This is a genomic window from Sporosarcina thermotolerans (assembly GCF_030067815.1).
Classification (GTDB): domain Bacteria; phylum Bacillota; class Bacilli; order Bacillales_A; family Planococcaceae; genus Sporosarcina; species Sporosarcina thermotolerans.
In genome coordinates this window covers 3360833-3418503 of sequence record NZ_CP125968.1, presented here as the reverse complement: position 1 = coordinate 3418503, position 57671 = coordinate 3360833, and the positions used below count along the sequence as shown (strand labels likewise).

At 42.9% G+C, this 57671-nt stretch carries 49 protein-coding genes and 8 pseudogenes (1 of these 57 cut by a window edge); 52 read left to right on the top strand and 5 right to left on the bottom strand.

Going from position 1 to position 57671, the window contains the following annotated elements; genetic code table 11:
• The 7 genes and pseudogenes from QNH10_RS19095 to QNH10_RS19060 all read left to right on the top strand — a co-directional run.
• Positions 1–552: the 3' portion of a 2-hydroxyacid dehydrogenase gene (locus QNH10_RS19095; protein WP_283732827.1), read on the top strand. Its footprint begins 501 nt before the window's first position; the window shows 552 of its 1053 coding nt (coding positions 502–1053); the start codon falls outside the window, past its left edge; it ends in the stop codon at positions 550–552.
• A pseudogene (locus QNH10_RS19090) lies at positions 494–1725 on the top strand (trans-sulfuration enzyme family protein). The gene QNH10_RS19095 and the pseudogene QNH10_RS19090 overlap by 59 nt, the downstream one beginning before the upstream one ends.
• A gap of 14 nt (positions 1726–1739) precedes the next feature.
• Positions 1740–2732, top strand: a complete 993-nt coding sequence (locus tag QNH10_RS19080) for a sugar phosphate isomerase/epimerase family protein (RefSeq protein WP_283732824.1) — start codon at positions 1740–1742, stop codon at positions 2730–2732.
• A gap of 4 nt (positions 2733–2736) precedes the next feature.
• A complete protein-coding gene (locus QNH10_RS19075) occupies positions 2737–3519 on the top strand; it encodes an SDR family NAD(P)-dependent oxidoreductase (RefSeq protein ID WP_283732823.1) in 783 nt (260 codons plus the stop codon).
• A 12-nt stretch (positions 3520–3531) separates the two neighbouring features.
• Positions 3532–4844: pseudogene (locus QNH10_RS19070) on the top strand (Na+/H+ antiporter NhaC family protein).
• A 32-nt stretch (positions 4845–4876) separates the two neighbouring features.
• Positions 4877–5524 (top strand): L-fuculose-phosphate aldolase, encoded by a 648-nt coding sequence (locus tag QNH10_RS19065; RefSeq protein ID WP_283732822.1) that lies wholly within the window; start codon positions 4877–4879, stop codon positions 5522–5524.
• A gap of 309 nt (positions 5525–5833) precedes the next feature.
• The gene (locus QNH10_RS19060) at positions 5834–6517 is read left to right on the top strand and encodes a hypothetical protein (RefSeq protein ID WP_283732821.1); all 684 of its coding nucleotides are present in this window, start codon (positions 5834–5836) and stop codon (positions 6515–6517) included.
• Between the two features lie 108 nt (positions 6518–6625).
• Here QNH10_RS19060 and QNH10_RS19055 read toward each other — a convergent pair whose 3' ends face one another.
• Both QNH10_RS19055 and QNH10_RS19050 read right to left on the bottom strand, forming a co-directional pair.
• Entirely contained in the window at positions 6626–7381 is a 756-nt protein-coding gene (locus QNH10_RS19055; protein WP_283732820.1) for a creatininase family protein, read from the bottom strand.
• A 19-nt stretch (positions 7382–7400) separates the two neighbouring features.
• Positions 7401–8807 (bottom strand): purine-cytosine permease family protein, encoded by a 1407-nt coding sequence (locus QNH10_RS19050; protein WP_283732819.1) that lies wholly within the window; start codon positions 8805–8807, stop codon positions 7401–7403.
• A 1149-nt stretch (positions 8808–9956) separates the two neighbouring features.
• On the opposite strand from QNH10_RS19050, the pseudogene uppS reads away from it, so the two are divergent.
• The 34 genes and pseudogenes from uppS to QNH10_RS20895 all read left to right on the top strand — a co-directional run bounded on the left by uppS (position 9957) and on the right by QNH10_RS20895 (position 43540).
• Positions 9957–10762: pseudogene (uppS, locus tag QNH10_RS19045) on the top strand (undecaprenyl pyrophosphate synthase).
• Between the two features lie 242 nt (positions 10763–11004).
• Entirely contained in the window at positions 11005–11745 is a 741-nt protein-coding gene (locus tag QNH10_RS19040; RefSeq protein WP_283732818.1) for an S-layer homology domain-containing protein, read from the top strand.
• Positions 11712–12491, top strand: a complete 780-nt coding sequence (locus QNH10_RS19035) for an NHL repeat-containing protein (RefSeq protein ID WP_430541132.1) — start codon at positions 11712–11714, stop codon at positions 12489–12491. The genes QNH10_RS19040 and QNH10_RS19035 overlap by 34 nt, the downstream gene beginning before the upstream one ends.
• The gene (locus tag QNH10_RS19030; RefSeq protein ID WP_283732816.1) at positions 12475–12654 is read left to right on the top strand and encodes a hypothetical protein; all 180 of its coding nucleotides are present in this window, start codon (positions 12475–12477) and stop codon (positions 12652–12654) included. Before QNH10_RS19035 ends, QNH10_RS19030 begins: the two co-directional genes overlap by 17 nt.
• Positions 12655–12841: 187 nt before the next feature.
• Positions 12842–13885, top strand: a complete 1044-nt coding sequence (locus tag QNH10_RS19025) for a FecR domain-containing protein (RefSeq protein WP_283732815.1) — start codon at positions 12842–12844, stop codon at positions 13883–13885.
• The gene (locus QNH10_RS19020) at positions 13842–16364 is read left to right on the top strand and encodes a hypothetical protein (RefSeq protein WP_283732814.1); all 2523 of its coding nucleotides are present in this window, start codon (positions 13842–13844) and stop codon (positions 16362–16364) included. Before QNH10_RS19025 ends, QNH10_RS19020 begins: the two co-directional genes overlap by 44 nt.
• A gap of 17 nt (positions 16365–16381) precedes the next feature.
• Positions 16382–17377 carry a hypothetical protein gene (locus tag QNH10_RS19015; RefSeq protein WP_283732813.1) on the top strand — a complete coding sequence of 332 codons (996 nt, stop codon included), beginning with the start codon at positions 16382–16384 and terminating at the stop codon, positions 17375–17377.
• Positions 17350–18477, top strand: a complete 1128-nt coding sequence (locus QNH10_RS19010) for a hypothetical protein (RefSeq protein ID WP_283732812.1) — start codon at positions 17350–17352, stop codon at positions 18475–18477. Before QNH10_RS19015 ends, QNH10_RS19010 begins: the two co-directional genes overlap by 28 nt.
• Before the next feature lie 544 nt (positions 18478–19021).
• Positions 19022–19516, top strand: a complete 495-nt coding sequence (locus QNH10_RS19005; protein ID WP_283732811.1) for a tripartite tricarboxylate transporter TctB family protein — start codon at positions 19022–19024, stop codon at positions 19514–19516.
• 12 nt (positions 19517–19528) lie between these two features.
• Positions 19529–21048 (top strand): annotated as a pseudogene (locus tag QNH10_RS19000) (tripartite tricarboxylate transporter permease).
• 40 nt (positions 21049–21088) lie between these two features.
• Positions 21089–22077, top strand: a pseudogene (locus QNH10_RS21310) (tripartite tricarboxylate transporter substrate binding protein).
• Between the two features lie 105 nt (positions 22078–22182).
• The gene (locus QNH10_RS18985; RefSeq protein WP_283732810.1) at positions 22183–23202 is read left to right on the top strand and encodes a mannonate dehydratase; all 1020 of its coding nucleotides are present in this window, start codon (positions 22183–22185) and stop codon (positions 23200–23202) included.
• 255 nt (positions 23203–23457) lie between these two features.
• Positions 23458–24992, top strand: a pseudogene (gene garD, locus QNH10_RS18980) (galactarate dehydratase).
• Positions 24993–25061: 69 nt separating this feature from the next.
• Entirely contained in the window at positions 25062–26000 is a 939-nt protein-coding gene (gene kdgD / locus QNH10_RS18975; protein ID WP_283732809.1) for a 5-dehydro-4-deoxyglucarate dehydratase, read from the top strand.
• On the top strand, positions 26001–27470 hold the full coding sequence (gene gucD, locus QNH10_RS18970; RefSeq protein ID WP_283732808.1) for an alpha-ketoglutaric semialdehyde dehydrogenase GucD: 1470 nt from the start codon (positions 26001–26003) through the stop codon (positions 27468–27470).
• Positions 27471–27550: 80 nt separating this feature from the next.
• Positions 27551–28645, top strand: coding sequence for an MFS transporter (locus QNH10_RS18965; RefSeq protein WP_283732807.1), 1095 nt, complete (start codon positions 27551–27553; stop codon positions 28643–28645).
• Positions 28611–28847: a hypothetical protein gene (locus tag QNH10_RS18960; protein WP_283732806.1), complete on the top strand. Its 237-nt coding sequence runs from the start codon at positions 28611–28613 to the stop codon at positions 28845–28847. Before QNH10_RS18965 ends, QNH10_RS18960 begins: the two co-directional genes overlap by 35 nt.
• Positions 28848–28858: 11 nt before the next feature.
• Complete coding sequence (gene gudD / locus QNH10_RS18955; protein WP_283732805.1) at positions 28859–30214, top strand: glucarate dehydratase; 1356 nt, start codon at positions 28859–28861, stop codon at positions 30212–30214.
• Between the two features lie 169 nt (positions 30215–30383).
• Entirely contained in the window at positions 30384–31016 is a 633-nt protein-coding gene (locus tag QNH10_RS18950; RefSeq protein ID WP_430541131.1) for a FadR/GntR family transcriptional regulator, read from the top strand.
• A gap of 62 nt (positions 31017–31078) precedes the next feature.
• The gene (locus tag QNH10_RS21305; protein ID WP_430541073.1) at positions 31079–31465 is read left to right on the top strand and encodes a Rossmann-fold NAD(P)-binding domain-containing protein; all 387 of its coding nucleotides are present in this window, start codon (positions 31079–31081) and stop codon (positions 31463–31465) included.
• On the top strand, positions 31393–32049 hold the full coding sequence (locus QNH10_RS18945) for an NAD(P)-dependent oxidoreductase (RefSeq protein ID WP_430541130.1): 657 nt from the start codon (positions 31393–31395) through the stop codon (positions 32047–32049). Before QNH10_RS21305 ends, QNH10_RS18945 begins: the two co-directional genes overlap by 73 nt.
• A 479-nt stretch (positions 32050–32528) precedes the next feature.
• Entirely contained in the window at positions 32529–32651 is a 123-nt protein-coding gene (locus QNH10_RS18940) for a hypothetical protein (RefSeq protein WP_283732803.1), read from the top strand.
• Positions 32648–34096: an ABC transporter substrate-binding protein gene (locus QNH10_RS18935; RefSeq protein WP_283732802.1), complete on the top strand. Its 1449-nt coding sequence runs from the start codon at positions 32648–32650 to the stop codon at positions 34094–34096. The genes QNH10_RS18940 and QNH10_RS18935 overlap by 4 nt, the downstream gene beginning before the upstream one ends.
• Positions 34097–34184: 88 nt before the next feature.
• Positions 34185–35134 (top strand): annotated as a pseudogene (locus QNH10_RS18930) (ABC transporter permease).
• 33 nt (positions 35135–35167) lie between these two features.
• A complete protein-coding gene (locus QNH10_RS18925) occupies positions 35168–36109 on the top strand; it encodes an ABC transporter permease (RefSeq protein WP_283732801.1) in 942 nt (313 codons plus the stop codon).
• Entirely contained in the window at positions 36106–37122 is a 1017-nt protein-coding gene (locus QNH10_RS18920; protein ID WP_283732800.1) for an ABC transporter ATP-binding protein, read from the top strand. Before QNH10_RS18925 ends, QNH10_RS18920 begins: the two co-directional genes overlap by 4 nt.
• A complete protein-coding gene (locus QNH10_RS18915) occupies positions 37103–38125 on the top strand; it encodes an ABC transporter ATP-binding protein (protein WP_283732799.1) in 1023 nt (340 codons plus the stop codon). Before QNH10_RS18920 ends, QNH10_RS18915 begins: the two co-directional genes overlap by 20 nt.
• 118 nt (positions 38126–38243) lie before the next feature.
• Entirely contained in the window at positions 38244–38465 is a 222-nt protein-coding gene (locus QNH10_RS18910; RefSeq protein WP_283732798.1) for a hypothetical protein, read from the top strand.
• A 2-nt stretch (positions 38466–38467) separates the two neighbouring features.
• Entirely contained in the window at positions 38468–39391 is a 924-nt protein-coding gene (locus QNH10_RS18905) for an MFS transporter (protein WP_283732797.1), read from the top strand.
• 24 nt (positions 39392–39415) lie between these two features.
• On the top strand, positions 39416–40150 hold the full coding sequence (locus tag QNH10_RS18900) for a sulfite exporter TauE/SafE family protein (protein ID WP_283732796.1): 735 nt from the start codon (positions 39416–39418) through the stop codon (positions 40148–40150).
• A gap of 91 nt (positions 40151–40241) precedes the next feature.
• On the top strand, positions 40242–41816 hold the full coding sequence (locus QNH10_RS18895; protein ID WP_283732795.1) for a sensor histidine kinase: 1575 nt from the start codon (positions 40242–40244) through the stop codon (positions 41814–41816).
• Positions 41817–41828: 12 nt separating this feature from the next.
• Positions 41829–42503, top strand: coding sequence for a response regulator (locus tag QNH10_RS18890; protein WP_283732794.1), 675 nt, complete (start codon positions 41829–41831; stop codon positions 42501–42503).
• Between the two features lie 51 nt (positions 42504–42554).
• Positions 42555–43106 (top strand): type 2 periplasmic-binding domain-containing protein, encoded by a 552-nt coding sequence (locus QNH10_RS20900; RefSeq protein ID WP_347177933.1) that lies wholly within the window; start codon positions 42555–42557, stop codon positions 43104–43106.
• On the top strand, positions 43100–43540 hold the full coding sequence (locus tag QNH10_RS20895; protein WP_347177932.1) for a tripartite tricarboxylate transporter substrate-binding protein: 441 nt from the start codon (positions 43100–43102) through the stop codon (positions 43538–43540). Before QNH10_RS20900 ends, QNH10_RS20895 begins: the two co-directional genes overlap by 7 nt.
• A gap of 719 nt (positions 43541–44259) precedes the next feature.
• On the opposite strand, the gene QNH10_RS18880 is transcribed toward QNH10_RS20895, so the two are convergent.
• On the bottom strand, positions 44260–44976 hold the full coding sequence (locus QNH10_RS18880) for a nuclease-related domain-containing protein (RefSeq protein WP_283732793.1): 717 nt from the start codon (positions 44974–44976) through the stop codon (positions 44260–44262).
• 477 nt (positions 44977–45453) lie between these two features.
• Between QNH10_RS18880 and QNH10_RS18875 the strand changes: the two genes are divergently transcribed.
• The 11 genes and pseudogenes from QNH10_RS18875 (at position 45454) to QNH10_RS18825 (ending at position 55801) form a co-directional block, all read left to right on the top strand.
• Positions 45454–46200 (top strand): hypothetical protein, encoded by a 747-nt coding sequence (locus QNH10_RS18875; RefSeq protein ID WP_283732792.1) that lies wholly within the window; start codon positions 45454–45456, stop codon positions 46198–46200.
• Positions 46201–46315: 115 nt separating this feature from the next.
• Positions 46316–47617 carry a serine hydrolase domain-containing protein gene (locus QNH10_RS18870; RefSeq protein WP_283732791.1) on the top strand — a complete coding sequence of 434 codons (1302 nt, stop codon included), beginning with the start codon at positions 46316–46318 and terminating at the stop codon, positions 47615–47617.
• Positions 47618–47643: 26 nt separating this feature from the next.
• Positions 47644–48699 (top strand): hypothetical protein, encoded by a 1056-nt coding sequence (locus QNH10_RS18865; RefSeq protein WP_283732790.1) that lies wholly within the window; start codon positions 47644–47646, stop codon positions 48697–48699.
• Entirely contained in the window at positions 48690–48869 is a 180-nt protein-coding gene (locus QNH10_RS18860; protein WP_283732789.1) for a hypothetical protein, read from the top strand. The genes QNH10_RS18865 and QNH10_RS18860 overlap by 10 nt, the downstream gene beginning before the upstream one ends.
• A gap of 163 nt (positions 48870–49032) precedes the next feature.
• The gene (locus QNH10_RS18855; protein ID WP_283732788.1) at positions 49033–50181 is read left to right on the top strand and encodes a plasmid pRiA4b ORF-3 family protein; all 1149 of its coding nucleotides are present in this window, start codon (positions 49033–49035) and stop codon (positions 50179–50181) included.
• 163 nt (positions 50182–50344) lie between these two features.
• Positions 50345–50392, top strand: a complete 48-nt coding sequence (locus tag QNH10_RS21300; protein WP_430541129.1) for an SEC-C metal-binding domain-containing protein — start codon at positions 50345–50347, stop codon at positions 50390–50392.
• A 964-nt stretch (positions 50393–51356) separates the two neighbouring features.
• Positions 51357–52298, top strand: coding sequence for a sigma-54 interaction domain-containing protein (locus QNH10_RS18845; RefSeq protein ID WP_283732787.1), 942 nt, complete (start codon positions 51357–51359; stop codon positions 52296–52298).
• 198 nt (positions 52299–52496) lie between these two features.
• Positions 52497–52652, top strand: coding sequence for a helix-turn-helix domain-containing protein (locus tag QNH10_RS18840; RefSeq protein ID WP_283732786.1), 156 nt, complete (start codon positions 52497–52499; stop codon positions 52650–52652).
• Positions 52653–52859: 207 nt separating this feature from the next.
• Positions 52860–54197, top strand: coding sequence for an acyclic terpene utilization AtuA family protein (locus tag QNH10_RS18835; protein WP_283732785.1), 1338 nt, complete (start codon positions 52860–52862; stop codon positions 54195–54197).
• Positions 54178–54489 carry an AtuA-related protein gene (locus QNH10_RS18830; RefSeq protein ID WP_283732784.1) on the top strand — a complete coding sequence of 104 codons (312 nt, stop codon included), beginning with the start codon at positions 54178–54180 and terminating at the stop codon, positions 54487–54489. The genes QNH10_RS18835 and QNH10_RS18830 overlap by 20 nt, the downstream gene beginning before the upstream one ends.
• Before the next feature lie 23 nt (positions 54490–54512).
• Positions 54513–55801 (top strand): annotated as a pseudogene (locus tag QNH10_RS18825) (CitMHS family transporter).
• Positions 55802–55955: 154 nt separating this feature from the next.
• Here the strand turns inward: QNH10_RS18825 and QNH10_RS20890 are convergent.
• A complete protein-coding gene (locus QNH10_RS20890; RefSeq protein ID WP_347177931.1) occupies positions 55956–56831 on the bottom strand; it encodes a class I adenylate-forming enzyme family protein in 876 nt (291 codons plus the stop codon).
• A gap of 86 nt (positions 56832–56917) precedes the next feature.
• Positions 56918–57457 (bottom strand): AMP-binding protein, encoded by a 540-nt coding sequence (locus QNH10_RS20885; protein WP_347177930.1) that lies wholly within the window; start codon positions 57455–57457, stop codon positions 56918–56920.
• Positions 57458–57671 lie beyond the last annotated feature (214 nt).

Genomic DNA, 57671 nt, shown 5'->3' with positions numbered 1-57671 from the left:
AAAGGGAAAACATTGGGCATAGTCGGTTTCGGACAAATCGGTAAAAAGGTTGCGGAGCTTGCGAAAGCATTCGGTATGGACATTCTTGTTTATGATCCGAATTTCAAAATAGTAGATGGATCTAATAGGCAAGTAGACTTGAATGAATTGCTGCTGCAAAGCGATTTCATCACATTGCATGCGGCAGTCGTACCTGAAACGATCGGTCTTATGAATAAAAGGACATTTCAGCTGATGAAAAGATCTGCGTATTTAATCAACACGAGCCGCGGTGCCATTATAAATGAAGAAGATTTAATCGAGGCATTAAGGAATAAAGAAATTGCTGGGGCGGCGCTTGATGTATTTGCGAGTGAGCCATTGCAAGCCGATCATCCATTTTTAAATGAACTTGAAAACGTCATCATTACCCCTCATATAGCCGGGGCAACGTACGACGCCATAACTAATCATACTAAAATGATAATCTCTGATTTAAAGAAGTTCATGAACGGTGAATTACTTGAGTTTCAATATAAAGAAGAAAAAGGGGGAGTTCCTGTTGTTGAATGAAAAATGGGATTTTGAAACGAAAGCAGTCCATGTTGGTTCAGATCCTTGCCCGCATACCGGAGCCATTGTGTCGCCAATCTACCAAACTTCCACGTATACGTATAAAAGTACAGAGGAAGCAGGGAAAATCTTCTCCGGGGAACAATTTGGATACTTGTACGGCCGTGATCATAGTCCAACAGAGCTTGAGCTTGAAGCTAAAATTGCTGCTTTAGAGGGAGGGGAAGCGTGTAAGGCATTCGCGTCAGGGATGGCGGCAATTGCAGCGACTTGCACAGCATTGCTTGAAGCAGGTGATCATGTCGTATGTGATACCGTCGTTTACGGTGGCACGTATGGGCTGTTCGCAAAGATTTTTTCGAAATTTAATGTAAGCGCTTCATTTATTGATACATCAGATATTGAACTGTTGAAAAGTTCGATACGCCCCAATACGAAATTTGTCTATATCGAGACTCCCGCAAATCCTACCTTGAAAATTGTTGACATCAAAGAAACTGCTGAGTTGTGTAAGGAACATGGCATTAAATTAGTTGTTGACAACACATTTATGACTCCATATTTTCAAAGACCACTGAAATTAGGCGCGGATATTGTCGTCCATAGCGCAACTAAATATATGGGCGGGCACGGTGACCTCATTGCAGGCGCGGTTGTCGGTTCTGAGGAATTCATTAAAAAAGGATTACATGATCCGGTCACAAAGTTAGGTGGATTAATCTCCCCTTTCACTTGTTTTTTAGTGAAGCGCGGCTTGCAAACATTGGCATTAAGAATGGAAAAGCATAATTCCAATGCAATGGAAGTGGCAAGGTTTTTGGAAAATCATGAAAAGATCGAGTTGCTCGTCTACCCTGGTTTGGAATCATTTCCGCAGTATGAGCTAGTGAAAAAGCAAATGGGCGGTTATGGAGGTCTTATTTCATTCGAATTGAAAGGAGGGCTCGAGAAGGGCAGGCATTTTGCGATAATCTCAAAATGATTCAGTTGGCTGTAAGTTTAGGGGATGTTGGTTCCCTCGTGCAACACCCTGCCTCAATGACCCATAAGTCACTGCCGCTTGAAGAAAGGCGGAAGCACGGGATAACAGATAGTTTGATTAGGCTTTCTGTCGGAATAGAAAATGCGAAAGACATTATTGAGGACATCGCGCAGTCTTTGGAAAAAATTTAAAGGGGGGTATTTGATTGGCGAAATACAAGTATGCAGTCGGTGTTTGGGCTTACGGTTCCGTTTCGGACCGCTTTTGTGAGCAGGGTTATCAACAATCAAGAACCTTCAGGGAGAAATTGAAGGCCGCTTCCGAATCAAAAGGTATAAAAGGTGTTGAAATCCATTTCAATGGCGATTTTGACGAGTCGTCAGTTGATGAGACGAAGCAGATGATTGACGAGTTCGGCTTGGAGATTGCAGCCATTAACTGTGAAATATTCGGAAATAGGAAATTCCGTAAAGGCGCTCTTTCTGCAAACGATTTAGTTATCCGGGAAGACGCAATGGAAATCATTAGGGGAGCAGCGAGGGCTGCACGGCAACTTGGTGTTGAAGTCGTCAATATTTGGCCAGGTGCTGACGGTCATGATTATCCATTCCAAGTGAATTTCATCGACTTATGGAATCACTTAATCAGTTCCGTAAAAAGTGTTGTAGAGGAATTCCCGAATCAGAAGTTCGCCATTGAGTATAAAGGGAGAGAGCCGCGGGGAAGATCGGCGATTAGTACTGTTGGAACTTCATTGATGATGTTGCAAGAAATCGGTGCGGATAATTTTGGGGTAACGATCGATTTTGGCCATGCCTTACAAGTTAAGGAAAATCCAGCGGAATCTGCGGTGTTGCTGAACCGATACGGGAAGCTATTCCATGTGCATATGAATGACAATACGAGGGATTGGGACGATGATTTCATGGTCGGCTCCTATCATGTCTGGGAAACACTTGAATTCTTTTATTACTTGAAGAAAATCGGATATCAAGGATGGATCAGCCTTGATATAACGCCTGCAAGGGAAGATCAGATTGGCGTTGTTGAGCATTCGATTGAAGTGATGGAGCAAATGGGCCGATTTGTAGATGAGATGGATGATGCATTTATGGAGAAGTTATTAGCCGAACAGGATGCTTTGGCAGTACAAAAGCATCTATTCCAAGGAATATTCGCGGCGACAGTCAGGGGGTAGGAGAATGTATTGTATTGACTTAACAGGAAAAGTTGCAATTGTCACTGGGGGAACAAAAGGGATTGGTAAGGCGATAGTAGAGCTATTTGTTGAGAGTGGGGCGAAAGTGGCCATTGTCGGAAGGCGTCAAGAACTTTGTGATGAGGTCGCCGCGGAGTTTGGGGTGGATCATGTCTTTCCATTTGCTGCGGATGTTTCGAAAAAGCAGGACATCGAAAGAATGGTCAGCGCGACAAAGGAACATTTCGGCAGAATAGATATTTTGGTCAATAATGCTGGCTCCTCCACGATGGATTATGTGGAAGATATAAAGGAAGAAGATTGGGATAGCATTATGGATTTGAACGCAAAAGGGGTTTTTCTTGCAAGCCAAAATGTGATAAAGATGTTCAAGGAACAAGGGGAAGGGGGTAGAATCATAACGATTGCTTCGCAAGCGGGAAAGAATGGTTATCGATGCATGGGTAACTATGTCGCTTCGAAGCATGCTGTCCTTGGACTGACAAAGGTAATGGCATTGGAGCTTGCAAAGGAAAAGATTTTAGTGAACGCAGTTTGTCCTGGCATTATCGAAACGGATATGAAGAGGATTGAACGTGTATGGGGTGGAAATTTAAGGGGAATGAAGGCGGAGGAAGTCGAGCAGGAGGACAATTCCCAAGTGCCTTTAGGAAGGACCGGGCAACCTAGAGACGTCGCAAATGTTGTATTGTTTTTAGCTTCTGAACTTGCAAGCTATATGACGGGACAAAGTATTAATGTCACGGGCGGAATGACTATGAACTAGGGAGTGGGAGAAATGAAAACGAAGTTGAGTAAGGGGAACCCATGGGCTTTGCTGCCACTATTTGTATTTTTATTGCTATTCATCGGCACGGCCTTGATTACAAATGACTTTGGAAAGATGCCGGTAATCGTTGCATTTGTCATTGCTGGGGTAGTGGCATTGGCGATGAATCGGAAAGAAAAACTATCTACAAAGGTTGATATTTTCACAAAAGGCGGCGGTCATCCTAATATTATTTTAATGGCGATCATCTTTATCCTTGCCGGCGCATTTGCTTCTGTTGCTTGAGGGATGGGGGCAGTCGATTCCACGGTGAATCTCGGGTTATCTGTGATTCCCGCGAACCTATTGATTGTCGGGATTTTCGTCATTGGGTGTTTTATTTCATTATCAATGGGGACTTCAATGGGTACTGTTGTCGCATTGGCTCCAATTGCTTTCGGAGTTGCACAACAGGCTGGAATTTCTCCTGCGCTTGCAATGGGTGCTGTTATCGGTGGAGCGATGTTTGGGGACAATCTTTCCATGATATCAGATACGACGATTGCGGCTGTACGAACACAAGGTACCCAGATGAGTGATAAATTCAAGGTGAACTTCATCATCGTTTTACCTGCGGCTATTGTGACTGCCATCCTCCTTGGCATTGCAACTGCAGGAAGTTCTGCAAATATTGGAGGGGACCTTTCTTATAATTTAGTTAAGGTTCTTCCGTACTTGGCCGTACTTGTTGTCGCCTTGATGGGCGTGAATGTGATGTTAGTCTTGATTGGCGGGACAGTATTTGCAGGGATTATCGGGATAATTGACGGCTCATTTGGGGTTTATGGCTTTTTCGGGCTAATGGGCGAAGGGATTATGGGAATGGAAGACTTGGCAATGATTGCGATTTTGATAGGCGGTATCGTTGAAATCATAAAACATAACGGCGGAATCGACTATATGCTTTATACGATCACCAGCAAAATCAAATCCAAAAAGGGTGCCGAGTTTGGAATAGCTGGGTTAGTAAGTGTTGCGGATATTGCAACAGCAAATAATACAATTTCCATTGTTATGACGGGGCCGTTGGCGAAGGATATCGCGGATGAATATGATATCGACCCAGAAGGTCTGCGAGTATACTGGATATTTTCTCATGTGCATGGCAAGGCATGGTACCGTATGGCGGTCAGATGTTAGTTGCTGCGGGAATCGCTTCTATTTCGCCGCTAAGCATTATGCCGTATTCGATCTATCCATTCCTTATTTTGTTCTTCGGAATACTGGCAATCGTTTTCAACGTGCCACGTCTTGGGAAAAAAAAGTACCCCAAACAGCTATAGAAGTGAATAAGAATGTGTAAGGGGTTGTGAAAATGTTATTAGAAAAAGAACGGACTTTGGTCATGGAATATGGACAGAAGTTAATCGTGAATCAATTAACAACAGGAACTGGCGGGAATCTAAGTATCTTCAACAGGGAAAAACAATTGGTCGCAATTTCACCAAGTGGAATGAATTATTTCGATATTACTCCGGAAGATGTCGTCGTCATTGATTTGAATGGAAATGTCGTTGACGGAAACCGCACGCCTTCAAGTGAAGTATCGATGCACTTGATCTACTATAACAAAAGAGATGACATACAGGCGGTTGTCCATACACATTCTAACTATGCAACGACAATTTCCTGTATGAACTGGGAATTACCCGCGGTACATTATTTAGTCGCTTTCGCGGGAAATAATGTCCGATGTGCTAAGTATGCAACATACGGTTCTCCGGAACTTGCAGTCAACTCATTTGAGGCCATGCGAGATCGGCGTGCTGTCTTGCTTGCCAACCATGGATTGTTGGCAGGCGGCAATGATATCGACCATGCATTTAATATCGCGGAGGAGATAGAGTTCTGTGCAGAGCTTTATTATCGAACGAAAAGTATTGGGGAACCGGTTATTTTAGGTGAGAATGAAATGACGTTGATGCAGAAGAAATTTGAGACATATGGTCAGCGTGTGAGATAAGTGACAGGCACCCGAACGATTGTAATTGTTTGGGTGCTTGTTGCTTTTTTTGATTGTTTCACAATGTAGATTGGAATTGTGACGGTTGTGTAACGAACAATCGAGAATACAATACCATCAACGTTTCGTAGATCATTTATTACATGTATGCTCATATTGATGAATTGTCATATTAGTGTCTTACCTTACGATAGATTTGCATTTTTAATACAAAATTAGGAAGAAAGACAGGAAGGACTTTCCACTCCTTTGTCGAATATAAGTACTTAGAAGGGGATTAAGTAGAAATTTACCGGGAGTGGAAGTCAGATGATTAAGGAAATGTTGGATATGTATATTGAGCCGGCGACGGAGGATATACATCATCGATATAATTCATGGCATCATTGCCACAGCTTTTTTGCGAACAATCATCAGCGTTTGCATGAGGAATTTGTCCAGGATGTCGCTGCATTGCATATAGGTTTTTACTTAGCGAGTTGGGGGATGATGCGAGGAAGTTCCAAGCTGATACAAAAGGACTATAAGATTCACTTGGAATTTGTTAGGACGGTTGCTGGGAATACCAATTACACAGCTTTTTACTCAAGACAATTGACGGATGAGGAACATGTAGAGACTTTGATGGAGTTGGTGAACGAGACTCGTGCGTGTTATGAGGAGTTCAATGTTTCGGATACACTTGTTACTAAGATTCTGATGGGGGTGTTTGGTAATATTCCTGCATTCGACCGCTATTTCAGAAAAGGTTTAAGATTGCACAGCATGAAAAGTTCTCTTACCAAGGAATCTTTAATTGAAATAGTACGTTTTTATAATACGTATAAAATGGAGTTTGAGCCCTACTTGGATAGTGGTTTTACTCCTATGAAACTTATAGATATGTATTTTTGGCAATCGGCTATTTTTAATAAACAGGCCTCAAAAATTATCGCGACGGAACTCGCTTCGTTAAACGATGAAGATGATAAGGTTAGTTTGGTTCATTCTTAGAGACTTCAGTTTTTATAAAGTTAGATGACAGCTTCGAAGGTCACTTAATTTACATAAAAAAGGAAGTCAACCAAGCATCGTTTTGATTGACTTCCAAATCTCTTTTCATTAATGTGCTTTTTTGGACGCGTACTGCCACCCGTTTTCATCCATCGATCTCACGAAATCCTCTAATACATCGAGGACGACTTCCTCAAGTTTCTTACCTTTTTCCACTGTTGCAACACTTGGATCTCCGGATGCGCCAGTGTTGGTCAATTCTTCAAATCGCCATTTTATTTCAACGTGCTCAGGCAAGTCGGGGATAACCCCGACGGCATGTTCCATTTGTATTAAATCTTCGAAAAGAGCTAATCCCATCGATGTTTCACATTCTCCGGCATGCCCCAATCCATTCCATTTCTCGAAGAAATTCTCTGGCACCATTTTCCCGGCAGCAACCCACCAGTCATTAAATGAAGCAATCGTAACATCCGGATGCTCTACTTTAACAGCCCTCGCAGCTAATTCTATTGGCGCGATGTTGCCGTCATGCCCGTTTATAATCAATATTTTAGTAATTCCATTCCTCACGATTTCCTGCAAAACCTCTTTAATGACATTGACAATCGTATCCGGCTTAAGGCTGATTGTGAAGGGCAGGTCATTGTAATGCTCGCTTAATCCATAATTGATTGGCGGCAAAACCATCATTCCATCTACACGTTGCGCCAGTTTTTCAGAAAGGATATTGGAGATGAGGGCATCGGTTCCGAATGGCATATGGCTGCCATGAGTTTCGAATGCGCCGACACCAAAAACTACCTTATCGATTTTGGCTTGTTTAAATTGGTGATAGGTCATATTTGTTCCGATAGTTATCATGAGTAATTCCTCCATTCTTTTAGGCTTCTGCAGTGGGATTTTTTGAATCAGCTGTGAAACGGTAAATGATCGGATAGAGTGCTATTGTGATGAGCAAAGCAACGAGCCCTGAAGGTAAGCCGAATGGCAAAACGAGTGCGTACTCGAACACCAATCCTAAAACAGCGCCGATTAGGAATGAAATGATGCCTGCCATTTTATATTTCGCCTGAGAATTAAGTTCCTCGACCTTATAGGAACCTTTCTTAACGATGAAATAGTCCGCAATTAGTGGACCCGCCAATGGAAGGAAACCGGCACCAAGGATTGTGATGAAATCCGCGAAAAAGATCTGATAAAACGCCAATGAACCGATGATCGTACCGACCACTCCAGTAATCAAAACAATCTTCTGCCGGTTTGCTTTCTTCTTATAGGATGAAATAACAGGACCTACATAAAGCGAATTACAGTATAGTTCTGCATTATTTGTTGTCCATAAGGACGTAGTCCACGCAAAAACTCCAATAAGTGCGAACAGAATACCCTTATCAATCATCCATTCAACATAGTTGAATTGACCAACTGAAACAGCGCCGATATAGCCTACGATGTTGAGCAATGGATTTGTGAGGACGAAACAGGCGACTGCACCCGCAAATACCGCTTTTATGGATTTATTGAACCGGAAAAGATCGACTCCCATTACGACTCCGGCAATCCAGCTACCCATAACAATTGTGATGGCACTTCCCATTCCAAGACCACCGATTTTATTGGCCTCCGATAAAAAGCTTCCCATCCCACCGCCTTCATTCAACATACCAACTCCAACGATGACTGCGATGATTAGGATAACAGGAGCAACAGGAATTGCCACCGCTTCAATTGCCTTCATTCCCTTATAGGCGGTATAGGTGAAAATGAGTCCAAAAACAGCGCATGCCAAGAAATTTTCCAGTGTAATTGCAGGAATATCCTTATAGCCCAAAACGGCCGGATCGAATACAGTTATCCCTGTAGGATTACCAATCAATGAACTCCAAATTTGTCCAACCATACCTGTGATACTTGCAAACCAACCTAAAGTTAATAATGCCATGACGAACAGAGGTAAATTACTTCCCATCGAACCGTAAGAATATCGGCTGATCAAAGCCAAATTCAATCCTGTCTTTTGTGCCATGATGCCTAACAACGTCGTCAGAACAAGCAAAACGCCCATTCCAATTCCAATTGCCCATAATGCCATTCCTGGTGGCACCCCTGGTTGTCCTCCAAATCCCGCTAAAACACCACCGACAAATAGTCCGGTCACGACATACCCGAAACCTACCCATACCATGACCTGCTTCCAAGTCGGACGTCGCTCCGATTCGGGAACAGGAGAAAGCATATACTCGCCATCTTCGTGAGTGAGTACTTCGAAGTCTTCTTGTTTAGCCATTATGATCCCTCCCTTTTAATTGTATTAGTGCACAATATTCAGGGATGGGGTTTAATATGAAGGAAAGTTATTCGTGTTGCGAATTATTTCGGTGCCTGTGCATCAAACGACTACAATTGCACAGGACCCTTTACAAATGAAAAAACAGTCCAGAAGGTAGATTTTGCTTACCTTTCTGGACTGTTTTCTTCCCCATGTCCCAATTATTTTCTTAAGCCTTCCGTCTAACATGTCCGCAACGCTTGCATGTATTGGAATAGTAGTCCATCCGATGGTAACCGGAAAGCTTACATAACCATTTGCCTACCCATTTTGTCATAAGATCCCCCTTTTGAAACTTTGTTAGTAAAAATTATCTAAATTGGACACAGAATAAAGAATAAATAAAATAATTTCTACCCTTATTATACACCTTACATGATGTTTTACCTATAGCGCGTGATAAAAATTAGTAACTTTATTCCGACAGCGAATTTCGACCTATTTTATCACGAGTCGAAATTACTATCTTTGTTAGATGACATTGGCGCCTATTAATGCTGTGTAAAAGGTATATGGAGCGATGAATTTGTCGTTTATTGGAGCGGATTCCGGTGCCAATTTCATGTATTTGTCGAATCGTGGAAGTGTGGCATGCCTAAGTGTCGACAGAATAGGTATTATTAATTAGGATGTATTACTTTCTTCGTGTAATGGGTGTTTGAATGGTTCAATGGGAAGTTTAAAGCAGATTTGCCGTGATTAGAATTTATTAAATGTGGATTGGTTAATGTACAATTCTTTGTTCGCCATTCAGAAAAAAGGTTTTCAACAATTTTGTTTTTAAGGGAACCTATAGAAAGTAGATGCGTCAATACATAGTAGACAAATAAATATGACATATTTTAATAGTTTCCGTAGGAGTGTCTAATTAGTTATAAAGTATGTGATTACATTTTAGTATTTATAACTTATATTTATTTTGGCATAGAGTAGTTACTACAATAATAGGCCTAATAAACTAAAAAAAATGAAATTGCATTCCAATTCGACAAGAAGAATGATATAGTGACAATATGACTCTATCATCGTGAATATTAAATATTTTAAAATAAATAAAGGTGGCCGTAAGATAATTGGTAGGAGAGTAAAGTAGAGTGGAGGGACAATATGCTTGAGAAGATTTGGTGGAAGAAGACACCAGATATAGATGAAAAAACTTTATCTTTTCGTGTTAATGAGGCACGACAGAAAACTGTCCCCTCCATGTTGCCATCATAATGGATGGAAACGGACGTTGGGCAAAACAGCGTAATCTACCGCGTGTAATGGGCCATCATGAAGGTATGAAAACGGTACGGAAGATCACACGTTTTGCGAATCGGCTTGGAATTCGCGTGTTGACTTTATATGCATTTTCAACCGAAAACTGGAAGAGACCAAGATTTGAGGTCGATTTCCTTATGAAGCTTCCTGTTGAGTTTTTATCCACATATCTTCCCGAACTTATTGAGGAAAATGTAAGGGTAGAAATGATCGGTGATTTTTCAGCATTGCCTACCCATACTCAAAAAGCCATCAAGGATGCAATGGACGCAACCGCAAACAATGACGGGCTGATTTTGAACTTTGCAATGAACTACGGCAGTCGCCTGGAATTGTTAAATATGGTAAAAGCGATTGGGGAAATGGCAAGAAAAGGGGAGATTCTCCCAGAGGATATTGATGAATCACTTATTGAATCCAATCTTATGACCTCCCACTTGCCTGAACCGGATTTGTTGATCCGAACTAGCGGTGAAGTCCGACTCTCGAACTTCATGCTTTGGCAGCTCGCTTATACGGAGTTCAATTTTACGGATGTATATTGGCCAGATTTTAATGAAGAATGCCTTTTGAGTGCGATTGAAGATTTCCAAAGTCGGAACCGTCGTTATGGCGGTGTGGTTGAGGGAATTGGGGCGTTTAATAAATGATTTGATTTGGAGATACCGTTAATGGTGTCTCTTTTTTTGTGGAGTTTTATGTGGGTTGCGTTATGTTGTATCACAACGTAACCTCTTCGTATCGCAACGTAAAGTCATCGTATCGCAACGTAACCCCATCGTATCACAACGTAAATAGTATGTAGCATCCCAAATTCCACCAAAATGCGTATCCTTTTCCATACCCCGGCATAGTATACTTCGCACACCTATATGATAAAGGAGGTTGAAAATTGTTGCAGTCGAAGAAAATGTTCCTTTCTGCTATTGCTTCTGCCATGGTGATGGGGGCGGTTGTGGCCCCAGCGGCTGTGCAGGCGGATGGAATACCATTCAGTGATTTGGATGCGAAAGCTTATTACTATGGGTCTGTTATTGAGCTGAGTGAGAGGGGAATTGTGAATGGGTTCCCGGATGGTACGTTTAGGCCGGGGGAGTTTGTTACACGTGGGCAGGCGGCCGTGATGCTTGCTTCTGTGTTGGGGTTGGATACCTTGAACGTTAAGAACCCGAATTTTAGAGACTTGCCAACGACTCATCCATCTTATGGACAAATTGCGGCGCTGGTACAAGCAGGAGTAATTGGGGGCTTTGGAGATGGGACGTTTAAACCGAATGTTTTGATGACGCGGGCGCAGATGGCGAAAATTATTCACGATGGATTTGGGCTTATGGAAGGCTCGCTGAATGATTCTCCTTTCTCGGATGTTTCAAGTGGTGATTGGTTTGCACCCTATGTTGAATCACTTCGGGTGAATGGAATCACTTCCGGTACGTCGCCAACGACATATTCACCGAATTCATTTGTCACACGTGGTCAGTTTGCTTCATTTATTACAAGGAGCGAGGCGGCTGTATCGGTTTTGAAATTCGTGGGGAATGGCAAGTTTGACTTGGTGGATGGGAAGGCAGAAAGTGCTTCGTTCCGGGGCCGACCAGTATTGCCCTTCTTCCTGATGGTTCTATTCTTGTAGCGGACAGTAGAAATCATGTGATTCGGAAAATCCACAATGGCGTTGTGAGTACGTTTGCAGGAATGACTTTAGAATTAAACGAATTTGGGTTGCCGCAAGGTGGTTTCTACAATGGCGATAAGGAAAAGGCCTTCTTTGATGAACCTATTGATATTGCAGCGGATGACGCAGGGAATGTCTTTGTTGCTGATTCCCTAAACCATGCAATCCGCAAAATATCAAACAACGGCCAGGTTACCACTCTTGCTGGTAATGGGTTCATTGGAAAGGAAGACGGTGCCGGTGAAAGTGCCCGATTTTATTCTCCACAGTCAATCGTTGTAACTGCGAATGGAACGTTATATGTTGCGGATACATTGAATCATATAATCCGTAAAATAACGGCTGAAGGTGAAGTGTCGACATTGAACGCAGCATCTGAGCGGGTTGTGGAAGTATTTCCAGGTGAAGTCGAGTGGGCTGGTGATTATAAAGATGGCTTGCTGAACGATGCGAAATTCAATGAACCATCCGGGCTCGCACTTGATTCGAAAGGGAATTTATATGTGAGCGATTCGGGAAATCAATTAATCCGTTACATCGATTTCTCGACAAATACGGTTTCTACTGTTGTAGGGAGTTTCAAGGGGAACCCATTCTCTATATGCAGAAGGTGGTTTTTTGAATGGGTTTGCAGCCGATGCACAACTCAATTTTCCAAAAGGGCTGTACTATTCGGAGAAATATGGATTGTTCATTGCAGATAGCTTGAATAAATCTATTCGGGTATTGAAAGATGGAAAAATCCGTACGGTTGCACAAGGTTTCGAAAATCCGGCAGGCCTCGCGATAGATTCTGGCGGGAATTTATATGTAGCAGATAGCTACGATAACCTGATTTTACAAATTTCAGGAAGGGGAGGTAAATGAGTTCGTGAAGGCCACCAAGCCGATAAAGCAGCTGTTTGCCCTTTTTCTGGCGGCTATTCTTATGTTGTCGGGATTCGGGCAATCGGTTGGAGCGGTTGAAAATCGGACTGCGAAGATAGAAGATGTGGTTGGTACTGTTTGGGTAATGAAGGCCGGCGGGAATTTAGCGGTTAGGGCGTATTCAGGAATGCGTTTGCAGCAAGGCGATCGGGTGACAACCGAAGCTTTTTCAAGTGCCAAATTGGTTATCAGTGATACGGAAGATGAATTAACGATTACCAACAATGCCAATTTGGTGATATCAGATTTGCGCTTAAAGGCGGGTCATAACATTACCAAACTATTAGTTTGGTCCGGCACAGTATTGTCAAGTGTCAATCCTGATAGAAACCCGGAAGATGTCTTTGAAATTAATACACCAGGCCAGAAAATTGGTGCAAAAGGCACTCAATTTATAGTGGGTGTTGATCCATTGACTGGCATGGCCACGCTTTGGGTATTGACTGGTATCGTATCCTCTATTGAACCAAATCAACCCGCTCAAGACATGATTTATCCTGGAGGGGAATTTGTTAATGATTCACGTGACCCTATTGGATCTATAGGGGATATTAATTTTGATGATCTCATTGGACAGATCAACTTTAATATAATTGAACAGATTCTTCGAATGAAAGATGAAATTGATAAAGAGAATGCACAATTTCTTGAAGAAATGTTAAACCAATTACAGAACGATAGTACCGAAGGATTTCTTCAAATGGATTTAGAAGAACTGCAAAGAATGCAAGTGAATCTCCAATTTTTGGTCGAGCACATCATTAAAGCGGCTATGGGTGCAAATAATTTATCAGAAGAAGCAATTGCTGAGTTAATTCGAAACGTGAACGGTTCGTTGGAAAATCCAATCAATCTTGATAATCTTCCAGAATGGATAATGACCGAAAGGGAACGGGAGAGGCAGAGGCAGATTGAACAAGAAAGGAAACAAAGGGAAGCTGCGCAACAACAAGAAATGGAAGAAAGGCAAAAAAATAATGCTGCGTTGCTTCAAGAATTATTAAGAAGGAAAGAACAACAAGAAGAAGAGAAAAAAAAAGCCGCAGAGGAAGCCAAACGAAAAGCGGAAGAAAGATATAGGGAAGCGTTAGAACAAGAGGCTCGGGATAGATTTGATGAGATGCAACGTGAGAGAACGCGAAAGACAACGTCAGAAAGATGCGGAAAATAGGGAGAGAGAGAGAACAGCACGGCCTGTTGTTCAACCGCCAAGTCCGCCCCCAATACCGCCTATTTCTGAAGTAGATAGAAACCTTGCTTCAGCCAAAGCAGGCATTCCGATTTCTGCAGAGCCGTATACAGATGAGAGTTGGGAGAGAATTGAAGTTGCTTTGAGCTTAGAGGAGTCATCTGATGAAGAAAAGGTTGCAAAAACGGAAGCTATTCTGAATGCAATCAGTGGATTAGTGACGAGGGTTGATCAAAATCTGAGGGATGCGATGGATAATGTTCCTAAAGATTCGGGGCTATATACCGAAAAAAGCTGGCAATTGATAGAAAATGCTTTGCAGTTACCGGAAGAAACTGATGAAGAAAAGGTCGCGAAAACTGAGGCGATTTTAGATGCAATCAGCGGATTGGTGACACGAATTGATCAGAATCTGATGGATGCTAAGAATAGTGTTCCTGATGATTCAGGATTATACACAGATGAAAGCTGGTTGGTTTTAATAACTGCGTTGGAAATGGCTGAAGGCACCGATGAGGAAAAGATAGTGAAAACGGAAGCTATCTTAGAGGCGATCCGTGGACTGGTGACTATAATTGATTGGAATTTAGCAAGTGCAAAAAATAGCGTACCTTCAGATTCTGTTTTATATACTGAAGAAAGCTGGTTAATGGTAGAAGATGCTTTACAGTTACCGGAAGAAACTGATGAAGAAAGGATTGCGAAAACTGAAGCAATTTTAGATGCAATCAGCGAATTGGTGACACGAATTGATCAGAATCTGTGGGATGCTAAGAATAGTGTTCCTGATGATTCAGGATTATACACAGATGAAAGCTGGTTCGTTTTGATAAATGCGTTGGAATTGGCTGAAGGCACCGATGAGGAAAAGATAGTGAAAACGGAAGCTATTTTGGACGCAATTCGTGGACTGGTGACAATTGTTGATTGGAATTTGGCAAGCGCGAAAGGTAGCGTACCTTCAGATTCAGGGCTATACACAGATGAAAGCTGGTTAATGGTAGAAAATGCTTTGGAGTTACCAGAAGGAACGGATGAAGAAAAGGTCGCTAAAACTGAGGCTATTTTGGACGCAATCCGTGGACTGGTGACAATTGTTGATTGGAATTTGGCAAACGCGAAAGGTAGCGTACCCTCAAATTCAGGGCTATACACTGAGGAAAGCTGGTTAGTAGTAGAAAATGCTTTGGAGTTACCAGAGCGAACGGATGAAGAAAAGGTCGCTAAAACTGAGGCTATTTTGGACGCAATTCGTGGATTGGTGACACGAATTGATCAGAATCTGATGGATGCTAAGAATAGTGTTCCTGATGATTCAGGATTATACACTGATGAAAGCTGGTTGGTTTTGATAACTGCGTTGGAATTGGCTGAAGGTACCGATGAGGAAAAGATAGCGAAAACGGAAGCTATCTTAGAGGCGATCCTTGGACTGGTGACTATAATTGATTGGAATTTAGCAAGTGCAAAAAATAGAGTACCTTCAGATTCGGGTTTATATACTGAAGAGAGCTGGTTAATGGTAGAAAATGCTTTGCAGTTACCAGAAGGAACGGATGAAGAAAAGGTCGCGAAAATTGGTGCGATTTTAGATGCAATAAGCGGATTGGTGACACGAATTGATCAGAATCTGTGGGATGCTAAGAAAAGTGTTCCCGATGATTCGGGATTATACACCGTAGAAAGCTGGTTAATGGTAGAAAATGCTTTGCAGTTACCAGAAGAAACGGATGAAGAAAAGGTCGCGAAAACTGGTGCGATTTTAGATGCAATCAGCGGATTGGTGACACGAATTGATCAGAATCTGTGGGATGCTAAGAATAGTGTTCCTGATGATTCAGGATTATACACAGATGAAAGCTGGATGGTTTTGATAACTGCGTTGGAATTGGCTGAAGGCACCGATGAGGAAAAGATAGTGAAAACGGAAGCTATCTTGGAAGCGATCCATGGACTGGTGACAATTGTTGATTGGAATTTAGCAAGCGCGAAAGGTAGCGTACCTTCAGATTCAGGGCTATACACTGAGGAAAGCTGGCTAATGGTAGAGAGTGCTATGGAGTTACCGGAAGAAACGGATGAAGAAAAGGTCGCTAAAACTGAGGCTATTTTGGACGCAATTCGTGGACTGGTGACAATTGTTGATTGGAATTTAGCAAGCGCGAAAGGTAGCGTACCTTCAGATTCAGGGCTATACACTGAGGAAAGCTGGTTAATGGTAAAGAGTGCTTTGGAGTTACCGGAAGAAACGGATGAAGAAAAGGTCGCTAAAACTGAGGCTATTTTGGACGCAATTCGTGGATTGGTGACAATTGTTGATTGGAATTTAGCAAGCGCGAAAGGTAGCGTACCTTCAGATTCAGGGCTATACACCGTAGAAAGCTGGTTAATGGTAGAAAGCGCTTTAGAGTTACCAGAAGAAACGGATGAAGAAAGGTCGCTAAAACTGAGGCGATTTTAGATGCAATCAGCGGATTGGTGACACGGATTGAACAAAATCTGGTGGATGCTAAGAATAGTGTTCCTGATGATTCAGGATTATACACAGATGAAAGCTGGTTGGTTTTGATAACTGCGTTGGAATTGGCTGAAGGCACCGATGAGGAAAAGATACTGAAAACGGAAGCTATCTTGGAGTCAATCCGTGGATTGGTGACAATAGTTGATTGGAATTTGGCAAGCGCAAAAAATAGCGTACCTTCAGATTCAGGTTTATATACTGAAGAGAGCTGGTTAATGGTAGAAAATGCTTTGGAGTTACCAGAAGAAACGGATGAAGAAAAGGTTGTAAAGACCGATTGGATTTTGAATGCAATCAGCGGATTGGTGACAATAATTGATCAGAATCTGATGGATGCGATAAATAGTGTTCCTTGGAATTCTTGGTTGTACACTGAGGAAAGTTGGTTTAATTTAATGACAACTTTGGAGTTATCTGAAGAAACGGATGAAGAAAAGGTCGTGAAAACCGAGTTGATTTTGAATGCGATCAGTGGATTAGTGACAATAATTGATCAGAATCTGATGGATGCGATAAATAGTGTTCCTTCTGATTCAGGGTTGTACACTGATGAAAGCTGGTTTAATTTAATGGCGGCTTTGGAGTTGTCTGAAGAAACGGATGAAGAAAAGGTCGTGAAAACCGAGTTGATTTTGAATGCGATCAGTGGATTAGTGACAATAATTGATCAGAATCTAATGGATTCGATAAATAGTGTTCCTTCGGATTCCGAGTTGTACACTGAGGAAAGCTGGTTTAATTTAATGGCAGCTTTGGATTTACCTGAAGGTACGGATGAAGAAAAGGTTGTAAAAACCGAGTCGATTTTGAATGCGATCAGCGAATTAGTGACTCGAATTGATCAGAATCTGATGGATGCTAAGAGTAATGTTCCTGAAGATTCAGGACTATACACCGTAGAAAGCTGGTTAATGGTAGAAATGCCTTGGAGTTACCGGAAGAAACGGATGTAGAAAAGATTGTTAAAACTGAGGCGATTTTAGATGCAATCAGCGGATTGGTGACAGTGATTGATCAGAATCTGTGGGAAGCGATAAATAGTGTTCCATTGGATTCGGGGTTGTACACTGATGAAACCTGGTTTAATTTAATGGCGGCTTTGGATTTACCAGAAGATACGGATGAAGAAAAGGTTGTAAAAATCGAGTCTGTTTTGAATGCGATCAGTGGATTAGTGACACTAATTGATCAGAATCTGTGGGAAGCGATAAATAGTGTTCCATTGGATTCGGGGTTGTACACCGATGAAAGCTGGTTTAATTTAGTGGTGGCTTTGGATTTACCTGAAGGTACGGATGAAGATAAGGTTGTAAAAACCGAGTCGATTTTGAATGCGATCAGCGAATTAGTGACTCTAATTGATCAGAATCTAATGGATGCGAAAAATAATGTTCCTTGGGATTCTGGGGTGTACACGGAGGAAAGCTGGTTTAATTTATTGGCGGCTTTGAATTTACCGGAAGAAACAGATGGGGAAAAGGTTGCTAAAGCAGAAGCTATTTGGGTCGCAATTAGCAATTTAATAGAAAGAGAAAGTATGAATCCGGAAATGGTGTTGGCCGCATTAAACGATTTTGATCCAGAGGGATCTGAAGAGCCAATTGAATTTTTAACTTCCTATTCGTATATACTTGGCATTGATTTTTATGCCGTTGATGACGAATATGAAGAGTTTTATCCTTTTGCTGAATGGCTTGCATATAACCTGTTTTACTTAAGACCAGAAGAAGGTTTTTCAAGTATTGATGAATTCAAAGAAACTTTTGATATTCTGCTTCAAGAGATGATCGGCTATGTAGAAGGATTGCTACCTGACGTTAAAGAACTTAGCTATACCACAACAAATACTTCAATTATATTAACATGGGATAATGAAGAAGGGTACGAGGATATACGTGTGTTTGTGAATGGAGAAGAGTATTATATTAACGGTGGCAGTACTATAACTATAGGTTTAGACGCAGGCAACGTGTATGAAATTTATGTGGAATTCAGGTATTCAGGCTATGACTGGCCGCAGGCAGTTACGGAAACAATAATAGTAGAACTATAAATTTAGTTTTTAAAAAGTGGGGTCAATCATGCATGCGATGATTGGCCTCTTTTTGTTTTACGTACCTGCGTGATAGCTAATTGTGACGGTGCCTGTGTGACAAACAATCGCGAATATTCAACAAGTATACACAAAAGTAAAAGGACCTTCCATGTATTAGGTGATTCGTTTTTGGATTTGTGGATACTTATACACACAATTGAATTGTCATAAAATTGTCGTGCACAGGTACCTTAATAATTGTAAAGGTACCTGTGTGACAAACAATCAAGAATATTCATCGAATATACATAAAATTAAAAAGTGATTCAATGTAATACTAAATTCGTCTTCAATTTTCTTGAGTATTTATTCGTGTGGTTGAATTGTTATAATTGTATCGTGCACAGATACCTTAAAAGTGAGCCACCAATAAAACTACCCATCGAGCTCAACTACTAATATATTATTTATATTTATTTACTATTTTCTATTGACTGTACAATATAATTGTCTTACAATAAACCTAATTTAACAGAATCTTCGAAAGGGGGAGGGTGTTGTAATGGTTCCAAAAATTAGAGATGTCCAGTCGGGTATTTTTCTATTGGTTGTAAGCGTTATCATGTTTAGTGCGACTTTGAGTTTTAAAAAGTTGACGTCAACGGCGGTTGGTCCTGCTTTTATGCCGCAGATTATTGCGGGTTTAATTGCATTGATGGCTATTGCAATCATTATTCAGGGAATTAGGAGTGTAAAGGCGGAAAGGGAGAAAGAATCCTCTGCTGATGCTGTTGTTGAGAAGGATCCGAAAGATGAGGTTACCTATCGTCCGGTCATCTTGTCATTTATTCTGATGGCTGTGTATGTTGTAGTGCTGCCTTTCGTGGGTTTTCTAATAACTACTGCAGTGTATATGTTTACTCAGATGATGATCCTTTCTGATAAACCGGAGAGAAGGTGGCTGTTGTTCGCGGTTGTTTCGGTCGTTTCTTCTGCCACCATTTATTATGTATTCCGCAATGTGTTTTACGTCATGCTGCCAAACGGGTTTCTATAAGGGGGGTTGGATATGTTTGAACTACTGCTAAGCGGCTTTGCATCAATTCTTACTATTAAAGGCATTTTGCTCATCATGGGAGGAGTCACATTAGGTTTGATCTTTGGATCTATTCCGGGACTCACGGCGACGATGGCCATTGCAATCTGTTTGCCGATTACGTTCGGGATGAATCCAATCGATGGAATGGCGCTTTTGATGGGTCTTTATATTGGTGGGGTATCGGGTGGTTTGATACCGGCAATTTTGCTGAAGATTCCTGGGACACCATCGTCCATTGCGACTACATTTGATGGCTATCCGATGGCTCGGAATGGTGAAGCGGGCAAGGCGTTCAACTTTGCGATCGTCTCGTCTTTCATGGGAGGGCTGTTGAGCATTATCGTTTTGATTATGATCGCACCGCCACTCGGAAAGGTGGCGCTTCAGTTTGGACCATTTGAGTATTTTGCAATCATTATTTTTGCTCTTTCGCTGATTTCAAGCTTGTCTGGTGATTCATTGCCGAAGGGGTTAATGGCTGGGCTTCTTGGAATTGGGTTTGCGATGGTGGGTTCTGCTCCGATTGACGCGTTTCCGCGGTTTACATTTGGAGCGAAGACACTTGACGCTGGATTTTCTCTTTACCGGTACTGATTGGGTTATTCGCAATCTCTGAAATTCTCATCAATGCGGAGAAGAAGGTTAAGGATAATCTAAAAGTTAATATGAAGAAAATTAGTTACAAAGTGACTATTAAAGAGTATCTTGCGCAAGGCTGGAACTGGTTTAGATCCAGTTTGATAGGGATTGGAATTGGAATCCTGCCGGGTATCGGGGGCGGAACATCGAATCTCGTCGCCTATGCGGCTGCGAAAAACTCTTCTAAAAAGCCGGAGAAGTTTGGTACAGGAATTCCGGATGGCGTTGTTGCATCCGAATCATCGAATAATGCGGCTATCGGTGGGGCACTTGTTCCTTTGATATCACTTGGTATCCCGGGAGATACGGTAACTGCCCTACTATTAGGTGGGTTGGTTCTACATGGATTGCAGCCTGGACCACTTCTTCTTCAAAATAATGGAGATGTTGTTTACGCGATCTTCGCTGCGCTGTTAGTTGCAAACGTGTTCATGATTTTGTTCCTGTTCCTTGGTATGAGAGGGTTCGTCAAGATGTTGAGCGTTCCTCAGAATATTCTTATGCCAGTCGTCCTTGGACTTTGTGTGGTCGGAGCTTACGGTGAAAATGGTCGCGTATTCGACATTGGCGCACTTTTCTTCTTCGGTCTCCTTGGATACTTAATGATCAAGTTTGGATTCCCATTGACGCCGCTTGTTTTAGGTTTCATCCTTGGGCCGTTGCTTGAGACGAACTTGCGCCGTGGACTTATGCTGTCACAAGGGGACTTCATGCCATTCTTGACGTCACCGATTGCAGCAGTATTCCTTATATTCACTTTCGGTTCACTTGGATTAAAACTCTACAGTAACTGGAAGAAAAAGCGCAGTAAAGATAATCAGTCATTCAATTACCTTGAAGGGGAACAATGATTCATCAAAATAAAACAAAATTGAACTGGGGGAGTAACAGATGAAAGGTGTTTGGAAAAAAATAGCGTTCGGGGCAGGTGCAATTGCCCTTGCTGCAAGTCTTGCGGCATGTTCAGACTCGGATAAGGCGTCAGGTGATACGGCGTCTAATTATCCAACGAAACCAATTGAAATTGTCGTGCCGGCAGGAGCTGGTGGAGATACGGACTTGAATACGAGGATTTTGGCGAAGGCGATGGAAAAAGAACTTGGAAAGCCGCTTGTCGTTACAAACGTTACGGGTGCAGGTGGAACAACAGGTACTCAAAAGGTGATGGATGCAAAGGCGGATGGCTATACAGTCTTGGCATTCCACAACTCGATGATCTTGAACAAAGTCTATGGACTTGCGGATTACACGTACTCTGACATGAAAGTTGCGGGCGTTGGTGTACTTGACCAATCCAACACATTCCTTGTTTCCAAAGATTCGAAGTTCAAAACAGTTAAAGAGCTTGTTGAATTTGCAAAAGCCAATCCGAAAAAAGTTACGGTTGCAACGGAAATTGGTTCAATGACGTACATGCAAATTCTTCATTCCAAGAACAAACTGGTGTCGAATTTAACATTGCTGACGTCGGAGGTGCTTCAGATAAAATCACGGCACTTCTTGGCGGAAGAGTTGATATCGTACCGACTTCTCTTGGACTTGTAAAAGGCTATATTGAGTCTGGTGACTTTGTAGCTCTTGGCGTCATGGCTGATGAGCGATTGGAAGACGCTTCAGACATCCCAACATTCAAAGAGCAAGGTGTAGATCTTGTCGTTGATAAAGTTTTCTTATGGGCATTCCCAGCAGACACTCCTGACGATATCGTTACTGCCTTCACGAAAGCGATGGGCAAGGCGGTCGACAGTGAGGAGTATCAAGCAGAGATTAAGAAAAGTTGGTTGAATCCAGTCTATTTGAATCCGGAAGAAGCAAGCAAGAAACTCTCCGAGGTTGAGGCGGAATATGTTGAACTTAACAAATTGACCGGGGGCAAATAAATCACTGGATAACAGGAAGGACAGGCCCGGTACGGTTGATCTCAGATCGGCTTACCGGGCTTCTTTCATTAAATCGGAAGAAGTCGGAAGGAATCGGGGGAGTTCATGATGATGCATGTTTCAGTAACTGTAAATACCGCGGATCTTAGCGATTTGGATTTAAGGCAGATGTCTCAGCTTGGAATCGATTTTGTGGATTTCGGGAATGGCCAGTCATTCAAAGGTGTGAAGGAACAAGGTTATCCGGATCTCGATGAATTGTTGAAGCTGAAAAAACGTGTCCGCTCATATGGATTGGATATTAACCGGGTCACGCTTCCGAATATTTCACGTTCATTCATGGATGGCGTGGACGGAAGCGAACAGGAGCTTGAGAACTCACTCAACGCTGTGCGAGTTTTCGGCGAGGCGGGAATCAAGATTGTGCGCCAACGATTTGAGGGCGATGTCTTTTATGGAAGAGGACAGAGTTATGAGGCAATCCAGCGCGGGGGAGCTATTGCACGCGGGGAGAGCATTGGGTTATTGAAAGAGAAAACTGAAACGCCGGGCCAAGAAGAATTGCAGAATTGGTGGAAGTCTTTCCAAAGGGCTTACCGTGAAATTGTACCTCTTGCCCAGGACCACGATGTGAATGTTGCGATGCATCCATCCGACACACCACATCCGGATTCCCCGTTCGGCGGAATTGGGCTGAATCGGATCATTGATGACTTTCCGAATAAGAATGTCGGGTTCGTTTACTGCATCGGTACACGCGCGGAAGCTGGTGGTTCTTCACTAATAATGGATGAAATCAATCACTTCGGTAGAAAAGGACGTATCTTCCTCGTTCACTTCCGCAACGTGAGAGGAAGTTTGCCTACAGCGGGAGCGTTTGAAGAGGCACTGTTAGATGATGGTGATTTGAATATGTTTAAAATTCTTTTGGAGCTTCGGAAAGTCGGCTACAGCGGCTGCTTGAATCCCGATCATGTTCCGACGTTTGCGGGGGATGTTGCTGATTTACATGATAGTTGGAAGTACTCGAATATTGGCTGGAAGCCGTCAAGCCTCGGTTTTGCTTATTCAGTCGGGTATATCAAGGCACTTTTGAATGCGTTGAATGAATTTGAGGGGCGTTGAGAAGTAAACGAGCGGTTGTGTGGAATAAACGAGCGGTTTGTGGAATAAACGAGCGGTTTGTGGAATAAACGAGCGGATTTCGGAATAAACGAGCGGTTTCTGGAATAAACGAGCGGTTATCAGAATAAACGAGCGGTTATCGGAATAAACAAGCGGATTTCGGAATAAACGAGCGGATTCCGGAATAAACGAGCGGTTCCGGAAATAAACGAGCGGTTCCACGGAATAAACGAGCGCTAACCGAAAGGGGGAGTGATGATGACTAATCAGGAAGTGGGAATAAAACCAATCTCCGTCAAAATGAATGACCACGATAATGTAACGATTATCGGGAATGACAATGGTTTGCCCGCTGGAATGGTTCTTCAGGAAGGAGTGGAGCTCCTCCAAAGAACTCCACAAGGGCATAAAGTTGCATTAAAAGATTTTCAGGAAGGCGATGCGATTATCCGATACGGTGAAATCATCGGCTATGCCAACAGGGAAATCCTTAAAGGCGGCTGGATTCGCGAAACGATGATACGCATGCCGGAACCACCGAATCTATCGGAACTGCGTCACGGAGTAAATATAGAGCCACTTGAGCCGTTCGAGGAAACTTATACATTCATGGGCTATCCGAACCCTGACGGAACTTTTGGCACGAAAAACCTCATTGGCATCACGACAAGCGTTCAGTGCGTGACGGGAGTATTAGGCTTCGCCGTTGAAAAGATAAAAAAAGAACTTCTACCTGCTTATCCAAATGTAGATGATGTAGTGGCGATTGACCATGCATATGGGTGTGGGGTCGCAATCGATGGGCTTGGATCTGAGATTCCGATTCGTACAATCCGAAATCTTGCAAGCCATCCGAACTTTGGTGGAGAAATGCTGATCATTGGTTTAGGTTGCGAAAAGCTGACTTTAGACCGTCTAAATGCAGGGGAAAGTGAATCGGATGTTTTATTTCTGCAAGATCGTAATGGTTTTTCTGAAATGGTCGATTCCATTTTAGAAATGGCCAAAGAACGACTGGAACGGCTGAACAAGCGTCAGCGTGTGGAAGCGCCTTTATCAAAATTGACGGTTGGACTGCAATGCGGTGGAAGTGATGCGCTTTCGGGCGTGACAGCGAACCCGGCGGTCGGACATGCGGCGGATTTGCTCATTCGTGCGGGGGCATCTGTCATGTTTTCAGAAGTGACAGAAGTACGAGACGGTATTCATTTATTAGCTGCACGGGCGGAGACGGAAGAGGTCTGTAAGGCATTGATTCGCGAAATGGAATGGTATGACGCCTATTTGGCAAGAGGGCTTGCCGACAGGAGTGCGAACACAACTCCTGGAAATAAGAAAGGCGGTCTATCCAATATTGTCGAAAAGTCACTTGGCTCAATCGTCAAATCGGGAACTGCACCAATTGTGGATGTTCTTGCCCAGGTGAAAAAATTAGAAAGAATGGGCTGACTTTTGCTGCGACACCGGCTGGGGATTTTGTTTGCGGAACGCTTCAGTTGGCTTCAGGAATGCATATTGAGGTATTTACGACCGGGCGAGGGACGCCATACAACTTATCGATGGCGCCGGTACTCAAAGTTGCGACGAGAACGACACTCTCCGAGCAATGGCGTGACTTGATAGATGTTAATGCAGGCAAGATAATCGACGGCGGGGCGACGATTGAAGAGATTGGGGAAGAAATTTTCAAGGCCATTATAGATGTTGCAAGTGGTCGCCGTCAGACTTGGGCAGACCATTGGGGAATAAAAAATGATCTTGTTTTATTCAATCCTGCACCTATAACATAAAATGAAGTTGACAGATAAGTTTTATTGTCTTACAATAAAACAAACAAATCGAAAGGTGGAAGATTAAGAATGGTTAAACGAAATTGTCCGACTGGCATTTTGGGATTCCCGGTCGCACCACTTAAGGAAGATGGGCAGCTTGATTTAAATGGATTGGAGGCAAATCTTGAATTTCTGCTGAATAATGGTGTTCAATCCGTATTTGTAGCTTGCGGAGCTGGCGAACTACATGCATTGACTCAGGATGAATATAAACAAATGGTCGAAACAGCGATCAAAACAGTAGACGGGCGTGTTCAGGTTTACACGGGGGTAGGGGGCAACATCCAGCACGCATTGGAGCAGGCTAAAATTTCCGCAGAAGCAGGGGCGGATGGTTATCTGATCCTTCCACCATACTTAATCGATCCTTCGCAAGACGGTCTATTAAACTACTTGAAGGCAATTATTGAAAGTACGGACTTGAGCGCAATTCTCTATCAGCGCGACAAGTGCATTTTAACGAAAGAAAGTTTACTTGCACTTTGTGAACTTCCACAACTTGTAGGATTCAAGGACGGCGAAGGTGATATGGAATTCAATACGGAGGCTGTTCAATTGATTGGCGACCGCCTTGAGTGGATCAATGGTATGCCGCTTGCGGAAGTTACGATGGCATCCTATTACAATCTTGGATTCCGAACGTATTCTTCAGCCATTTCAAACTATATCCCGCATATTTCAGTGAAGTATTTCGAGGCGTTGCAACAGGGAGATCACAAGACGATGCATGATTTGCTTGAAGATGTCATCCTTCCGATTCATTCAATCCGCAAACGCAAGGCGGGCTACGCTGTATCGCTTATCAAAGCGGGCATGAATATCGTTGGATTGCCTGTCGGCACTACAGTCCGTCCACCAATCGCTCCAGTCGAGCAAGGGCATTATGATGAGATGAAAGAAATCCTGACTGCTGCATTAGAAAAGTATCCTGCACCAGTAGGAACTGAACAAGTGGAGGTGTCTTGAATGACGACAAGTACAGAAAAAACAGTCCAAACCGTTCTGAACTATATCGACGGACAGTGGGTGGAAGCAAGCACCGGCCAAACAGCGGAAAGCCTGAATCCGGCAAATGTAGATGATGTGGTCGGACGTTACCAGCTCTCCTCTTCTGAAGACTTGGATCAAGCAGTTGAAGCGGCTTGGAAAGCCCAGAAGGAATGGCGAAAACTCCCGGGTAGTGCACGGGGCGACATTCTTTTCAAAGCTGCTGACATTATGGAAAAACGAATCGATGAAATAGCACGGACGATGACTCGTGAGATGGGTAAAACCTTCCCGGAAGCAAAAGGGGAAACTGCACGCGGTGTTGCAATCCTCCGCTACTACGCTGGAGAAGGCATGCGCCCAGTTGGTGACGTCATCCCTTCAACTGACAGCAGTGCAATTATGTTCACGACAAGAACACCACTTGGAGTTGTCGGAGTCATCACGCCGTGGAACTTCCCGGTCGCAATTCCAATGTGGAAAGCTGCACCTGCTTTGATTTACGGAAATGCAGTTGTCATGAAGCCTGCGAGTGAGGCGGCAGTTACTTGCGCGAAAGTAATCGATTGCTTGCATGAAGCCGGTATTCCTGCTGGAGTCATCAATATGGTGACAGGATCGGGCTCCGTCGTCGGCCAAGGCCTTGCCGAGCACCCGAAAGTAAGTGGAATTACATTCACAGGTTCCAATGGCGTCGGTAAAAAGCTTGGTCAACTCGCACTCGAACGTGGTATCAAATACCAGCTTGAAATGGGTGGCAAAAACCCGGTAATCGTTGCGGAGGATGCTGATTTAGACCTTGCTGTTGACGCAACAATTAGCGGTGGGCTGAAATCGACAGGTCAGAAATGTACAGCGACAAGTCGTGTGATTGTCCATGAAGACGTTTATGAAGAGTTCCGTGAGAAGTTGTTGGCGAAAGTTGCAGAAATCACAGTAGGGGACGGCCTAAATGAAGGTAGCTGGATGGGCCCTTCTGTTAGTGAAAATCAATTGAATACGGTCCTATCTTATGTTCAAAAAGGTAAGGAAGAAGGGGCCAAATTGCTATACGGCGGTAATCGCTGTGAAAAAGGGGCGAATGCAAAAGGATTTTTCGTTGAGCCAGCAGTTTTCGATGAAGTGACTCCTGATATGGCAATCGCCCGTGAAGAGATTTTCGGGCCGGTCCTTGCGTTAATGAAAGTATCGTCGTTTGAAGAAGCACTTGACGTCGCAAATGATTCGGATTACGGACTGAGCGCTTCTGTTTTTACAACTAATATTTCGAAAGCCCTTTCCTTCATTAATGAAATGGACGCTGGTTTAGTCCGCATCAATGCGGAAAGTGCGGGCGTCGAACTTCAAGCACCATTTGGCGGGATGAAGCAGTCCAGCTCCCATTCGCGTGAACAAGGACGCGCAGCAATCGAATTCTTCACATCGATTAAGACCGTTTTTGTAAAGTGATTTGAGAAAAAGAGCCGGAGTAAAATCCGGCTCTTCTTTTGGCTATTAACCGAATTTCGGAAATGGAAGGAACTTGATGCATGGGCGTTTTTACTGCAATGCATAAGCAGCGTAGGATACAAGCGCGGCATGGCATTATGCTGATGCTTTTTTTCTTTTCCGCTGTCAGTTTTTCGGAGCGTTCAATTCTCTCGATTGCAGGGGCTCCAATCGCCGCGGATTTAGGCATTGGGGATGTAGCGATGGGCTTTCTGTTTTCAGCGTTTGGATGGGCATATGTAATCGGTCAAGTGCCGGGCGGACTGATATTAGATCGTTTCGGTTCAGGCAAGGTGTATGGTACGGTAATCCTTGTATGGACGGCTATTATAATCTTGCATGCACTAACGGGCTACTTGACGCCTATAGTGGCTTTCATCAGTTTATTCCTGCTAAGGATTTTATGTGGATTTATTACCGCTCCGGTATTCCCTGCAAATGCTCGGATCGTCAGTGAGTGGTTCCCCCCGTCAGAAAGGGGGAGAGCTTCCTCCGTATTCAGTTCTTCTCAATACTTCGCGATTGTCTTATTTGGGCCGGTAATTGGTTTTATTGCACAAGGATTTGGTTGGACGTATGTCTTTTTAGTGTTTGGGGTGATCGGCGTATTTTGTACGATCCTCTGGATGAAATTTTATAAGGATCCGGGTTCAGATGAAAAGAAGGTACAGAAGGAAACCGCTGATAAACTGAAAATCGGTGGTCAGAAAGTACCTATGAAGGAGCGGCCAATCATACAGCTGCTGACGAATCGAATGACTCTTGGAATCTACATTGGTCAATATTGCGTCACAGGGATTACGTACTTCTTTATGACTTGGTTTCCTATCTATTTAGTTAGTGAAAAGGGACTGTCCGTCTTGGAGGTTGGACTCGTTTCGACAATCCCGGCTATGGCGGCATTTTTAGGTCAGCTTTGGGGCGGAAGGTTTTCTGACGGACTGATTGGAAGAGGCGTTCCTCTTTTCGAAAGCGAGGAAGATTCCAATTATAATTGGCATGCTTTGCTCGATGTCGATTGTCTTCGCGGAAATGGCCGAGTCGACAGTTCTCTTGATTGCCATCATGTCCTTCGCGTTTTTTGGCAGGGGATTCGGTGGAATGGGCTGGGCGATTGTTGCCGAAACATCGAATAAGGAAAATGCTGGACTGAACGGCGGGCTATTCAATATGTTTGGTAATTCGGCAGGCATTGTCACACCTATCTTTATCGGATTCCTTGTACAGTGGACGGGTTCATTCGAATTGGCCTTGCTGTACATAGGCATCCATGCAGTTTTTGCAATACTCTGCTATGTGTTTTTCGTTGGAGAAATTAAACAAGTTTCTATTAATTAGGGGGCGACGAAATGAAAACAGCAATTGAAGAAGCAAAGAAGACGGAAACACCGGTGATTACAAAAGTGACGGTAATACCTGTTGCAGGCCGGGACAGTATGTTGTTGAACTTGAGTGGTGCACATGCTCCATACTTTACACGAAATATCGTATTGCTTGAAGACAGTAGTGGAAATGTTGGTGCCGGGGAGGTGCCGGGCGGTGAGTCGATACGCCGGACACTCGAGGAAGCGATTCCATTTGTCAAAGGGCAATCCATCGGGAAATATAATTCTGTGCTCAATCAAGTACGCACGGCATTTGCACATAAAGATGCGGGTGGCCGAGGCAATCAGACATTCGATTTGCGCACGACGATCCATGCAGTAACTGCGCTTGAAGCTGCATTCTTAGACCTTTTAGGGAAGCATTTGAATGTGCCGGTAGCGGAGCTTTTAGGTGAAGGCCAACAGCGTGATAAGGTGAAAATGTTAGGGTACTTGTTTTATGTCGGTGACCGGAATAAGACTGATCTTGCCTACAATGACGGGACTGGGGAAGTAGATGGCTGGGACCGTATCCGGCATGAAGAGGCATTGACGCCTGAAAGTATCGTTCGTTTGGCAGAAGCGGCGTATGATAAATACGGTTTTGAAGATTTCAAGCTCAAAGGCGGCGTTTTAGCAGGCGAGCAAGAGATTGAAGCGGTTACTGCCCTTGCGAAACGATTCCCCGATGCTCGGATCACCCTTGACCCGAATGGCGGTTGGCTATTGAAGGATGCTATCCGTCTTTGTAAGGGGATGGGAGATGTTCTTGCTTACGCGGAAGACCCATGTGGTCCGGAAGAAGGCTATTCAGGTCGTGAAACAATGGCGGAATTCCGCCGGGCAACGGGTCTTCCAACTGCGACTAACATGATCGCAACGGATTGGCGCCAGATGGGGCATACCATACAATTGAATGCCGTCGACATCCCGCTTGCGGATCCTCATTTCTGGACAATGCAAGGCTCAGTTCGTGTTGCTCAAATGTGTAATGATTGGGGATTAACATGGGGCTCCCACTCAAATAATCACTTTGATATTTCCCTATCAATGTTCACACACGTTGCTGCAGCTGCACCAGGCACTATCACTGCAATTGACACACACTGGATCTGGCAGGATGGACAGCGCTTAACGAAAGAACCTTTTCAAATAAAAGGTGGAGAAGTTGAAGTTCCGAAAACGGGCGGACTTGGCATCGAAATCGATATGAACGAGATTGAAAAAGCGCATAAGTTGTATGTCGATATGAAGCTTGGAACTCGGGATGATTCGGTCGGGATGCAGTATTTGATCCCGGGTTGGAAATTCGATCCGAAAAAGCCTTGTCTCGTTCGATAATTAATTCCTTATAAGTACAGACTTACATTTTGTTTTTTGCATAGAGGTAGTATACTTAATGTAGATTTAATTGTAGTATTGTCCGTCAATATTAATGAGGAAAGGAGGAACCGCCTTGCAGTTATATAATGTTGATACGGTGAAACGCAACACCCTTGCCCAGCAGGTAATGGAACAGATTATCTCGCTCTTGTTCAGTGGGCAGTTGAGGCCGGGCGACAGGCTTCCGCCGGAGATGCAGCTGATGGAACAACTGGACGTCAGCCGCCCCGTCATCCGTGAAGCACTTAGTTCGCTTGAAACGCTCGAAGTCATTACGAGAAAGCCGCGTGGCGGAACGTTTGTGAATGAAAAAGTTGGAAGCAGCCCGTTCCGTGCAATGTTAGCAATTTCCATCAACAATCTTCCGGCCGTTATTGAAGCGAGGATGACACTTGAACTCGGACTTGTCACGATTGCTGCTGAAAAAATTACAGATAGTGAGCTTGCAGAACTTGCCGAGACGATTGAAAATATCCGGAAAAATGATGAAGACTATGGAATGTACGACAAGCAATTCCATAGAATCATCGCCTACAGCGCAAAAAATCCGATTGTGGAAGGTATGATCGAGTCTTTATTGATGGCCCACGAAAAGACCGACTCACTTATTAAAGTACGGGAGCCGGAATTAACGATTCAGTACCACACTGAGATTTATGAGGCCTTGAAAAAACGAGATCCAATCGAAGCATTTCAAAAGATGTACAATCACTTAAGTTATGTACGGGATAAAATATTGAGCGATCATAATAAGTCATAATGAAAACAGGACAGGAAATTGTCGATTTCCTGTCCTTTTTCAATAAGGGGGAATCCAAGATAATGGAGAAAGTATTAATTTATAGCCCGATTTCGGAAGAAGGGACAATCAAGCTTGAAGATAGATTCACTGTTGTTACGGCCGTTCCGGGAAGTGAGGAATTCAATAGGGAGATAGTGACGGCCACTGGCTTGATTGGCTCGAGTTTGAAAGTTAATGAGGCATTGTTGGAACGCGCGCCGTTGTTGAAGGTTGTATCTAATATTTCTGTCGGCTATGACAATCTCGATATTGAGGAATTAACAAAGCGGGGAATTTTGGCCACCAACACACCTGATGTCCTAACCGAAACAACCGCTGATACAATTTTTGGCTTATTGTTAGCGACAGCAAGAAGATCCCGGAACTCGACAAGTATGTCAAAGAAGGAAACTGGACTGGGAAATTAAGTCCAACCCTATTTGGCGTCGACGTTCATGGGAAGACGCTTGGCATTATAGGCATGGGTAAAATTGGACAAGCCATAGCCAAACGGGGGCGGTTCGGATTTGGGATGGATATCCTTTACCATAATCGTTCAAGAAAGCCGGAAGCTGAGACGAAGCTTGGCGCGAAATATGTGGAAATGGATGACCTATTGCAACAAGCCGATTTTGTTTGCTTGATGGCACCGCAAACTGCGGATACCATTCATCTAATCAGTGCCCGGGAATTTAGCTTAATGAAGGAAACCGCCATATTTGTTAATGGATCAAGAGGCGCGTTAGTGAATGAGGATGATTTGGCGGCTGCCCTGAAAGAGGGCGAGATCCTTGCAGCTGGACTGGATGTATACGAGCATGAGCCTCTTGCTGAGGACCACCCATTCCTTGGTATACCGAACCTTGTTACCCTCCCGCATATCGGGTCTGCAACCTCAGAAACCCGCGCGAAAATGGAGGAGTTAGCCTGCCGGAATTTGGTGGCGGGGTTGACTGGGGAGATACCACCTTCGTTGATTAATGAGAGTGTGGTTGGATTGAGGGTGAGGTAGCGGTTCCGCGTCCAAAGCGATAAGTTGTGCGTCCAAAGAATCGCTTTGCGCGTCCAAAGGATAACTTATCGCGTCCAAAGCCGCGTTGTGGATGGGGTAATTCGCGATATTGTGGGGGATGCGGATGGTGTTGTTGTGATTCCTCGTTCAATGGAGGATAAAGTATCCGGAAATAGGGAAGAAGTCATTGCATATTTAGATGAATGTTTATCATGAATGGCGGGCCTAAAAAGCCTGTCTTTTATTTTGTCCAAAATAGATTAAAAGTCCCCAATAAATTTAATGAACAAAATGCATTCAAATGTTTTAATTTATTTTAAGTAGTCAATCTATTATGTTAGTTCAGCTTATGATAAATTTCCATGTATACGAAAGATGGTTTCGTTGAAATGTAACCGCTCTCAAAAGGGGTGTTAAACATTTTGGTCGATCAGTTTTTTGTTTGGCTTGGAACTAATTAAAAAACAGGGGGAATTGGAATGAAATTCATTAAGTATGCCATATTTTTAGGTGTCCTGTTACTTGCACTCGCAGGTTGCTCGAAGGACGACAAGGCTGGGCGGATTCGCCGAAAAAGGGAACGACATCAGGGGGAGAATTGAAGGTAGCAGTTCCTTCTGAACCGCCTACATTGGATACACATGTCAATACGACAACGATTTCATCGAACATCGCAAGAAATATTTTTGAAACACTATTAACTTTCGACTCCAAAGGTGAAATTCAACCTATGCTTGCAGAGTCCTTTAAAGAAGATGGAAAAACGATTGAATTTAAATTACGTAAGGGTGTTAAATTCCATAATGGCGAAGAACTGAAGGCAAAGGACGTTGTCGCATCGATGAACCGATGGATACACGTTTCGAGCTCAGGAAAAGAAACATTCAAAGACGCTAACTTCTCTGAAGTGGATGAGTATACTGTCCTTCTTGAGATGGCACAACCAACTTCAACCGCAACACTTGTTTTAGCTTATTCTGGTGGAGAAGCACCGACGATCATGCCTGCTTCTATTCTTGAAGGTAAAGAAGAAAAGGAAAGAGTGACTGAATATATCGGTACGGGTCCTTTCCAATTTAAGGATTGGAAACAAAACCAACAAATTCACATGACGAAATTTGAAGACTACTCTCACCGTGATGAGCCTGGTGACGGTCTTGCAGGAAAACGTGAAGCATTGGTAGATGACCTTTATATTATTTTTGTTCCAGATTCATCAACACGGGTTGCTGGAATCTTATCAGGGGAATATGACGCTGGTATGGAGCTACCAATCGATAACGTTGAGCAGCTTAAAGCGAACAAGGATGTTGTATTAAAGAGTGTTCCTCGTGAACTACTATTATTGTATTTCAATAAAAAAGAAGGTCTTTTTACAAATCAAGCTGCACGTGATGCTGTGAATGCAGCAGTAAAGAAAGAAGATGTACTTAAAGCGGCTTTCGTTAATCCGGACTATTATAAAACAAATCACCATGTAATGTTAGCGAATCAGGAAGCACAGTGGTATAGCGATCTTGGAAAAGAAGAGTATGGCAAACAAGATGCCGAGTTGGCGAAAAAACTATTTGCGGAAGCAGGTTATAACGGCGAAGAAATCCGCCTGATGACTTCCCGCGACTATGACCATATGTACAACGCTTCAATTGTCGTACAAGAGCAATTGAAAAAAGCTGGGGTCAACGTAAAGCTTGAAGTGTATGACTGGCCGACATTCTCAGAACGCCGTAATGATCCATCAGCATTCGATATTACGATCATTACAAATAAAGGTAAAGTTGAGCCGACTTCACTTGTTTGGTCAAGACCGGACTATGTTGGCTGGACGAACAATGAGAAGTTAGCTCCAATTACATCTAAAATCCGTACAGCTCCTTCACTTGATGATGCACGTAAATACTATGATGAATTACAGGCGTTTTTCTTGGAATATAAACCTGCTATTAAAATGGGAGACGGGGATATGCTTTTTGCAGGTCGTACGTCACTTTCACAATTAGAAGATATTGATGGACTCGTTTTCTGGAACGTTTCAAATTCCAAGTAATTGAAGGGTTAAAATAACGCCAGGTTTATCATGTTTTTGTAAACATGGCGTTATTTTTTATTTTTATGCTTGAGGGAGGTAAACACGCATGTGGTCATACATTATTAAGCGGTTATTATCGTTAATACCCGTGTTATTCATTGTATCCATTGTTATTTTTTCAATCATCCATCTGACGCCCGGTGATCCGACGACCTATATGTTAGGGGAGGAAGCGACCCAGAACAAATTGCTGATGCGAAGAAACAGCTTGGATTGGATCAGCCGGTTTATAAGCAATATTTCAATTGGGTTAAAAAAGCGGCAGTCGGGGATCTTGGCTCTTCCTATCACATGAATATGTCGGTGAATGAAGCAATTATGAGCCATATCGGACCTACGTTATCGCTCGCGATATTAGCTGAAATTGTCGCGTTATGTATTGCGATACCATTAGGCATCATAGCGGCGATTAAGAGAGGAACCGCTACGGATCAAACCGTTATGGGGTTCTCATTACTTGGCATGGCAATCCCAAGTTTTTTACTTGCATTGTTTTTAGTTTTACTTATTGGAGTGAAGTTGCAATGGTTGCCCGTCGCGGGGTACCGGCCATTAGATAGTGGATTATGGAACCATATCAAGTATTTAATCATGCCGGCAATTTCGTTAGGATCTATCCAAGCGGCTTTGATTGCCCGGATGACGAGATCTTCTATGTTGGAAGTTTTAAATACGAACTATATTAAAATGGCGCGCGCCAAAGGAGTCGTCGAAAGAAGAATCATTTACGGCCATGCTTTGCAGAATGCCTTCCTACCAATCCTAACAGTTATCGGAATTACATTTGGTGGATTGGTAACAGGTGCGGTTGTAACGGAGACGATTTTTAATATACCAGGCATTGGATCGCTGATCATCAATTCAGTTGCCCGACGCGATTATACGGTTATCCAAGGAATTGTTCTATTTGTAACGTTTGTATATGTCATGCTGAACCTGATCATCGATATTCTTTACGGAGTCATTGATCCGCGGGTTCGATTGGAAGAAAAATAGACCCAATCCATTGTTAAGGCAAGGAGGAATAGTATGGAGAATATAGGGAGTACGTTAACGCTATCAGAAGCAAGAAGGAAACTGAAGAAAGAGCAACAGCAGCTACTGAAAAAACGTTTCTTTTCCAATTATTCGATGGTGATTGGATTAATTATCGTTATATTTTTAATGCTTTTAAGTTTTGTAGGTCCATATTTAACTAGCTTCGGCCCATTGGATTTGGAAGTGAACAACCGGCTTCAAGCCCCAAATGCAGAGCACTTATTGGGGACGGATAACTTTGGACGGGACTTGCTTACGCGAATTGTCTTTGGTGCGAGGGCTTCCATTAGTGTAGGTTTATCAATCGCAATCATCACGTCAATTGTAGGTCTGACAATCGGCCTTTACGCAAGTTTTTATAAACGATTGGATCAAATATTAATGAGGATTTGTGATGGACTGATGGCGATTCCTGGGATTCTTTTAGCAATTGCTTTAATGGCAGCTTTAGGTCCAAAAGTTGAAAACGTCATCATCGCGTTGAGCATCGTTTTCACTCCGTATGTAGCACGTATTGTCCGATCGGCAGCACTTGTCGTTCGCGAACAAACGTATATTGAAGCAATGAAAGCGCAAGGCGCAAGTTCCACTCGCATTATTTGGCTGCATGTTGCACCAAACATATTGTCACCATTGATCGTACAAGCGACGTTCATCTTTGCCGATTCAATTATTACAGAAGCCGCACTTAGCTTCCTGGGGGCGGGGATTCCTGCACCAGCACCAAGTTGGGGGAATATTTTATATGACGGAAAGCTTGTCATTTTCAATGCTTGGTGGATGACTGTCTTCCCGGGCCTTCTAATCATCATTGCCGTTATCGGGCTTAACTCTTTAGGTGATGGGTTACGGGATATTATGGATCCGCATTATAAAAAGGTCACGAAAAAGCGTACCAAGTCAATAAAAGGGAAGGAGGAAATTGTGGGATGACAGATGTACTCTTGGAAATAAAAAATCTTAAAACACATTTTTATACCGAAACAGGTCATGTGACAGCCGTGAATGGTGTATCCTTTGACGTCAAAAAAGGGGAAATCGTAGGCGTAGTAGGTGAATCCGGCTGTGGGAAAAGTGTTATGTCCCAAACGATTCTTCGCCTTTTCGAAGAAGGGACAGTCGAATATGAAGGAGAAATAAACTTTAACGGAAAGAATCTACTTTCCCTTAATAAAAGACAGATTAATGAAGTTCGAGGAAATGATATCTCCATGATCTTCCAAGACCCACTCAGTACGCTCAATCCAGTACATACAGTCGGTCGCCAAATTGCGGAGTCCATCATTTTACATCAAAATGCGAGTAAAAAAGAGGCCGAGGAAAAGGCAATTGAACTATTAAGACTTGTTGGTATTCCGTCGCCTGAAAAAAGAGCAAAGGAATATCCCCATAATCTTTCCGGCGGAATGAGACAACGGGCGATGATTGCAGTTGCTCTTGCCTGCCGACCAAAACTATTAATCGCAGATGAGCCTACAACTGCTCTTGATGTAACGATACAAGCTCAAATATTGGATCTGATGAATAATCTGAACGAAGAACTGGATATGGGCATCATTTTCATCACGCATGACCTTGGTGTGGTAGCTGACCTTTGTTCGAGGGTTGTTGTCATGTATTTAGGCGAAATAGTTGAGGAAGCAAGTATTGAAGAATTGTTCGAGCGACCTTTACATCCGTATACGCAAGGGTTGATCAAATCAATTCCTCAATTAGATGGAGATCGCTCAGCAATGCTACATACAATAGAAGGAACTGTGCCTCCGTTGACACGTGTACCGAAAGGATGCCGTTTTGCCGCGCGCTGTCCATTTGCGGATGAACAATGCATTGCATCTTCGCCTCCTGTCACCGAATATACAGCTACGCAAAAAGTGAAATGCTGGCATTTTGAAGAGATCCTTACGAAACAGGAGGGAACTGCCGATGTCCACACTTACAATTGAGTCAAGTAATGAACAACAGCTCGAGAGCAAAGAAACACTTTTGGAAATAAAAAATGTGAAGAAGTTTTTCCCTGTTAAAAAAGGCCTTTTGGAATTCAACAAAGAACAGACTTTTGTTCAAGCGGTAAATGACGTTTCGTTTTCCATTCTTAAAGGTGAAACGTATGGCCTCGTTGGGGAATCCGGTTGCGGAAAAAGCACAACAGGGCGTACTTTGCTGAAACTCATCGAGCCAACAGAGGGCCAAGCCATCTATAATGGTAAGGATATTTTCAAACTTTCAGGACAAGAGTTGCGCAAAGTACGACAAGATATTCAAATGGTTTTCCAGGATCCCTATTCATCCTTGAATCCTAGGAAAAGAATCGGTAAAACCCTTGAAGAGCCGCTGATCATCCATAACATCGGAACGCCGAAAGAGCGGACTGAGATTGTCATGGAGATATTAAGTAAAGTCGGATTGCAACTCGAGCATTATTATCGCTATCCACATGAATTTTCAGGGGGACAACGGCAACGGATCGGGCTTGCTCGAGCGCTTATCTTGAATCCTAAACTATTAATCATGGACGAGCCGGTTTCGGCATTGGACGTTTCGATTCAATCTCAAATCCTTAACTTGCTGAAAACAATACAGGCTGATTTGGATTTAAGTTATCTTTTCATTTCGCATGATATGAGTGTAGTTCGCCATGTTTCTGATCGGATTGGCGTCATGTACCTTGGAAAATTAGTGGAAGAGGCACCTACGGATGAACTATTTGCAAACCCATTACATCCTTATACACAGGCGCTTTTATCGGCAGTACCTGTTCCAAAATCGGGTGAAAAAAAGGAACGGATTATACTAAAAGGTGAATTGCCATCTCCGATGAACCCTCCTTCAGGCTGTGTATTCCACACCCGATGCCCTTTCGCAATGGACCGATGCAAATTGGAAGTTCCGGAGAAGAAAGCAGTTGCGAGCGGCCATCAGATTGCCTGTCATTTATATGATGAATAAACGGATAAAAGACTCCTTCAATTTTGAGGAAAGGAGTCTTTTACTGCATTCCAAGGTGGAACGTTTTAGTTAGTTAAATTGGCTATTACGGATCCGGAAGAATATGAGGCGAGCACCTATGGTATTAAGAAATGTGTTAATCATCGTGTTAGGTTTTCAAATCGTGATCAATGCAACCCGCCCGATACTCACATTGTCTGCATATGAAATGAATGCTTCAATGCTTGAAATTGGCATATTGACGGCATCATTTGCAGCACTCCCACTATTGATCGCCATCCAGGCGGGAAAGATTGCCGATAAAATCGGGACCGTCTTCCCGTCACTTTCGGGTTGTTAGGGATGGCTGTCGGAATGTTGTTCCCTTATTTATTCGAATCGATTTGGTCCTTATATGTAAGCCAAATCCTCGTTGGAACTTCCAATGTTTTTATTGCGCTTTCATTGCAAAATGTTCTTGGGAATGACGCGACAAAAGAAACACGCGATTATTATTTCAGCATGTTTGCATTAGCGGTTGCAGGCGGGGCATTGGTCGGTCCGGTGATGGGCGGCTATTTAGCCGATCATTTCTCCTATTCGGCAGGTTTTCTTGTATCAATGATCATTAGTATTCTGTTAATCGGTTTTGCATTTTTCATACCGGTCACGATAAAAGAACAGACGACTGAAAAAGTAAGCTTTGGTGCTTCACTGCAGTTAGTGAAGGATCCGCTGATTCAAAAAGCATTATTTTCAAGTGCACTCGTACTTTATTCGAAAGATATATTTGTTGCGTATTTTCCGCTCTATGGAACGGATATCGGACTCTCAACCACTACAATTGGTTGGATTCTTTCGATTCAAGGGCTCGCAATGATGATAATCCGATTTGTCTTGCCTAAATTATTGCAAGGATTGGGTCGAGAAGTCGTTTTATTTACCTCCATCCTCCTTGCGGGCGCATCGTTTTTAGGTTTTTCTATCTCGCATAATATCATTCTCTTTTTTATTTTCAGCTGTCTGATGGGATTTGGCTTAGGATGTGGACAACCGATTTCCATGACGACGACTTACAATGCTTCACCTAAATCGCGCACCGGTGAAGTGTTAGGTATTCGTTTAATGACCAATCGGCTTTCCCAATTCATCGCGCCTGTTCTGTTCGGTGCGGTCGGTGGATGGATTGGCGTAGTATCCGTCTTTTATGTGAGTGGTGCATTTTTAATTGGTGGTGCGATTATTATGAAACCACGTAAAAATCATGATGAAGAAGTCAGTACATAATTTGGGGAATAGAGGGGTTTTTATATGGAATTTGTTCTAATTTTTTTCATTGGGATTGTTGCCACGACATTAGGCACACTTGCTGGAGGTGGCGGTCTGATCAGCCTACCGTCCATGCTGTTAATGGGGCTCCCAATCCATTCGGCCATCGGGGCGAATAAAGTATCGAATACAGTAAGTGCATTTTCAAGTTTTTACGTTTTACTTAGACGGAAAGAGATTTCATTCAAAGAATCATTTTGGATCATCCCTGTAAGTCTTGCTGGAGGGTTAAGCGGCGGCTATATCGCTTCATTGATGTCTGCGGCAAACTTATATTGGGTAGCAATTTGTTTATTGATTTTCGCATTCATCACTTCGTTTTTATCCAAAGGAAGTTTTAATGGGGATGAACCTCTCCGTTTTTCCAAGAAAAGCGCTCCCGGCCTTTACGGAATTGGAATCTATGACGGGTTATTCGGTCCCGGTCAAGGAACATTAATGCTCTATTTATTTGGCTATTTAAATGTCGCCTATATTAAAGCCGTCGGATATGTGCGGCTTGCGACATTTTCAAGTTGCTTTGGGGCAGCTATCAGTTATATTTCGACAGGGATGATCATTTGGCCAATGACGATTGCTTTACTTCTTGGCTCAGTGACAGGGGCACAATTGGGCGTGCGAATCGCGCAGAAGTTGAATCCAAAATACGTGAAACCGATATTGCGCGTTGTAACTGTCGCTATTATCCTTCAGCTTGTCATTGAAAACTTAAAATGAAGAATTTTATCCAAAAAGAAAAGATTGAATACAAGATTCGACGGATATTGATATAATGGAATTGTAACTTAAGATAGAAATTGGTGATTGCATGTTTAAAGGAACATTGCAACGAAAGATTTTAATTGTAGTAGTTTTCCTTGTCTTTTTGATGGTCTTTTTGATGTTGAGCCTTTTTATATACACAGATTATAAACGGGTGTTCCAAAATGCAGCTGAAAAGGGCATACAAACAACGAAAATCCTGTCGCAAATGGATTCCGTTCAATGGGCAATGTCGGAAGGAAATACGGACGAATTGAAGCCGTTGATCGATTATTATGTGACTCAGTCAGAAGCAGCGTTTATCGTAATCAAGGACCGCGAAGGGAAAGTACTTGCCCATCCGGTTGACGATGAAATCGGTGAACTTTATCCAAGTAAGGATGAGACGAAGGCACTTGTTTTCGGTGGTAGTTATAATTTGATTTCTTACGATATCGTCGGATCTGCAGTTGTTGCTATTTCGCCAATATACGTAAATCGACAAATTGTCGGTACAGCAAGGGTTGGCTATTTAGTGAAAGACCTCCGGCATACCGTTATTGAGCGTACAAAAAAATTGGCATTTTTCTCGCTTTCAATTTTTGTCATTGGAATTCTCCTTAGTATTTGGCTTGCACGCCAAATCCGCAAAGATACGTTTGGTATGGAACCGCAGGAAATTGCAGTTTTTTACATGGAAAGACATGCTGTCCTCGCTTCCATTTCAGAAGGTCTCATTGCGACTGACGGTGAAGGGAAAATAACAATCATCAATACGGCAGCTAGGAAAATATTGAACATCTCAAGCGATTATAAGGGACAAGCAATTCAGTCAGTTTTTCCGAGTTTACAAGACTCTAAACTATTAAATATTCAACAAAAGCCATTAACCTTTGAATTAAAGTTTCAAAAGAAGACATTGATCATGACAATTGTACCGTTGCGTAAAAAAATTGCTATTTCCGGAACAGTCATCACATTCAGGGATAAGACGGAGATGAATGAACTCGTAAATACATTATTTGAAGTGACGAAGTACTCGGATGACTTACGCGCCCAAACGCATGAATATATGAATAAGCTATACGTTATCTCGGCTTTATTGCAACTTCAAAAATACAACGAAGCGGTCAAGATGATTCAAGAGGAAATTGATATTACTCAACATACGAATACATTTATACTTGAAAACATTAAAGACCCGAACGTTCAAGCAATTCTATTTGGAAAAATAGGAAAAGCATCGGAAAATAAGATCATTTTTAACATTGATGAAAATAGTAGTATCGCGGAACTTCCGAAATTCATCGGAACTGGATTGTTAACGATCATTATCGGCAATCTCATTGACAATGCCTTTGAAGAGGTCATTGATAAACCGAATGGAGAGGTGAATTTCTTCGCCTTGGATCTTGGCAAGGACGTTATCTTTGAAGTGTCCGATAACGGTAGGGGGATTGACCCGGTAATTGCGGATAAGATCTTCACGCAAGGTTTTTCGACAAAGGGAAAGAACGAGCATGGATATGGTTTATCGAATGTAATGAGTGCGATTCAGGATCTTGGTGGGGAAATTCAATGGACAAGCAATGAAAATGGAACCATCTTTACAGTTTACATCCCGAAAAACCGAAATAGTTGAAAGGGGATTCGAATGATAAATGTTTTAATCGTAGAAGACGATTTTAGAATTGCGGAGATCCATCAACAACTTTTGGAGAGTATTGAAGGCATTCAAGTAGTGGGGAAGGCATTACGAGCAGAAGAAGTTCACGGGTATTTTCAAAAGGAAAGAATTGATCTTCTGCTTGTTGATATTTACATGCCTGATCAGTTAGGGATCGACTTAGTGATGGATTTGAAAAAGACCTACACGGATCTAAGTTTCATCATGATCACCGCTGCGAAGGATATGGAAATCCTCGAAAGAAGTGTTAAGGCAGGTGCCTTCCATTATCTGATCAAACCATTGCAGTTACAGAAATTGCAAGAAGTCATTGAGCAATTTAAAAAGAGAAAGTCAATTCTTGAATCGGACAAACCAGTTGAACAGTCGTTGGTCGATCAGTTATTCAGTAAGCACTCTTTCGAGACACAACAACAAGAAACGTTGCCGAAAGGGGTCAATGCGCTAACACTTTCGAAGGTCATGGAAACGATGACGGATTTCTCAGAGGGCACGACCGTTGAAGAAATCGGGGAACAGATTGGTGTATCAAGAACAACGGCGCGAAGGTATATGGAATACCTTGTGTCGATTGGTAAAATGAAGGCTGAGTTAGAGTATGGGATTGTCGGACGCCCCGAAAGGAAATACTTTATGGTTTGAGCATCCTTGTAGGGGGATGCTCGTTTTTATCTAGAAAGAGGAGAGAGAACGATGAAAAGTGTCATTCAAGCATTTTTACTTGTTTTCGTATTGCTTTTGCCAGCCTGCTCCACCGGAAGCAAAGCCGGAATGGAAGAGAAGGATTTTCCGACAAAAACGATTGAAATCATAGCCCCAGCAACAATCGGCGGAGGATGGGACGCCGCAGCACGTGCAGTCCGACAAGTCTTGATAGAGGAGGGTTTAGTGGAACAGAACATTCTCGTTGTGAATAAGGCAGGCGGCAGTGGAGAAGTCGGTTGGCAGCACTTATCCAATCAAGATGCACATCATATTGCTTTTAATTCAAGTCTTCTGCTGACGAACCATCTCCTTGGACAAAGCAAAGTGGACTTCCGGGATTTCACACCACTTGCCATTCTCACAACAGAATGGATTGCCGTTGCGGTGCCAAACGATTCTCCTTTCAAAGACGCAAGAGAGTTGCTGGAAAAATTGAAAGAAGACCCGTCCTCACTGAAAATTGCTATCGCACCGGGACTCGCAAACAATGACCATATCTCTTTTCTTCTGGCAGCGAAATCCTACGGGTCGATGTGTTAAAGCTGAATTTTATTGTATACGATAGCGGCGGAGACATCGATAAGCGCCTTCTTGACAGTCAAATAGATGTAGCGATATCCTCCGTTTCCGAATTTATCGATGAACATCAGACGCATCAGTTCAAAGTCATAGCTGTCACATCGGACGAACGTCTTGAAGGGTTAGAGGATGTTGCCACTTGGAAAGAGCAAGGCGTCGACATGGTATTCCCGCACTGGAGAGGCATTATGGGGCCGCCTGGTATGACAGAAGAAGAAATTGCCTATTGGAATCAAACGATAAAAAAGATGACTGAAACCGAGGCGTGGGGGAAGTTGATAAGGAAAAACAAATGGGAGTCTTTTTATAAAGGAAGTAGTGAGGCGAAGAGATTTTTAGAGGAGCAGGAGAGGATGTATCGCCAGTTGTTGGAGGGATCAGGGTTGGTGGATTAAGAAGGGTGCTTGGTTTGTGTGATGGGGGTTTGTCGCGCGTCCAAAGAGATGGCCCGCGCGTCCAAAGAATAGGCTTGCGCGTCCAAAGAATAGGCTTGCGCGTCCAAAGAATCGGTTCGCGCGTCTAAAGGAGTGCGTCGCGCGTCCAAAGAAGTGGCTCGCGCGTCCAAAGGAGTGGCCTGCGCGTCCAAAGAAGTGGCTCGCGCGTCCAAAGAGATGGCTCACGCGTCCAAAGAGATGGCCCGCGCGTCCAAAGAATCGGCTTGCGCGTCCAAAGAGATGGCCCGCGCGACCAAAGAGTTGGTCCGCGCGTCCAAAGAGATGGCTCACGCGTCCAAAGAGATGGCCCGCGCGTCCAAAGAATCGGCTTGCGCGTCCAAAGAGATGGCTCGCGCGTCCAAAGAAATGGCCTGCGCGTCCAAAGCGAGCCCCAGACGCTGTCCCCTTCTTCGGATATGTCATGATTTTCCCCAATTAAAAAAGAAATTTCATAAATCACCTGGTATAAAACGCAGTACTCCGACTTCCTTTCATGACAAGACCTGACCTTTTCAATAATCTTTTTGCAATGGGTTGATGTTCGACCCGTGAAAAGTAACGGAATTGGCGATTAGTAATTTGATTATCCATTAAGTGGAACCAATCATTCAGTAACGAAAAGTGACAGTCAGCCGCATTATATTTGCATTCTGGGCACTGCCATTTTTTCTGAAACCAAATCATTCCCTTGTAACTGCACCCGGACAAATAACGCCTGTAATTATATCCTTTTTGTCTATGTTCATCGTTTTTGTTAAAGGAAATGGATTGTATTCCTGGTGCGATTCTGCAATATTGCGAGCAAGTGTATTGACTTTACCAAAATTGAATAACTCTTTTTCAATTTCAATGTTGTATAATCTAATTGGAATTTCACGGGTGAATGCAATTTCAGTGCCGGTATCTTCCTCGATAAATAATTCATTTGTAAAAGCCAGCGCGATCATTCCTTTGATCGGGATATTAATTCCGCGCTCCTTAAGCCATCTATCCAAAAATATCTTCTTTCGTTCAAGCTCAGTAATTGGACTTTGTAGAATCTTTCGTTCACCATTGATTTCTTGAATGAATTGTGTTGGATTTGTCTTTACAGTTAGTTTACCTCCCAGGTTTTTAATTTCAAAAATAATGATTCTGTCCGGCATGATCAGTACCGAATCCATTTGAAAGTACACACCGTTGTGGAAAAGACATACATCGTGAATCAACGCAAATGGGTATGAGGGCCGGAATTCCTTAATGTGCTTGTCAAAATTCAATTCACCACTATACCCAGCTTTCCTCCTTCTTAACTCTTCTTCTACTTTAAAGTAATACTGATGGTTGTTTCCAAGCCTATCGATTAATGACTGCAGTCCTATTAGCGACAACGGTTCATTCCTTTTTTTGATTAACATCTAATCACCTCAAGTGCATTCTATCAGTACTTCAAAATATTTCCAAAAGGGGTGATAATTAAAATTTGACCCCTTTTTACGGGTTTAAAATTTCTACAGGCGCCAAATCGCGTCTCAAATTCGAATTTTGGGGGATAAAAATAATTTTTTCTTATAAATGGACATAGTTTTTGATATAGGTAACTTCGAATATTTGTGCCTACATCTAAAACATTCCAGGCCACGTCCAAAGAAGTGGCTTCCGCGTCCAAGGAAGTGGTTTGCGCGTCCAAAGAAGTGGCGTGCACGTCCAAAGAAGTGGCTTCATCGTCCAAAGACAAGGCCAGCGCGTCCAAAGATGGAGCATCCACGTCCAAAGGGGACCTGTGCGCACACAAAGAATTGCAAGTACCGTACGCAATCAATCTATAAAAGTGCTATTCCTATACCACTCCAACATACCTTTCATTAGGGCAATCTAAAGGGAGGAATTGTTACATGGAAATCATTCGGTATAGTGCTGATCCTCATAGCACGGTGAGGTATATTAAAGCGAATTTGGATTTATTGGATGACGTGACGAGTTTTGAAGTATATTTCAACGATGAGGATATTCCGGAAATCTATCGAAATGTCCCGGATATCTATTTAGATAATGGGAAAAGGGAATTTCAATTAAGAAACTACACTTTTATCTTAAGGAATGAAGATAGTGAGCGGGAGATTTGGTTAAGTGGTGCGACTTGCGGATACAGTGGAAGCGGGCCGAGTGCAACGATTGAAATTTTGCAGCTGCTTGGCATCAAATTTAACTACGACAGAATCACGTCGGAAAAGAAGATTATTGAAAAGGATCTTGTCACTTACCATGATTTGAACATACACATCTATCGCCCAACGGAGCTGTGGAATTCACGTGGTGATAAGATATTCACAGCCAAAATGTCTTTTGAAACAGCCGCCCAGAAATACGAAGCAAAAAAGTTAATCGAACAAAAGGGGTATTTGCGGCCGTTAATAAGGCGATCTGACTATGAACGAATTGGCGAGATTGAAGCTTACTATTTTGTAAATACACCCTATTCCACACGAAAAGAATGGCCCGAATACGCCACTAATAATACGCTGACATTAAATCGGGCGTATTCACAAATTGGTGTGAAAACAGTAAAAGAGATTATTGAGAATATCGGGTATGCGTATAATGTTAAGCTTGGCATTGAAACGTATGAGAAGATGTGGTGATTATAATGAAGAATGCCAATGGCCTATGTTGCTATTGGTCTTTTTTTCGCCTATTAAACCATCAAAGGGAGTGTTAGAATTAGTTAAATAAAAGAAAATTCTCAAATCGGAAGGAATGGTGCACGTGATTCAGTGGGGGGAGTTTGAGGGATATGTAAGGGAAATAATGGAGGCCGAAAAGGTTCCCGGTGTCGCGGTAGCGATTTCTGAGAATGGAAAGGTGGTCTACCAAAAAGGTTTTGGGATTAGAGATTTGGAAACGAAAGAGCCGATCACACCAGAGACGATTTTTGGGGTTGCTTCCATTACAAAGTCATTTACCGCACTTGCGATCATGAAATTGGTTGAGGAAGGCAAATTGCGACTTGAAGATCCGGTGAGTAAACACCTTCCTAATTTCAAGTTGAAAGATTGTAGATTTATCGATGAAATAACGATTCATCATCTTTTGTCGCATACAACTGGGCTTGGGACGATGGAGCGCCTGGAGCAACTGAGTGGGTTTGAAGAACATCTGCGTTATTTGAATGAAGCTGAGCATACCTATTTGGGTAGACCAGGTGAATTTATCTGCTATAACAACGATATGTTTTTATTGTTGGGTGCAGTTATTGAACAGATAACAGGCGAAAATTATCAGGACTTTATCCGGAAGTTAATTATCGAACCATTGGAGATGCAAAGAACTACATACAACCTTCAGGAATTGAAGGGCTTTGAAAATGTTACTGTGCCATACGTTTTGGAGAATGGCAAGCCAGAGCATTGTCCTTGGCCGATGTTAGGGAATTATGCGGTTGGTGGCGGCATTCGATCGACGGTATTGGATTTGCTGAAGTATGGGGAGGCGTATGTTGGAGGATTGGGAATGATTGTTGGCGATCAATACATTCGTAGGATGACTGAACCTGTACACTGGGTGAGCGGGAATAGCTATTATGGGTATGCACTTAAAATCACTCCCGACTATTCGGGTGTTACATTAGTTGAGCATGGCGGCGGGCAACCGGGTGTTTCATCCAATTTTGGGTTCATTCCTGAACGGGGAATTGCGGTTGCTGTGTTGACGAATTTGAGTAATGTTAGTGCAGACGCTATTTGGCTTGCAGCGATCAATACTGTGTTGGATCTTCCGACTGACCAAAAAAGATGTGTGGAACCGCAATATGAAATGAAGAACGAACAACTTCAACGAATGGTTGGAACGTATCGGTCGGGGGAGGGTGCCGAGGTGATCATCTCTTTGGATGGTGATGTAGCTACGGCTACCATTGGGAATGAAGTTTTTACTCTCCGTGCCAGTGCTGAATCCACCCTCGTCATTGAGTCGACTGAAAAACCGATACGATTCTTTTTTGATGATGAAAATAACGCGTGGGCGTTGTTTATGGGGCTTAGAATGCTGGTTAAAGAGTGACGATGCCCTCGAAAGGAGAGTAATGGTTGGATACTATTATTATAGTTTTTACAATTTCGCTTTTGGGAATAGGTTTAGTTGCAATTCGCCGTTTTGCTGTTAAAGTGGGCTTGGTTTTAGTTGCCGGAATCCTTGCAGGGTGCAGTGAGAAAGCACCGATTTCGCAACCTGAGAGTGAGATTGTCGATGAGGGAGTTTCGGAGCCGGAAGTTGATGTGAATGGTGAAGATGGAGTTTTTATTTCTCTAAAAGCGGCGAAGGAGCATGCCATTGCAACTATTAGAGTTCGGTCCGGTGAAGCGGTTGGAGATGTTTATATAATTTCAACTGAATCATTGTCTTCGATTACTGGAAAAGAGCAAGCACCTAAAGAAGGGTCGTATGCCCTGTTTTTGGCAGAGGATGGCGCAAAAGAAGCTGAGTTTCAAGTACAGGTTGACGGATTGTTGATTGATCCTGAGGAGGCGCTTGGTACTTATACATTTGGGGAGTATACAATTTTTAGTTTGGCGCGGCAGGAGACGACAAAACTGAATTTAATAACTGCATGGGCTTATGATGGAGAAAAATTGAAAGAGATTCAATTTGATGGCAAAGTCGAAGTGCAGGCTTCGCATCCAACATTTAGGGCAATCGAAGATAGTTATTTACAAATGTATTTGGATTCGGAAGACACGATGGATGCTGTTCCCGGATGGACGTTTACAACATGGAAATGGCATCCTGAAAAAATGAGTTTTGCTTTCCACTTTGAAAGGTCCTATACCGATCAGGAGGAATTCGGGCTTGCATCAGGTGAATATTTAGCGGGCAAGTGGCATGAATATCAGCACTTCTACTTGGCTTTTCCGCAATACACGTTTACAGATCAATCTACAGCCTTATTGTCGGAAGGCATGTTTATCAATCAGAATGTGCAACTTGGGCAACCAATTGACAAGTTGCTGCAGGAAAGAAATGACTGGGTTGGCCATGATTACTATGAGGGCGGTCCTTACTATGAATTTCCGGGCGGCTATACGTACTTTTATAATGAAGGGACGCAGGATGTTTCATTCATAGTGTATCGAAAATGGCATTGACCAATTCGACAGAAGAGCTGAGAGCACTATTAGGGGAGTCAGATAAGAAAGTGTTCGATGATATTTACAACGAATATATAGAGTATTATACATTTGGCGAGCACCGTCTATTAATCTACTCAAATATAGAAGATGAAATAACTTCCCTATGGTTGACGAGGAAGCAGTGATTGGGAATCAATTCGCTATAATTGAATTAAATAAAAGGGAAGTCAATCGTGTAATTAATGGTTGGCTTTCTTTTGCATGATGTGCAAGCTGGATATTTTCAGGATGAAGAATTAGTATAGATACTATTAGTAAGTTGAATTTGTGCAAAGCCGAGGTGTAACGATGAAAGCATATATTGTAAAACTGACATTTGAAGATATCGACCCGCCAATTTGGAGAAGGATAATCCTTCCTGCGGGAGCAACGTTTAATCGGCTACATGAAATGATTCAATACGTCACGAACTTTCAAAGTAGGTTTATTGATGAGCCGTATCATTATTTCGATATAGAAGTAGATGGGCTTTTCATTACAAATAACCCTTTTACACATGAAGAATATAAGAAAGAGTTTAATGGCTTGAAGCTTAAACGACCTTCCCATTTGAAAATCGATACGTATTTGGAGGAGAATGGAGAATTCTTGTATCGATATGATTCGGGAGATGACTGGCGTATCAGCGTAGAACTTGAGGAGGTCGTTGAGGATTACTATTTCGGTTATCCGACTGTTCTTGCCGGAGAGGGAACAGCTCCTCCTGAAGATGTTGGGGGGCCGCAGGGGTATATCGGATTTTTAGATATCTACCATGACCCGAAACATCCAGATTATTTGGCTATCCACGAGTGGGCTGAGGCGCAATACTATAAGCCTTTTGATATTGATGCCCTTAATAATATTTTAAAATATGTAAAGTACAAGAAAACCGAGTGGGACCTTATTGACCATGATAATTATAATGTGAAGTCGGATAAATATCGCGGACCTAAGCAATTAAAACAAGTGGAACTTTCGTCCAGAGATCTGATTCTTGATTATATTGTTGCTTGTACGAACTTATATGGAGTCGTCCCTCAAGAAAAAGTGCGGGAGATTTATAATGGGCAAAATGAATCGGTAATTTCGAGTGAAATGATGAAGGCAATGGTAACTGACCTTACGACTATTGAGTTGTTGAAAAATCGGCATGTGCATGTGGAAGGTTTGAATTTTTATCATGAAGCTATGGATTATGTGGATGAAGCACCATTGTCAGGGGAAATAAAAGGGAAGCCGTTTTATGTTCCCGAAAAGGACAAGCTCCTTAAATACGTTAAGGATGCATATTTTGAACAGACTCCACAGCAGTTAGGGCTTGGGCAATTGATGATGAAGGACGGTTTTCCGGCAAGGAAAATTAATAGTGAAATAGAAAATCTAGTGGAGAATTATCCGTTACTTTTTCAAATGTCCTTTCTGTATTTCAAGCATTTGCAAGTAGATTGGGGCTAAAAGATATGGCTCAGATCAACTCCTATTTACACTGTGTTACGGAAATTGCCAACACTACCCGACTCTGGGAAAATCGTGGACACACTCCTAATGAACTATTTCAACTGGAAAAGTCTAATCTTAGGCCACTTCCTAGTGGATATAAAATAGGGCGCAACGAACCTTGCCCTTGTGGAGTGGTAGGAAATACAAGAAGTGTTGTGGGAATTGAATGGAGTTGTGAATTGTTAGGGGTTAAGCACAGGGGATGATTATGTGCTCCATTTTCCGAATCGCACAATGAAGTCACGCGTTTGACAAATGTAAGCGCTTCGTCCATGACTGATTTGTGAAAACTGTAATTCTTGTCTGTTGTTTTGGTTTAAAGGTAGTACCATATGAAATAGGAAGGCGATTCGCCAAACAAAACCAAAACAAAAGGAGAATGCATCATGTGGGTACTTACTGTTTTTGAACAAAAAAGTTTTAGGATGTTCGAGTTTGCGACAAAAGTTGAAGCTCTGAAAGTTCTACGAAAATTCCCATCTGCTGTCCTTTCTTATACACGATAAAAGTAGTCTACGCCCCCGGTTGAATATTCGACCGGGGGTTTGAAATTAGGACCACCAACAATTGAATTTAGATTGGGCAAGCATATAGCGGTAAAGCATCCTCGCGTGCCGGCCTTCCAAGTTATTTAGGTTAATGTATTGTTCCAGGCGATCAAGAAATTCTATATCACATTCACAACGACTTTTGTACGAAAGATAGCATAAGTCGTGAGCTTTACATGCCGCATCCACTGCATTTACTGGGGCACCCGGACCACTACACCCGGACCGCACCAATTATATCCCGGAAACACACAGAATCTTGGGCTCCGAAATCGTCTACGTTCCATAATATAACCCTCCCCTCCCTATAAAATTCTCTTACTATATTTTATTCGAATAGGCTTAAAGTACCTGTGTAGGGGTGGAGGGAGAATAAAAGAGTTTATTGTGTTTTTGTAGCACAATGAAAATTGGATTGTATCAGGACGAAGTCAATTTTTATCTTCCCTATCAACTCAAATCTAATCTAATTCCAACTTGATTTAGTGTACTATAATAGTAGAATGGTATGGTTTTGAATGTGAATAAGGGGATGGTTACAATCGAGGGACAGTTGAATGGTGGAAAGCGATTGTTGAGTCGATGAATGATGGAGTGCTTGTGATTGACCAAGCCGGGATAGTAAGGACTATTAATCCGGAATATACAAGGATCACGGGTGTGACGCCGGATATAATTGGGAAGCCTTTGGTTTCGTATCGTCCGGGTGCGAGGTTGCCAGAAACGCTTGCGAGTGGAAAGAGCCAGGTTGGTGTTTATCGGAAGACGCATGATCGAGAATACGTTGTTGATATGGCGCCTGTCGTGGTTAATGATGAGATTGTGGGGGCAGTCTCGGTTTGTAAGAGTTTGAATGAGGTTCAGCTGCTTACGCTGGAACTTGAGAAGCAACGGCAAAAAGTGAAAGAATTGCAGGAGCGGATGAGCGCATTACATAGGGTAAGGTATACATTTGATGATATCATCAGGGCCGAGTCCAACATGCAGGACATCGTTTCAATTGCAAAGAAAACGGCAGCTACTGATTTGCCTGTACTGATCGGGGGGGAGAGCGGGACGGGAAAGGAATTGTTTGCACATGCAATCCATCATGCAAGCCTGCGTTCAGACAAGCCTTTCATAGCTGTGAATTGCTCAGCGATCCCTTCGGATTTGATTGAAAATGAATTGTTTGGCCATTTTGAAGGTGTGCTTTATAGTAAACCGGTAATCGGTAAAGCGGGTCTATTTGAAATGGCAGATGGTGGGACGTTATTTTTAGATGAAATAGGAGATCTTTCACTCGATGTTCAAGCAAAATTGTTACGTGTTTTGCAGGAAGGAGCAATCAGGCGAGTTGGTGAGGTTGAAGAGCGTAGGGTAGATGTGCGAATTATTGCCTCGACTCATCGGGACTTGCAACAACTAATAACTAAGGGGCTTTTTCGAAACGATTTATTGTATCGCTTGAATACCATTGATCTTCAAATTCCGCCACTACGCGAACGGAAAAGGAAATTCCCCTCATTGCACAATCTTTATTAGCGGATAGATTTGAGGTAGAAGAGAATGTTTTGAAGTTCTTAACGCAATACGATTGGCCGGGGAATAAGAGAGCTTCGAAATGTCTTAGATTACGCGAAGTGCTTGGTTGATGAAAATGAACGAATCTCAATTCGGCATTTCCCCGATTTTATGCAAAAACAACATACTTTATTGAATGAAGAAAAGGGGATCCTTCCATTGCATGAAGCTGTCGAAGTTGCTGAGAAACAAATTCTTGAAACCTCGCTTCAATCGTGTGGACCAACGGTAGGGGAGCGACAAGAAGTTGCGGATTTGTTAGGGATTTCACTTGCCACATTGTATAATAAAATGAAGAAATATAATATTAAATGACGATTCTAATTATTTGTAATAGCAGAAAACTATATTCTAACAACTTAGAATCACAATAGTATCAATAAGTTTGAAGTGGAAAAGCTTTTGTGAGTACACATTTCATTCCAGCTTATTAGAAGAAGAAATGCCAGATTTACAGGTATTTCTTCTTTTCTTTTTGATAAAATAGCAGGAGAAATAGAATTTAATCAACGAGGTGATTGCATGTTACGTATTGGGTCGGGAGCTGGATTTTCCGGTGATCGTCTTGAACCAGCAGTTGAACTTGCCGAAAAAGGTAAGATTGATTACTTGGTTTTGGAGTGCTTGGCGGAACGGACTATCGCGCTTGCGCAAAAACGGAAAAAAGCAGATGCGATGTTAGGGTATGACCCATTGCTTGAAAAGCGGCTTCGCTCTTTATTACCAACATTACTGAAAAACAAAGTTCGCTTAGTGACGAATATGGGGGCGGCCAACCCGATAGGAGGTGCACACAAAATTATTGAAATAGCGGAAGAATTAGGATTGAAGGTGAAAGTGGCAGCTGTTACGGGAGATGATGTGTTACCGTACATATTGGAAAATCAAGGTTCGCTGTCGTTCAATCCAGAACTTTTTGAAACCGCTTCCATACTTTCTGCGAATGCCTATATGGGTGTATCTTCGATTGTTCCGGCTATTGAAACGGGTGCCGATGTGATTATCACTGGAAGAGTTGCCGACCCTTCACTATTTTTGGCACCAATGATCCATCATTTTGGTTGGTCTGTGGATGATTATGATTTGATGGCAAAAGGGACGGTTATCGGTCACTTGCTTGAATGCGCCGGCCAATTGACAGGTGGATACTTTGCTGATCCAGGAAAGAAAGACGTTAGTGGACTTGCTTATCTTGGTTTCCCGATAGCTGAAATTCAGTCCGATGGTTCAGCTTTATTGACGAAAGTTCCGGGAACTGGAGGGTCGCTTACACTTCGCACGGTAAAAGAACAGCTATTGTATGAAGTAATGGATCCATCATCCTATATTACGCCAGACGTTGTTGCGGATTTTACAACAGTCAACTTAAAGGAGGATGGCGAGGATCGTATTTTATTAACTGGTGGAAAAGGGAAGGAAAGACCATCCGAGTTGAAAGTAAGCGTTGGGTTTGATGCCGGTTTTATAGGTGAAGGGGAAATCACTTACGCTGGTGAGAACGCCTATGGTCGTGCTGAACTGGCGGGTTCTATCGTAAAAGAACGCATTTCGGAAAACTATGAGGATTTTAAAGTTGATTACATAGGGGCTATTTCTGCACATCGTGGTTCTTTTGACTATAAGGGGACTCCATATGAAGTTCGTCTACGTGTTGCAGGAAAAACTTTTGAGGAAGATAAAGCGAGGAGGATTGGTGAAGAGGTTGAAGCCCTCTATACAAATGGACCTGCTGGGGGCGGAGGAGCGCGTAAATATGTGAATGAAGTGATCGGGATTGTCTCGACTATGGTGCCAAGGAAGGTAATCAAGTCGGACATTAAGGTTATGGAGGTGAGGTCAAATGGCAAGGAAACTGTATGAAATAGCGCACAGTCGAGCAGGAGATAAAGGCGATGTTCTCATGCTTTCGCTCATTCCTTTTGATGAAGAAATGTACGAAGACCTGCGAGAATATGTGACGGCGGATCGGGTTAAAAGCCATTTGAATCACATTGTAACAGGCGAAGTGACCCGATACGAGATGCCAAATATATCGGCTTTGCAGTTTGTATGCCAAGGTGCTCTTCTTGGTGGTGTTACGACGTCGCTTGGAGTGGATACACATGGAAAGACATTGAGTTATGCACTATTAGAAATGGAAGTAGATTTGTAGGTCAAACTTAAGGGGGAAAATGTATGTTAGCGTTATTAGGTTTCTTAACAATTTTTGTGTTCTTGGCTTTGATTTTGACGAAACGAGTGTCAGTTATTGTATCGTTAATCGTCGTTCCGATTGTGTTCGCCTTAATTGGGGGATTCGGCGCGCAAATGGGGGAATTTATGTTAGACGGAGTAAAAGGTGTTGCTCCAACAGGAATAATGCTTGGTTTTGCGATTCTCTTCTTCGGCGTGATGAATAATGCTGGCCTGTTCGATCCTGTTATTTCACGTGTGTTGCGTGTGGTAAAGGGAGATCCTCAAAAGATTGTTGTCGGAACAGCGATTATTGCGATGCTTGCACATTTGGATGGATCTGGGGCTTCAACATTCCTTATTGCTATTCCAGCCTTGTTGCCACTTTACGATAAATTAGGAATGAGTCGGATTGTATTGGCCGGTGTCGTGGCACTTGGTGCTGGGTCATGAATCTTCTTCCATGGGGCGGACCGACTGCACGTGCTGCAACAGCACTTAATGTCGATACGAGCGAAATATTCAATCCGGTCATCCCGGCAATGGTCGCGGGAATCGTTTGGGTACTTTTAGTATCATTTTGGATTGGAAGGAAGGAAAAGAAAAGAATTGGCGTTGCGGATATCGAGTATGACCTTCAAACGGAGCTGTCCGATGAAGAAAGAGCAATGCGAAGACCTAAGTTGTTTTGGTTCAATTTGATATTGACGATTATAACCATCGTCGCACTTGTAAAAGTGTGGCTACCACTTCCAATCATATTCATGATTGCATTCGCGGTTGCGGTAATCGTCAATTATCCTAGACCTGATGATCAAATGGAACAAGTGAAAAGCCAAGCCGTTGGTATGATCACAGTTGTTTCGATTATTTTCGCAGCTGGTATCTTCACAGGTATCCTATCGGGTACAGGTATGATCACGGAAATGGCGAATTCCCTAGTTAATGTAATTCCTGATGGTGCTGGGGGCATGATGGGAATTATCGTAGCAGTTACGGGCATGCCTCTCAGTTTGCTGTTCACGCCGGATGCTTATTATTTCGGGGTGTTGCCAATTATTAGTGAAACAGCGGCTGCATATGGTGTACTTCCTACGCATGTCGGCAGTGCGGCTATCTTGGGACAGATGACAACTGGCTTCCCGTTAAGTCCTTTGACAGCATCAACTTTTTTATTGATTGGATTAGCGGGTGTTGAATTAGCTGATCATCAGAAATTTGTATTTAAGTGGGCATTCGGGACAACAATTGTCATGACGATTGTGGCGATTATTACAGGCGTGATTATATAATTTTTATCGGTTATTCCGTAGTATACTAAAATGAGAAGTCAAGCGAATCTTTTGCGTTTGTTCATGTTAAATTCGCTTGCATCATAACGTAACCCGCGCATATCAATAAAACACCCAACCAAGGTCATCAGACCATAGATGGGGTGTTTTCGAATTAACTATTTGCATGAACCTGCGATCGCAATACATGCTTCAACACCTTACCCGACGCATTCCGAGGTAATTCATCTAAAAACTCCACTTCCATCGGGACTTTGAATTTGGCAAGATTGTTCATACAGTATTCCTTTATTTCGTCCTCCGTTAGGGTATGGTTTTCTTTTATGACGACGTATGCTTTAGGGACTTCCCCTAATACTTCATGTGGGACACCGACGACTGTTGCTTCGAGTAGGGATGGGATCTGGAAGAGCACTTCTTCGACTTCTACAGGATAGACATTTTCGCCACCGCGTATGATCATATCTTTTTTGCGGTCAACGATATAAAGAAGCCCTTCTTCGTCCAATTTCCCTAAATCGCCCGTGTAGAGCCAGCCGTTTCTGACAGTTCGTTTTGTCTCTTCTTCGTCCCGTAAATAGCCTTTCATCACTTGCGGTCCGCGCATGACAATTTCACCAACTGCGCCGATAGGCAGTGGAGCCCCGAATTCGTCTACAACCTGGATCTCGGTTTGCGGCAGAGCTTCGCCGACAGAGCCAATTTTCTCAAGTGCCAAATCGTCTTTCAAAGTTGAAGCCGCTGGTGAATTTTCCGTTTGTCCGTATAGGTTTTGAACCTTCACATTCGGGAAAGTGTCTTTTAGCTTCTTGACCATTTCGTAAGGCATTGGTGCGGCGCCGTAACCGAATAAGCGAAGCGATGGCAGTTCTAATTCTCGGATGTTCGGCAAATTCAAGATGATTGTATACATGGCAGGGACGCCGAAGAACATGGTTGGGTTGGACTTTTGTAGCAACTCCAACGTGCCTTTCGGAGAAAAGGCTTCCTCAATAATTATCGTCCCACCTTTATAAGTGACCGGAACCATGAATACATGGCACGCCGCACAGTGGAAAGGGGGGTGGAGATCAGCATGCGGTCAACGGAAGTGATCGACATTGCCTCCGCCCAAATTTACCCAGTTGAAATAATGTTTTGATGTGTCAACATGACGCCTTTTGGTTTCCCGGTCGTGCCTGATGTGTACATGACAACCGCGGTATCGTCTCCGTTGAAGTCGGGATATTCAAAAGCACCCGTTTCTTCCCCAAGCAGTTTGTCGATATCCCCGCCTTCCCCGATTGAGAGCTTTTCTTTAAATGGATGAGTCGTTTTTTCAATGACGTCCTTTAGACGTTTGTCGAATAAAAGAGCCTTCGCTTCTGAATGGTTGAAAATATACTCAACTTCACGCGCGGCAAGCTTCGTATTGACAGGCATCACTGTAAATCCACCAAGTTTCACACCAAAATAACAGGCGAGAAACAGATCGGAGTTCATTGAATAAAGCGCAATAATATCCCCTTTTTCATACCCTTGACGTTGCAAATAGGCTGCAATCTTTTCCGCCTTCCCAACAAATTCCCCATACGTCCACTCCCGCCCGTTAAAGGAAGTGTATACTTTATCCGGCGTTTCTTTTGCGTGCTTCAGCAAGACATCCACTATGAACATTTCGATTCCCCCTCGTCAACTATTCCCTTTCTTTAATATTATCAACAGACATTTCTGATTACAAGTTCAATATTAAATATTCAATTATATTGGTACCTGTGCCGGAAACCATTCCGACTATGCACTACAATTGCATAAAAAAACAATAAGGAAGTCAATAATATCGCTGTTTGATTGGCTTCGTTTTGTATGATTATAGCTTTTCTTGAATTGT

What these genes read in the sequence shown, in the direction of transcription:
- QNH10_RS19075 (WP_283732823.1), top strand. Translation starts at nt 2,737, where the DNA reads ATGTATTGTATTGACTTAACAGGAAAAGTTGCAATTGTCACTGGGGGA.
- QNH10_RS19065 (WP_283732822.1), top strand. Translation starts at nt 4,877, where the DNA reads ATGTTATTAGAAAAAGAACGGACTTTGGTCATGGAATATGGACAGAAG.
- QNH10_RS19060 (WP_283732821.1), top strand. Translation starts at nt 5,834, where the DNA reads ATGATTAAGGAAATGTTGGATATGTATATTGAGCCGGCGACGGAGGAT.
- QNH10_RS19055 (WP_283732820.1), bottom strand. Translation starts at nt 7,381, where the DNA reads ATGATAACTATCGGAACAAATATGACCTATCACCAATTTAAACAAGCC.
- QNH10_RS19050 (WP_283732819.1), bottom strand. Translation starts at nt 8,807, where the DNA reads ATGGCTAAACAAGAAGACTTCGAAGTACTCACTCACGAAGATGGCGAG.
- QNH10_RS19025 (WP_283732815.1), top strand. Translation starts at nt 12,842, where the DNA reads ATGCGTTTGCAGCAAGGCGATCGGGTGACAACCGAAGCTTTTTCAAGT.
- QNH10_RS19005 (WP_283732811.1), top strand. Translation starts at nt 19,022, where the DNA reads ATGGTTCCAAAAATTAGAGATGTCCAGTCGGGTATTTTTCTATTGGTT.
- QNH10_RS18985 (WP_283732810.1), top strand. Translation starts at nt 22,183, where the DNA reads ATGATGATGCATGTTTCAGTAACTGTAAATACCGCGGATCTTAGCGAT.
- kdgD (WP_283732809.1), top strand. Translation starts at nt 25,062, where the DNA reads ATGGTTAAACGAAATTGTCCGACTGGCATTTTGGGATTCCCGGTCGCA.
- gucD (WP_283732808.1), top strand. Translation starts at nt 26,001, where the DNA reads ATGACGACAAGTACAGAAAAAACAGTCCAAACCGTTCTGAACTATATC.
- QNH10_RS18965 (WP_283732807.1), top strand. Translation starts at nt 27,551, where the DNA reads ATGGGCGTTTTTACTGCAATGCATAAGCAGCGTAGGATACAAGCGCGG.
- QNH10_RS18960 (WP_283732806.1), top strand. Translation starts at nt 28,611, where the DNA reads ATGGGCTGGGCGATTGTTGCCGAAACATCGAATAAGGAAAATGCTGGA.
- gudD (WP_283732805.1), top strand. Translation starts at nt 28,859, where the DNA reads ATGAAAACAGCAATTGAAGAAGCAAAGAAGACGGAAACACCGGTGATT.
- QNH10_RS18950 (WP_430541131.1), top strand. Translation starts at nt 30,384, where the DNA reads ATGGAACAGATTATCTCGCTCTTGTTCAGTGGGCAGTTGAGGCCGGGC.
- QNH10_RS21305 (WP_430541073.1), top strand. Translation starts at nt 31,079, where the DNA reads ATGGAGAAAGTATTAATTTATAGCCCGATTTCGGAAGAAGGGACAATC.
- QNH10_RS18940 (WP_283732803.1), top strand. Translation starts at nt 32,529, where the DNA reads ATGAAATTCATTAAGTATGCCATATTTTTAGGTGTCCTGTTACTTGCA.
- QNH10_RS18925 (WP_283732801.1), top strand. Translation starts at nt 35,168, where the DNA reads ATGGAGAATATAGGGAGTACGTTAACGCTATCAGAAGCAAGAAGGAAA.
- QNH10_RS18920 (WP_283732800.1), top strand. Translation starts at nt 36,106, where the DNA reads ATGACAGATGTACTCTTGGAAATAAAAAATCTTAAAACACATTTTTAT.
- QNH10_RS18915 (WP_283732799.1), top strand. Translation starts at nt 37,103, where the DNA reads ATGTCCACACTTACAATTGAGTCAAGTAATGAACAACAGCTCGAGAGC.
- QNH10_RS18910 (WP_283732798.1), top strand. Translation starts at nt 38,244, where the DNA reads ATGGTATTAAGAAATGTGTTAATCATCGTGTTAGGTTTTCAAATCGTG.
- QNH10_RS18905 (WP_283732797.1), top strand. Translation starts at nt 38,468, where the DNA reads ATGGCTGTCGGAATGTTGTTCCCTTATTTATTCGAATCGATTTGGTCC.
- QNH10_RS18900 (WP_283732796.1), top strand. Translation starts at nt 39,416, where the DNA reads ATGGAATTTGTTCTAATTTTTTTCATTGGGATTGTTGCCACGACATTA.
- QNH10_RS18895 (WP_283732795.1), top strand. Translation starts at nt 40,242, where the DNA reads ATGTTTAAAGGAACATTGCAACGAAAGATTTTAATTGTAGTAGTTTTC.
- QNH10_RS18890 (WP_283732794.1), top strand. Translation starts at nt 41,829, where the DNA reads ATGATAAATGTTTTAATCGTAGAAGACGATTTTAGAATTGCGGAGATC.
- QNH10_RS20900 (WP_347177933.1), top strand. Translation starts at nt 42,555, where the DNA reads ATGAAAAGTGTCATTCAAGCATTTTTACTTGTTTTCGTATTGCTTTTG.
- QNH10_RS18880 (WP_283732793.1), bottom strand. Translation starts at nt 44,976, where the DNA reads ATGTTAATCAAAAAAAGGAATGAACCGTTGTCGCTAATAGGACTGCAG.
- QNH10_RS18875 (WP_283732792.1), top strand. Translation starts at nt 45,454, where the DNA reads ATGGAAATCATTCGGTATAGTGCTGATCCTCATAGCACGGTGAGGTAT.
- QNH10_RS18870 (WP_283732791.1), top strand. Translation starts at nt 46,316, where the DNA reads ATGGTGCACGTGATTCAGTGGGGGGAGTTTGAGGGATATGTAAGGGAA.
- QNH10_RS18860 (WP_283732789.1), top strand. Translation starts at nt 48,690, where the DNA reads ATGGCATTGACCAATTCGACAGAAGAGCTGAGAGCACTATTAGGGGAG.
- QNH10_RS18855 (WP_283732788.1), top strand. Translation starts at nt 49,033, where the DNA reads ATGAAAGCATATATTGTAAAACTGACATTTGAAGATATCGACCCGCCA.
- QNH10_RS18845 (WP_283732787.1), top strand. Translation starts at nt 51,357, where the DNA reads ATGAATGATGGAGTGCTTGTGATTGACCAAGCCGGGATAGTAAGGACT.
- QNH10_RS18835 (WP_283732785.1), top strand. Translation starts at nt 52,860, where the DNA reads ATGTTACGTATTGGGTCGGGAGCTGGATTTTCCGGTGATCGTCTTGAA.
- QNH10_RS18830 (WP_283732784.1), top strand. Translation starts at nt 54,178, where the DNA reads ATGGCAAGGAAACTGTATGAAATAGCGCACAGTCGAGCAGGAGATAAA.
- QNH10_RS20890 (WP_347177931.1), bottom strand. Translation starts at nt 56,831, where the DNA reads ATGGTTCCGGTCACTTATAAAGGTGGGACGATAATTATTGAGGAAGCC.
- QNH10_RS20885 (WP_347177930.1), bottom strand. Translation starts at nt 57,457, where the DNA reads ATGTTCATAGTGGATGTCTTGCTGAAGCACGCAAAAGAAACGCCGGAT.